This is a genomic window from Reichenbachiella sp. (assembly GCF_965223055.1).
GTDB lineage: Bacteria > Bacteroidota > Bacteroidia > Cytophagales > Cyclobacteriaceae > Reichenbachiella.
In genome coordinates this window covers 519,043-576,713 of record NZ_CBDCVM010000010.1, presented here as the reverse complement: position 1 = coordinate 576,713, position 57,671 = coordinate 519,043, and the positions used below count along the sequence as shown (strand labels likewise).

Annotated in this window: 44 protein-coding genes (2 of these 44 only partly in view); 16 read left to right on the top strand and 28 right to left on the bottom strand. The window is 38.6% G+C overall.

What is annotated here, in order from left to right:
- On the bottom strand, window positions 1-545 hold the 5' portion of the coding sequence (locus tag ACOQO5_RS10255) for a helix-turn-helix domain-containing protein (protein ID WP_420581599.1). It extends 511 nt beyond the left edge of the window; 545 of the gene's 1,056 nt are visible here — the first part of the coding sequence; it begins with the start codon at window positions 543-545; the stop codon falls past the left edge of the window.
- Between the two features lie 334 nt (window positions 546-879).
- On the opposite strand from ACOQO5_RS10255, the gene greB reads away from it, so the two are divergent.
- Complete coding sequence (greB, locus tag ACOQO5_RS10250; RefSeq protein ID WP_420581598.1) at window positions 880-1,344, top strand: transcription elongation factor GreB; 465 nt, start codon at window positions 880-882, stop codon at window positions 1,342-1,344.
- Between the two features lie 128 nt (window positions 1,345-1,472).
- Here the strand turns inward: greB and ACOQO5_RS10245 are convergent, their stop codons facing one another.
- Complete coding sequence (locus ACOQO5_RS10245) at window positions 1,473-2,762, bottom strand: APC family permease (RefSeq protein ID WP_420581597.1); 1,290 nt, start codon at window positions 2,760-2,762, stop codon at window positions 1,473-1,475.
- Window positions 2,763-4,781, bottom strand: a complete 2,019-nt coding sequence (locus tag ACOQO5_RS10240) for a tetratricopeptide repeat-containing sensor histidine kinase (protein ID WP_420581596.1) — start codon at window positions 4,779-4,781, stop codon at window positions 2,763-2,765. It abuts the gene before it with no gap.
- Window positions 4,782-5,078: 297 nt separating this feature from the next.
- Here ACOQO5_RS10240 and ACOQO5_RS10235 point away from each other — a divergent pair, with 297 nt between their 5' ends.
- Window positions 5,079-5,810, top strand: a complete 732-nt coding sequence (locus ACOQO5_RS10235) for a hypothetical protein (protein ID WP_420581595.1) — start codon at window positions 5,079-5,081, stop codon at window positions 5,808-5,810.
- Between the two features lies 1 nt (window position 5,811).
- Window positions 5,812-7,701 (top strand): hypothetical protein, encoded by a 1,890-nt coding sequence (locus ACOQO5_RS10230; protein ID WP_420581594.1) that lies wholly within the window; start codon window positions 5,812-5,814, stop codon window positions 7,699-7,701.
- 91 nt (window positions 7,702-7,792) lie between these two features.
- Here ACOQO5_RS10230 and ACOQO5_RS10225 read toward each other — a convergent pair whose 3' ends face one another.
- Complete coding sequence (locus ACOQO5_RS10225) at window positions 7,793-8,398, bottom strand: OsmC-related (seleno)protein (protein ID WP_420581593.1); 606 nt, start codon at window positions 8,396-8,398, stop codon at window positions 7,793-7,795.
- A 241-nt stretch (window positions 8,399-8,639) separates the two neighbouring features.
- Window positions 8,640-10,184, bottom strand: coding sequence for a BamA/TamA family outer membrane protein (locus ACOQO5_RS10220; RefSeq protein WP_420581592.1), 1,545 nt, complete (start codon window positions 10,182-10,184; stop codon window positions 8,640-8,642).
- A 302-nt stretch (window positions 10,185-10,486) separates the two neighbouring features.
- On the opposite strand from ACOQO5_RS10220, the gene mltB reads away from it, so the two are divergent.
- A complete protein-coding gene (gene mltB, locus ACOQO5_RS10215) occupies window positions 10,487-11,521 on the top strand; it encodes a lytic murein transglycosylase B (protein ID WP_420581591.1) in 1,035 nt (344 codons plus the stop codon).
- A gap of 7 nt (window positions 11,522-11,528) precedes the next feature.
- Here the strand turns inward: mltB and ACOQO5_RS10210 are convergent, their stop codons facing one another.
- Window positions 11,529-13,226: a chondroitinase-B domain-containing protein gene (locus tag ACOQO5_RS10210; protein ID WP_420581590.1), complete on the bottom strand. Its 1,698-nt coding sequence runs from the start codon at window positions 13,224-13,226 to the stop codon at window positions 11,529-11,531.
- 393 nt (window positions 13,227-13,619) lie between these two features.
- On the opposite strand from ACOQO5_RS10210, the gene ACOQO5_RS10205 reads away from it, so the two are divergent.
- Both ACOQO5_RS10205 and ACOQO5_RS10200 read left to right on the top strand, forming a co-directional pair.
- The gene (locus ACOQO5_RS10205) at window positions 13,620-17,630 is read left to right on the top strand and encodes a T9SS type A sorting domain-containing protein (RefSeq protein ID WP_420581589.1); all 4,011 of its coding nucleotides are present in this window, start codon (window positions 13,620-13,622) and stop codon (window positions 17,628-17,630) included.
- Between the two features lie 435 nt (window positions 17,631-18,065).
- Window positions 18,066-19,355, top strand: coding sequence for a flavin-containing monooxygenase (locus tag ACOQO5_RS10200; protein WP_420581588.1), 1,290 nt, complete (start codon window positions 18,066-18,068; stop codon window positions 19,353-19,355).
- Window positions 19,356-19,360: 5 nt separating this feature from the next.
- Here the strand turns inward: ACOQO5_RS10200 and ACOQO5_RS10195 are convergent, their stop codons facing one another.
- The 3 genes from ACOQO5_RS10195 to ACOQO5_RS10185 form a co-directional block, all read right to left on the bottom strand.
- Window positions 19,361-20,407 (bottom strand): matrixin family metalloprotease, encoded by a 1,047-nt coding sequence (locus ACOQO5_RS10195; RefSeq protein WP_420581587.1) that lies wholly within the window; start codon window positions 20,405-20,407, stop codon window positions 19,361-19,363.
- Window positions 20,404-21,723, bottom strand: a complete 1,320-nt coding sequence (locus ACOQO5_RS10190; RefSeq protein WP_420581586.1) for a hypothetical protein — start codon at window positions 21,721-21,723, stop codon at window positions 20,404-20,406. Before ACOQO5_RS10190 ends, ACOQO5_RS10195 begins: the two co-directional genes overlap by 4 nt.
- Window positions 21,724-21,806: 83 nt before the next feature.
- Window positions 21,807-22,196, bottom strand: a complete 390-nt coding sequence (locus tag ACOQO5_RS10185; RefSeq protein WP_420581585.1) for a hypothetical protein — start codon at window positions 22,194-22,196, stop codon at window positions 21,807-21,809.
- Between the two features lie 193 nt (window positions 22,197-22,389).
- Between ACOQO5_RS10185 and ACOQO5_RS10180 the strand changes: the two genes are divergently transcribed.
- Both ACOQO5_RS10180 and ACOQO5_RS10175 read left to right on the top strand, forming a co-directional pair.
- Entirely contained in the window at window positions 22,390-23,070 is a 681-nt protein-coding gene (locus ACOQO5_RS10180; RefSeq protein WP_420581584.1) for a response regulator, read from the top strand.
- A gap of 27 nt (window positions 23,071-23,097) precedes the next feature.
- Window positions 23,098-23,427 carry a hypothetical protein gene (locus tag ACOQO5_RS10175; RefSeq protein ID WP_420581583.1) on the top strand — a complete coding sequence of 110 codons (330 nt, stop codon included), beginning with the start codon at window positions 23,098-23,100 and terminating at the stop codon, window positions 23,425-23,427.
- A 58-nt stretch (window positions 23,428-23,485) separates the two neighbouring features.
- On the opposite strand, the gene ACOQO5_RS10170 is transcribed toward ACOQO5_RS10175, so the two are convergent.
- Window positions 23,486-24,733, bottom strand: a complete 1,248-nt coding sequence (locus ACOQO5_RS10170) for a clostripain-related cysteine peptidase (RefSeq protein ID WP_420581582.1) — start codon at window positions 24,731-24,733, stop codon at window positions 23,486-23,488.
- 66 nt (window positions 24,734-24,799) lie between these two features.
- On the opposite strand from ACOQO5_RS10170, the gene ACOQO5_RS10165 reads away from it, so the two are divergent.
- Both ACOQO5_RS10165 and ACOQO5_RS10160 read left to right on the top strand, forming a co-directional pair.
- Window positions 24,800-26,029 carry a ligand-binding sensor domain-containing protein gene (locus ACOQO5_RS10165; RefSeq protein WP_420581581.1) on the top strand — a complete coding sequence of 410 codons (1,230 nt, stop codon included), beginning with the start codon at window positions 24,800-24,802 and terminating at the stop codon, window positions 26,027-26,029.
- A gap of 218 nt (window positions 26,030-26,247) precedes the next feature.
- Window positions 26,248-27,762 (top strand): triple tyrosine motif-containing protein, encoded by a 1,515-nt coding sequence (locus ACOQO5_RS10160; RefSeq protein WP_420581580.1) that lies wholly within the window; start codon window positions 26,248-26,250, stop codon window positions 27,760-27,762.
- A gap of 40 nt (window positions 27,763-27,802) precedes the next feature.
- On the opposite strand, the gene ACOQO5_RS10155 is transcribed toward ACOQO5_RS10160, so the two are convergent.
- Window positions 27,803-28,066: a hypothetical protein gene (locus ACOQO5_RS10155; protein WP_420581579.1), complete on the bottom strand. Its 264-nt coding sequence runs from the start codon at window positions 28,064-28,066 to the stop codon at window positions 27,803-27,805.
- 199 nt (window positions 28,067-28,265) lie between these two features.
- On the opposite strand from ACOQO5_RS10155, the gene ACOQO5_RS10150 reads away from it, so the two are divergent.
- Window positions 28,266-31,184, top strand: coding sequence for a CHAT domain-containing protein (locus ACOQO5_RS10150; RefSeq protein WP_420581578.1), 2,919 nt, complete (start codon window positions 28,266-28,268; stop codon window positions 31,182-31,184).
- A gap of 7 nt (window positions 31,185-31,191) precedes the next feature.
- Here the strand turns inward: ACOQO5_RS10150 and ACOQO5_RS10145 are convergent, their stop codons facing one another.
- From ACOQO5_RS10145 to ACOQO5_RS10095, 11 genes are all read right to left on the bottom strand, one after another.
- Entirely contained in the window at window positions 31,192-33,342 is a 2,151-nt protein-coding gene (locus ACOQO5_RS10145; RefSeq protein ID WP_420581577.1) for an OmpA family protein, read from the bottom strand.
- Complete coding sequence (locus ACOQO5_RS10140; RefSeq protein ID WP_420581576.1) at window positions 33,343-34,386, bottom strand: PorP/SprF family type IX secretion system membrane protein; 1,044 nt, start codon at window positions 34,384-34,386, stop codon at window positions 33,343-33,345.
- A gap of 2 nt (window positions 34,387-34,388) precedes the next feature.
- Window positions 34,389-36,266: a hypothetical protein gene (locus ACOQO5_RS10135; RefSeq protein WP_420581575.1), complete on the bottom strand. Its 1,878-nt coding sequence runs from the start codon at window positions 36,264-36,266 to the stop codon at window positions 34,389-34,391.
- Between the two features lie 2 nt (window positions 36,267-36,268).
- A complete protein-coding gene (locus ACOQO5_RS10130) occupies window positions 36,269-39,952 on the bottom strand; it encodes a beta strand repeat-containing protein (protein ID WP_420581574.1) in 3,684 nt (1,227 codons plus the stop codon).
- 271 nt (window positions 39,953-40,223) lie between these two features.
- Window positions 40,224-42,248 carry a M13 family metallopeptidase gene (locus ACOQO5_RS10125; RefSeq protein ID WP_420581573.1) on the bottom strand — a complete coding sequence of 675 codons (2,025 nt, stop codon included), beginning with the start codon at window positions 42,246-42,248 and terminating at the stop codon, window positions 40,224-40,226.
- A gap of 65 nt (window positions 42,249-42,313) precedes the next feature.
- Window positions 42,314-43,732, bottom strand: coding sequence for a protein adenylyltransferase SelO (locus ACOQO5_RS10120; protein ID WP_420581572.1), 1,419 nt, complete (start codon window positions 43,730-43,732; stop codon window positions 42,314-42,316).
- Window positions 43,733-43,735: 3 nt separating this feature from the next.
- A complete protein-coding gene (locus ACOQO5_RS10115; RefSeq protein ID WP_420581571.1) occupies window positions 43,736-44,251 on the bottom strand; it encodes a HEAT repeat domain-containing protein in 516 nt (171 codons plus the stop codon).
- Between the two features lie 72 nt (window positions 44,252-44,323).
- On the bottom strand, window positions 44,324-45,574 hold the full coding sequence (locus ACOQO5_RS10110; RefSeq protein WP_420581570.1) for an alpha/beta hydrolase-fold protein: 1,251 nt from the start codon (window positions 45,572-45,574) through the stop codon (window positions 44,324-44,326).
- 67 nt (window positions 45,575-45,641) lie between these two features.
- Window positions 45,642-46,310 (bottom strand): hypothetical protein, encoded by a 669-nt coding sequence (locus tag ACOQO5_RS10105; RefSeq protein ID WP_420581569.1) that lies wholly within the window; start codon window positions 46,308-46,310, stop codon window positions 45,642-45,644.
- A gap of 33 nt (window positions 46,311-46,343) precedes the next feature.
- Window positions 46,344-47,648 (bottom strand): sensor histidine kinase, encoded by a 1,305-nt coding sequence (locus ACOQO5_RS10100; protein ID WP_420581568.1) that lies wholly within the window; start codon window positions 47,646-47,648, stop codon window positions 46,344-46,346.
- Between the two features lie 167 nt (window positions 47,649-47,815).
- Complete coding sequence (locus tag ACOQO5_RS10095) at window positions 47,816-49,507, bottom strand: FG-GAP-like repeat-containing protein (RefSeq protein ID WP_420581567.1); 1,692 nt, start codon at window positions 49,505-49,507, stop codon at window positions 47,816-47,818.
- 253 nt (window positions 49,508-49,760) lie between these two features.
- Here ACOQO5_RS10095 and ACOQO5_RS10090 point away from each other — a divergent pair, with 253 nt between their 5' ends.
- The 5 genes from ACOQO5_RS10090 to ACOQO5_RS10070 all read left to right on the top strand — a co-directional run bounded on the left by ACOQO5_RS10090 (window position 49,761) and on the right by ACOQO5_RS10070 (window position 55,246).
- Window positions 49,761-50,792, top strand: coding sequence for a sensor histidine kinase (locus ACOQO5_RS10090; RefSeq protein ID WP_420581566.1), 1,032 nt, complete (start codon window positions 49,761-49,763; stop codon window positions 50,790-50,792).
- A 145-nt stretch (window positions 50,793-50,937) separates the two neighbouring features.
- Entirely contained in the window at window positions 50,938-51,429 is a 492-nt protein-coding gene (locus ACOQO5_RS10085; RefSeq protein ID WP_420581565.1) for a hypothetical protein, read from the top strand.
- 27 nt (window positions 51,430-51,456) lie between these two features.
- Window positions 51,457-52,026, top strand: a complete 570-nt coding sequence (locus ACOQO5_RS10080) for a hypothetical protein (protein ID WP_420581737.1) — start codon at window positions 51,457-51,459, stop codon at window positions 52,024-52,026.
- The gene (locus ACOQO5_RS10075; protein ID WP_420581564.1) at window positions 52,023-52,856 is read left to right on the top strand and encodes a hypothetical protein; all 834 of its coding nucleotides are present in this window, start codon (window positions 52,023-52,025) and stop codon (window positions 52,854-52,856) included. The genes ACOQO5_RS10080 and ACOQO5_RS10075 overlap by 4 nt, the downstream gene beginning before the upstream one ends.
- 2 nt (window positions 52,857-52,858) lie before the next feature.
- Window positions 52,859-55,246, top strand: a complete 2,388-nt coding sequence (locus tag ACOQO5_RS10070; RefSeq protein ID WP_420581563.1) for a leucine-rich repeat domain-containing protein — start codon at window positions 52,859-52,861, stop codon at window positions 55,244-55,246.
- On the opposite strand, the gene ACOQO5_RS10065 is transcribed toward ACOQO5_RS10070, so the two are convergent.
- The 6 genes in view from ACOQO5_RS10065 to ACOQO5_RS10040 are tightly spaced (at most 27 nt apart) and all read right to left on the bottom strand, a layout consistent with a single transcriptional unit that may run on beyond the window.
- Window positions 55,240-56,199: an NAD(P)-dependent alcohol dehydrogenase gene (locus tag ACOQO5_RS10065; protein WP_420581562.1), complete on the bottom strand. Its 960-nt coding sequence runs from the start codon at window positions 56,197-56,199 to the stop codon at window positions 55,240-55,242. The genes ACOQO5_RS10070 and ACOQO5_RS10065 overlap by 7 nt on opposite strands.
- A gap of 2 nt (window positions 56,200-56,201) precedes the next feature.
- Window positions 56,202-56,420, bottom strand: a complete 219-nt coding sequence (locus tag ACOQO5_RS10060; protein WP_420581561.1) for a hypothetical protein — start codon at window positions 56,418-56,420, stop codon at window positions 56,202-56,204.
- 4 nt (window positions 56,421-56,424) lie between these two features.
- Entirely contained in the window at window positions 56,425-56,610 is a 186-nt protein-coding gene (locus tag ACOQO5_RS10055) for a hypothetical protein (RefSeq protein ID WP_420581560.1), read from the bottom strand.
- Window positions 56,611-56,637: 27 nt separating this feature from the next.
- Entirely contained in the window at window positions 56,638-57,153 is a 516-nt protein-coding gene (locus ACOQO5_RS10050) for a hypothetical protein (protein ID WP_420581559.1), read from the bottom strand.
- Between the two features lie 17 nt (window positions 57,154-57,170).
- Complete coding sequence (locus tag ACOQO5_RS10045) at window positions 57,171-57,545, bottom strand: GntR family transcriptional regulator (protein ID WP_420581558.1); 375 nt, start codon at window positions 57,543-57,545, stop codon at window positions 57,171-57,173.
- A gap of 1 nt (window position 57,546) precedes the next feature.
- Window positions 57,547-57,671: the end of a hypothetical protein gene (locus tag ACOQO5_RS10040; RefSeq protein ID WP_420581557.1), read on the bottom strand. 631 nt of this gene lie beyond the right edge of the window; only the last 125 of its 756 coding nucleotides appear in the window; the start codon falls outside the window, past its right edge — the gene reads right to left on this strand; its stop codon occupies window positions 57,547-57,549.

Below are 57,671 nucleotides of genomic sequence, written 5' to 3'. Positions count from 1 at the left end.
ACCATGGCGGATAGAATGTAGATTAAATATATGGCTATTACATATATTTTTTCAGCACTTGGCAATTGAAATCTAATCCGGTTTAGATAAACACCACTAAGTATCCCATAGCCTAAAATATGAAGTGCCTTGGCGTAATTGTAAGGCATCAGTATGTCATTAAAATGAATTTTTGAATATTCGATTCTTTGATTTCCATCCAGCCAATAGAAATCCATCAAAGAAATTATTACTGCTACTGTTGGCACAAAATGTAACAGGTGCTGATAGCTTATCTTTTTATCTTTTTGTAATGATAAGACATGAATAAAATAAACGGGACCATAAGCAAATGCAGCAGGATATAGATAATACCCAAAAAACTGCGGATAAATAAAGACAAGCTCACTGGTCGAATACAAAAACTCTAAGATCTCTCCTCCAATAAGAAGAATAAAAATGGCAATGGATCGGTTTTTAATACTGTCATGTTTGAAAAATAATCCACCAGCAATAAAAAGAGCTAAGAAACCTTGAAACAGTAATATATATCTTAGGAGGGTCATAGGTGCTAACTTACGGGCAGTAGAGCAAAAAGATAAAATTATCATCGATTTTAATTGGCAAATACCCGGACATTCACCACACTTTTTAGCACTCCCCGATTCACTCCTTTATGATCAAGTCAATTGAATAATTGTCTTTGTTTTTTCGCATGCCGCGGTTATGAAAAGAGCGCATTTTGAAAGATTACATTACGTTGGATATTTAATCTATCGACCGTGCTATGCAAACAAACCTTCCATCAATATATTATCTTGCAAGAGTTTTCAATACAAGACCAATGATATGAGGCGAAAAATCCCGGAATCAACGCTGCCAAAACTCAATCGTTCGCAAATGATTACGTCCGAGGGGTTTGAAAAGCTCAAGGAAGAGCATGATCACCTGTGGCGTGTAGAACGACCAGATGTCACCAACAAGGTATCCTGGGCGGCCAGTCTGGGCGATCGTTCTGAGAATGCGGACTACCATTACAACAAAAAGCGTCTTCGAGAAATTGATAGCCGCTTGCGCTATTTGCGCCAGTGCATCGATAACTTCAAAGTAATAGAATACCACCCCAGCCAAGAAGGGAAAGTGAGTTTTGGAGCTTGGATAGAGGTTAAAAATGAAGCGAAAGGTTTTCAAAGACGTTTTCGTATTGTGGGTTACGAAGAACTGAAAACCAACAAAGACTATATCTCTATGGACTCCCCGATGGCCAAAGCACTACTTGATAAAAAAGTTGGAGATGAAGCTATCGTTAAAACCCAAATGGGTGATTTCATATGGGAGATTCTTGAAATAGAGTATCAGAAATAGAATCTAACAGAGCTTTGTTTACCAAAACAAGCTATCGGAATTAACACTAAAATCATGCACATTTACTTTTCCCTTCTCCTCCCTATAACTATCGGAATTAACATGGCGTAGAACAATAAATTGGAAGATCAAACCTTATTCTTAGTCACAAAGTACAGCACAATACCAAGGAGAAATATGCCAACGCTCACGCCGCTTTCGAAGGGTTGTTGAACAGCAACGAAAATCAAAGTCCATAAACTCACCAAAATGAAAATCACTGGAGTGAATGGGTAGCCCCAAGCTTTGTAGCCGTCAGATTGGATTTTGCCTTTAAGGCGGAGTACGAAGATACCTGTGACGGTGATGGTGGTTATAGAAATAAGTAAGAATGAAGTGTACAACAATACCTGCTCAAAGGTCGAAGTATAGATAAACACCAGACTGAGTATGGTAGAAAAAATATAGGCGTTGATCGGGATGCCTTTGGCATTGGTTTTAGCCAATAGTCTAAAAGCACGCATGTCTTCTCCTAGTTCCTTACTCACTCGTGGACCAAGAAAAACATAAGCGCTAACTGTGGACAGCAACAGTATTGAGATTGCTATGGCTATGATCACTCCTCCTAATTCCCCAAAAATGGCCTGACCTGATAAAAAACCAACTTCTAACTCCCCTGCCAACTTGGAAATCGGAACAGTATATAGAAAGATGTAATTGAGCATGAGGTAAAGTATCATGACGATCAACGTGCCTAAAAAAAGGGATTTGGGTAGGTCTCGGTTAGGTTCTTTCATTTCTCCGATGATGTATATGGAGCTATTCCAACCAGTATACGCGTAAGACACGTAGATTAAGGCCACAGCAAAAGGAGGACTTGCGATCTCCGTCCAACTTTGGGATGAAGGTGTGAGTATGACCTCCTGTGGGATCGAAACACCAAAACCCACTAGAATGAAGATCAAAATCAACACCACTTTCAGCACTGTCGTAACATTCTGAATTCGACTTCCTAGCTGCAGAGATTGAGCGTGTATGATGCCAAATAAAAGTATAGTAACCGCTGCTATATGGTTTTCAGGCAAACCCGGAATGATAGTGCTTAAATATGAGGCAAGTGCAATAGCTGCTAAAGACGCTGGCGCTGCGAACCCAACGGTGATGGATACCCAGCCTGCAACAAACCCTAAAGCTGGATGATACAGCTCCCGAAGTAAATTGTACTCTCCACCTGAACGTTTGTAAACCGAACCCAGCTCAGCATAACATACTGCCCCGCAAAAAGCAACAATACCACCGATCAACCATAAGAAAAGAATGGCAAAACCGGATTTGATATCGACCACCTGAAAACCTAAGCTGGTGAATACACCTGTTCCTATCATTGAAGAAATGACTAAGGATGAAGCGGTCAAAATGCCTAATTTTTTTGTGATCATTTAGGCCAGCTCGAATGCTACAAAAAAGCTTGCTCCCTTGCCCACTTCAGTCTCCACCCAAATTTTTCCTTTCATGGCGTCTACAAACTTCTTAACAATTGACAAACCCAATCCGGTGGAGTCTTCTCCTGCTGTAGGCTCAGCGCTAAGCCGTTGATACTTTTGAAAAAGCCGGGCCTTATCCTCTTTGTCGAGTCCAGGACCTTCATCTCTTACTTCCATCAAAGCTTGACTCTGGTTTATTGACAAATTGATAAAAACATTCTTTTCCGATGGTGAAAATTTAATGGCATTGGAAAGCAAATTTTCTATGACCTGAGGTACATAGATGGCATGGGCATTGATGTGTACATTTTCAGTAATGTGAGGAACAAGCTGCACTTGTTTCGCTTTCGCTTGCTCATCAAACTGATCAATCACATCATTGACAACTTCCGTTAAGTTTATATTAGATAGGTCCAAGTCAGCCACCCGTTGTTCGATGGATTCCACATTTAAAATCTCGGATATCATATTCATAAGTTTGCGTCCACTAGTGTGTATGACATCTAGAAACTTTAATTTTTCTTCATCCTTTTCAGATGTCTTCAATACGCCGGCAGCACCTACAATATTGGACAGTGGATTTTTGAGGTCGTGTGCGACAATGCCGATCAAATTATTTTTCTCAGCATTCAGATTGCTCAGGGAGGCATTCCGATCCTGGATTTTTGCATTCAACAATTGTAATTCAAGGTGGGCATGTTTCTTCAATTGGTAATATCTATACAAGATGATCAGAACGCCAATAAGTATCACCATACCAATAATGCTTACATTTTGAGTATTCTGTTGCCTTTCTATTTGTTGATCAAGTGTCATTCGAGCTTTCTCATTGGCATAGTTTATTGAATCTCTTTCCTTCTTAAAATTGTACTCCGCTTCGAGAAGTGTTAGCCTTTTAATCTGTTCATCATTTAAAGTGCTGTCTTTCATGGTATTAAAAAGCACATAATAATCAAGGGCTCTTTGATAATCACCCATTTGTTTTGATGACTGAAAGAGCAGTTCGGAGCTGTTCCTAATATTTACGATATGACCAGTCTTTTGAGCCAAGGATAATGCTTTAGACAAGTATTGTTGGGCTTGGTTGTGATTGCTATCATGGAGATAGATTTTTCCAAGGCCGATAAGCGGGTCCGTAAGGTCTGTATTGGCTGTGCATTCCTCATAAAAAGCCTTTGATTTAGAATAGTAATCAAATGCTTTTTTATACAGCTTGTCTGAATAGTAGATATCCCCAATACTATGATATACTTTACCCATGCCGTAAATGTCATTGGTAAGCTCAGTGATCTCCTTTGTTTTAAGAAAATGAAATAACGCCTGCTCATTGTTTCCCTTCAACTGATTAGTGTGTCCAATATTATAATTTGATATGGCCATACCTAGACTGTCAAAGGTCTCTTCACTAATTTTTAGTGACTTCCAGTGGCTTTCTAGTGATTTATCATATTCTTTTTGATCTTTATAAACAATCGCAATATTGTTGTATACCATGGCCATCCCCCGTCGATCATTTAATTTTTCGAGAATTTCCAGGTTGAGCAAATGATAATGTAGTGCTTTGACGTAATCACCCTGCATTTCATAAACAAGGCCAAGGCCATTATATCCTTTGGTCAACCCGATGGTATAATTGATGGAATCGGACTGAGTGATGACATTATTAAAAAGCTGGACTGCTCGTGCATAGTCCCCTGTCCGATCGGCTGCAAAACCAATTTCATAATACGCGTCGATTTTACCTTCGGGGTAGTTGAGTGATTCGGCTCTCTGGATAGCTATTTGCGCATACCAATTGGTAGAATCTGCATTTATTTGTCTGTACTCTCTGGCAATATCGACATATGCATCAACTTGTTCTCTCTGATTTCCGGATTCTGTTTTAGCAAAGAGTGAATCCAGAATTCTGGGATTTTGAGCGAAGAGCGGAAAGGCACTAAATAGGCAAACCAATAGAAGTAAATATACTTTCATATAGAATCAATACACATGACAAATTAAGTTAATCAAATGGAGGCGTAATTGTTGCATCAGCCAAGAATTACCAAAACTATTTGGCTTTACACCAGTCGATATTTGCCCACTAACCACATCACGAGTAAATATAGTTTCTTCTCTTAAATGTTCTAATGTTTTGGAACTGGTTGCTCTGAAAATAGTTTTATTAGACGATTCATACTTGAAATTTTTTAACATTAATTATTCAAGTTTCTTCCATTTCAAATTGAGTTAATTTTTTTGTATAATTTCGCCTTTCACTGCTCAAAACGAATGAATTTTATTGCTAAAATTTTCTTTACCTTCTTGACTTTTGTTTTGACCACTTCAATTAATGTTCGTTGTCAAGGAATAGAGTTGTCGGCCAATACTTTCTATGGAACATTCGAAATGAGCAGCATGAAGAACTTTCACCAGGAGATTACAGATGATTTAAGCGAGCAAATTAATGTACCGTTTAGTGTCACCGACAATTTTCCTGGCCATTATGGATTAGAATTACAATTATTGATCAATCAAGGGAATTTTCAATATGGATTGAATATCAATAGTATTACAACCGGTGCCAATACTTCATATTCTGATTTTTCTGGTGATATTTCGATGAGCAATAGCTTAAGATCTACCACAGTCGGAGGATCATTTTATTTTGCACCAGATGGCCAGTCCAACCATAAGCTCAAGCTATACATTGGTGCTGTAGTTGGATTATCATTAGTTAATCATGATTTTGAGACAAAGCTAATCCTGCAGTCGAATACTGACATCACATCTTATGAATTCAAGGCTATGAATATAAGTTTTCGACCAACCATACGATTGAATTATCAAATATACAAAGGGATTTTTGCGACTTCTTTTGTCGGTTATTGCATTGAAATTTCAGATAAATTAAAGTTATCTGAGAATGAAGATCTTCATTTGCTCAATAGTGAAGGAGACGTTGTCAAAGCAAATTTCTCTGGTTTAAGGTTAGGCTTAGGTATTGGAGTTCAATTGAAGTAAAATGAATTTTAAATTGATATTGAAAAGAACGTCATTTTATCTATTCATTCTGAATATAGCGCTATTGGGATGTGAGTATAGCTATGACGAAAATTTTCATCATGTCGAAATTGGAGAGCCTGATCAAATAATCGCAGAATTTGGAAATCCTGAGGACACTTTATACCTCAGGAAAAGTGGAAATATCTATTACAATTTTTTAAATGACTTACCCGATATTGTTGGGTACGCTCTTTATTTTGATGATTCATTATTGGTTGATGGAACTTATAGGCCAAATCGTAATTACATAAACCCCTATCAATTACCTGTCGGTTATCACATTTTGAAGTTAGAACTCTACGAAAAAACTAATTCTAACAGTCTTGCTGATCAATTAGGGGCAGAGGTTTTTGTTCATAGCTTCGAACAAGTGGTACTCATTGATAATCAAATTTTGGAGCCACTTGAAATAACCAACACTAGTGTAACTAATGAAGGGTATTTGAAGATTGAATGGGAAGAGTATACAGGGTATAAATTCGAAAAATATGTCGTGTCCACCATGGGATCTGAATATGAAATTGTAGATTCCAAAACCAACTATATCATCTTACCCAATTACCCCGGAGGTGAAATATTTTTTGTTCTGGATTTGTTGGCTAAAGGAGAAACAGAAAACACTCAATATTTCTATTGGCATGATTTCAATTTTACTGCCACCATTCAAAAAAACAATAGCATAAAGCTATTATGGGATGAATCACCATTTACGGCTACCCAGAATTTTTTGATTACCATATCAGATAATCTGACTGAACTTGTAGAGCCAGCTGAATTCAGCTTTTCAAGTTCAGATTTTGGTCTCGACCATGTTGTTTCGATCCCTACTTCTTTTCCTTACAATCTCAATATTGAAGTGAGAAGCGAAAGTGGAACAAATGGACATCAATATTCAGTAATTGGCCAGTTCGATCACAAATACACACTTCAAAGTGACCATCTAGAAGGACGCAATTATGACTATAATGAATACTACTATCATAAGATGTATTTTTTTAATAGTCAGTACAATACAATTTCTGTATGGCATGATGCAGATAAATATATCAGTTCAACCAGTGGCAGTATTAAGAATTATCGTCTAGATAATCAGGAAGGGATAGCTTACTTACCACTTCAAGTAGAAGTATCTCCTAATGGTAGCCAATTGGCGAGAATTACGACTAAATCACTTCGAAGAGGTATAGATATCTATAAATATGATTCATATTCATTAGAGCAGTCTGATCATTATGAAATTATAGTTCCAGAAGATTCCTCGTATTTTTTGAAGAATTTCTGCATTTCGAATGACAATATTTTATTCCTATCAATCCCAATCCTAGGACCAGATAAATATGTATTATACAGCCTTGATTCTGAAAGTATACTAACAGAAGGTTTTCTAAGTATCAGTAGTCAAGATATACTTCGTTTGACCAACAATGGGGATTATCTGATTCTGAACGACACCAAATATGCACCTGTAAGCAAAGGTGGCTCTCCTGTTTGGGTCACTAGTCCAAACATAGGGGTCCAATCAACTAAACGAAACATTGGTATTTCTTATTCAAACCCTTCTATCTCTCTAAACCATTTGGATGGCTCTGCCATAGCTGACGTACTGATTGAGAATAGAGAAGTATTGTGGGTTTATGAAAATGGTGCAGATCATTGGGCTATTCTTACCATGGATATCGAAGGAAAATATTTATTCGAAGTTTATTCATTCGATAATCCTTCGGAACAAGTAGCTCAAATCGTAATTAACAACAATTCAGTTGAGGATTATAAGTATTTCACATTTACGGAGAATTACTTATTAATTCCAAAACTACTCCTATCTCACTTTATCGAATTTGATTTTTGATTCTGAATTCAGAAAAAGTTAAAACGGGTGTGGATGAGTAGGTGATTGATTCATCCCAGTCGCCTTCCTTAGATTGAGCAGCTTATGTTAATTACTCATGCGTTTCTGACGAACGATTAATCGCTTCTTTACCATTGTAAACTAACCTTGTCGTCCATGGAATTGGATTTCTAAGGGCGTAGTGAGCCATACATCCATTTTCTGCTTCATTGAGAAGGTCTTTGATGTTTTCTTCTGGTTCTGGGCTCTCTATGATCACGTGAGTTTCCACAATATCACATCCTCCATTAGTCATATAGCCATGATCTCTCATATGACCCAAATTGGTTCTAAATACAATGCGCTGCTCCAGTTTCAGACTATCTACCTGAATTTTTCGTGCAGTAAGAATATCGGTCAAATGAGTCATCAGACAGAACCCAATTCCAGCTGAAAAGAAGGCTAGTGGTGGTGGAGCAGTATCTTGCCCTACTGGTGGTTGCTCATCACAATACAATTTGACTGGACTAAACCCTGGAATATTTACTGAAACCACACCTGTTTTGCTCTGCATATTGCCTGCCTCAGCACTAAGATTTACTTCAAACCGATAAGGCTCAGGGTGACGAGCTTTAGCAAACTTGGTGGATTCATATTGAGTCTTTACAGGCTGTTCTGAACTCAGTTCGCCTACGTGATAAAATTTCTCTTCTGACATACTTTTCTATTTAATTGATCAACAAATATGACAGAGTAAATACTAAAAAATCAGAGTATTCTAAGATTTAATCTCAATAAAGAAATTTTACCTGACTATTGAAAGATTACAAGAATATTTCCACATATCACTATGAAAATATATCATCATGCTCTTCAAATTTTATTTGTTCAAGCTGTTCACTTCGAACTTATTGGATCAAAACCTATACTCAAAAATTAGAGGGCGTAGAGCAAGTGAATCATTTCCTGAATGCAATGAAATGCTGATCTGTTCCTAAAGTGAGCTGTGGTCCGCCGGGTTGATCTATCGGCCACCCCACATCTACACGTAGAACACCTGCGCCTGGAAATTTGGTCAAACCAATTCTAAGCCCTACCCCTGCACTATATTTTAAATTTTTAAAATCCATGGAAACATCTCTTTCCCAGGCAAATCCTCCATCTACGAAGGCCACTCCACCCAATGCCAAGGTGAGAAATTTAATCTTTGGAAATAAACGTGATTCTAAGTTGGCCACAAAACGCTTATCTCCGCCAAATGCCCTGGCTTGATATCCACGCAACCCACTATTTCCTCCTAAAACAAATTGTCTATTCAAATCTAAATTCCAGGCGTAAGTGAATTCTGCATTGAATGCTAGAGTCATATATTCGGTGGTTTGCCAATAATACTGAGCGACCATCTCTGCAATAGTATTTCTACTCATCCAGGAAGTAAGCAACGGGTTGATATACAGATAATTATCATTATTTAGTTTCAGTGTAGATTTATGATCTATTTCCAACTCCCAATGATCTTTTCCTACTGGCACTGGAAACCCGGCCTTACCCAAACTGAATAAGGTTTTCCTCCCTAAAACAATATCTTCCTTTCTTAAGAAATTATCAATTTGAAATTCCTTTACAAAGCTTTCTTTTTCTATGCTATAGCTAATCGTTGTAGCAGCTATAAGTTCATCCTCTGGTATTTCAGTATTGGTTTGATCACCTAGGTCTATATAATCACGACTTTCATACCTGTATTGCAGTTTCACTCGTTTTTTATTGTAACGTTTTCCATAGGCATAGCCTACAAATGCTTCGGACAACCTTCTTTTATACCCACTCCTACTAAATTCCTGTCCATTCACAAATTGCCGCTGGATTTCATTATTGTAAAGTCCAGAAACACCGTAAGTCCACTTGGAGTCTGATGAAAAGTAAGGTTTATGTATAGCCAAAACTACTGCATCCCGGACCGGGCCGGTATTCAACCCGAGGGCACTTTTCCATCTGGTACCAAAAAAACGAGGATCATACACTGCTGCAGTATAAGAGGTTCCAATATCCGATTCATTAAATGCTTTTAAATAGATTGTTTTTCCCCTTCCAAGAAAATTGGAATCTTCTATGGAAACACCAAAACCATTGAGTCCACCACCACTTTCAATGATAGGAGAAGGCAGCAATGTCCACTGATCAGCAGTGTGGACAACTATAGATACACTATCATTGAGAACGGTATCTATACTAACATCCGCACTCCCCAAAAATCTGAATGTTCTGAGGCTCCTTTCCGTTTCTGCCATTAGCTGCATATCCAAGGTATCACCTACTTGGAACAATAGCTCACGCTGTATGACTCGCTCCTTTGTTAGAGGGTGCATGCTGTTAGTAAACCTCTGAATGCCAGACAACTCCGATTTGTCACCTGGGAATACATTATCCCTGACAATGTTGATGGAATAGATTATGCTATCTTGTTTTTGAGCTACTCCATCATGAACTATACCGATCAGAACCAACGATATCAGACAAATGTGACGCCTAAATGTATGGAATCGATTAATTGAGACTTTCAAAACAAATACAGAAAAGGTCAGCGGCTACGTTAAAATATTTATAGTAGATATGCACAAGCTCGTATATCAATTAGTTGATACTAACCTACTAAAAAACCACGATAGCATGGAATAAATGCAATCATTTATTATGCATATGAATCGCGACAATTTTAATGAAAAATGTCATCAATAATGTACCAAAACACTCGATATATTGGGCACTATTGAAAATGCTCCTATCTTCGTTTGATAACAACGATAGCATGATTGAATATCCAGAATTTATGAAAGACATCTTCAAAGTGAACAAAAGTCAGCTAAGATATTTTGCCATTTTTCTCTTCGTATGGTCCGAACATCTAGTATGTTATGCTCAGGTAGATCAAGCCACAGTTGATGATTTTGCCAGAAATGTAGCTTTTCAGCAGAAAAGAGCTTTAAAAGATGTAGAAGCCATTGTCAATCAAGCCACGTTTCAATCTGATATCATTGAGAAGATGACACGTCCTGCTGAAAAGACCATGACCTGGGAGCGTTATCGCAATATATTCATGAAACAAAAGCGCATTGATGCAGGTGTGGAATTTTGGAGGGCCAATGAAAAAGTACTCCAAGAAGTGAGTATTTCCACGGGGGTGAGCATAGAAGCAATCATCGGAATTATTGGAGTGGAAACCTATTTCGGCGATCGTATGGGAAGTTATAAAGTCTTGGATGCTCTGTACACCTTGGCCTTTGGCTACCCCAGAAGGTCGTCCTTCTTTAAAGCGGAATTAGCCAAATTCTTAGAGTTGTGTGAGAAAGAAGGACTTGATCCCTTGACTATTAAAGGCTCCTATGCCGGCGCCATGGGCCTGGGGCAGTTTATGCCTAGTAGCTATCTGGCCTATGCCAAAAGTTATGACAATGAGTCTGGCGCTGATTTGATGAATGAAGTAAACGATGGAATCGCTAGCGTGGCCAATTATCTAAAAGTACATAGATGGAAAAATGGTGGTTTGGTTGCCACAAAAGCCACAAAAAATGACAACGCATCTACACTGAAAAAGCAAAGCGTAAAACCATCGAAAAATATCGCTTACTATGAACAGAACGGATATTCGTCAGACCTTAAAATTGACCCTTCTGAATTAGTTTCTCTTCAGGTGATGGACAAAGAAGATGGTAGTAACGAGTACTGGTTCACTTTCAAGAACTTTTATGTGATTACAAGATACAATCATAGCCCACTCTATGCATTAGCTGTGTATCAGCTGGGAGAGGCAGTAAAGCTGGAGAAAGAAACGAATAACAATTAGTTTCTTTTTACTTGCTGCCAGAGAATTGCACTTTCGCTTTATATCGTATGTTGCCTTTCCGGTTGATGAGTGAAACGATGTAAACACCTTTCAAAGTAATAGGTACGCTCCAAGTTGATTTTGAAACCACTTCATTTACCATGCTTTTACCTTGTAAATCATGAATAGTTACTTGTGCTGGCAAATCACTTTCACTTATTCCTTTGATTTCTAAGCTATTAGGGTTGAACTTGAGTTGGACGTTAGGATCCAACTTATCGATCGAAAGTACAGGTGAGCTTCCATTGTCACTCCAGTCATACCCAACATCTTCCTTAGTCAAAGGTTGATTAATTACCGTTGAGGAAGCTAATTCGTCACATCCAATATCTGGAGAGTTATCTCTGGCCTGACCTTCAATATCCAAGTCTAAATAACTAACAGTCAGAGATTCTGCATCCACCACTGCACTTTCGCTTGAAGGTTTCCATAGCCCACTATTCAAAATTAATCCTGGGTCTTCATTAATGAGACCGTCATCACTTACGCCAATAGTACCTGTGATATAATTAGAGGCATATGTCATGTTAATAGGTGTGTCTGTATAAGTAATGGCTTTACTTCCAGTAGTGCTTATGGCTATGTTATTGGCAATGGTGCAATTTAGTGGTGGCAAGGTTCTTTCACTGTCGCTCCCCTCTCCGATGGCAAACGGCTCCTTACAAGACACTATAGTATTGTTGACTACCTCTGCATTTTTAACCTGAAAATATCGATTGAGTGGAGAGTCCGGAACGCCATTCATCATACTAACTGCAGCTCTAAACCCATCACCTTCCAAATCTTGAAAGTAGTTGTTGTAGATTTTGTGTCGCTCTCCTATTATTCTGACACCACCTGAAGCTTTGCCCTCTCCACCAAAGAAGTAGTTGCCATACACTTCGCAATCATCACCATGCCTTAGGGTCAACATACCTTCATTATTTCTAAAAGTGTTGTATCGATAAATATTAAAACCAGACTTATTTGAAATGATCTCTATTTCGCCATCACAGGCTTCGAATAGGTTGTATTCTACTATCGTTTTAGATTCAGTTAAACTATTGGTACTTGTGCCAATACGTATGGTTTCTCCTCCATTTCTCCCTAATTCCGGGATATCAGCAAAATAATTATGATCGATCTGGTGATGATTGGCTTCTCCGGTCAGCCAAACCACCATCAATGCACCTTCGTTGTTCTTTCCTTCAAAATGACAATGATCGACTCGGTTGTTATTACCATAAATGGAGACCCATTTGTAGGCCACATTATCTGTATCAGGGTTGAAATCTAGTATTCGAGAATTTGTCAAACGACAATTAGTAGCGAGCTCAGAACTGCTTTTTCTAAATTGAATGATATCATCACCCGAAGAGCTTCCATTTTGAAAATTAAGATCACTCACTACCAAATGCTCCCCATAAATCCTGAGTACTGAAGAGCCTGAAAGAATGACTTCACCAGGTGTTTGCGCTTTGAGTACTACTGGGTTTTCAGAGGTGCCATTGGTAAAAAAATCTAACTGAGCGTCTTCCCATACACCATTTTTTAAAAATATGGTATCTCCGGCTTGTGCGCTTTCAACAGCAGTATTGAATTCAGTCACCGTGCTCACTACCACATTTTGGGCAGATAAATGACTCAGATCAAATAGGACGAAAAGTAATAGGAATAATTTATTCATGAGATGCTTATTTAAAACATTGAACCTTAATTAAATCCTCCTACTTTAATTACTATGCAAAGTATAAGAAATATTTTTCAGCTACTAATTATCAACTGTTATTTGTAGACAAAATGATAAAATCAGAAAGGGGTTTTCGAATGGAATGGTACTGACAAGCAATTAGTTCTGATCCCTTTATTCTCAGTATGAGATATTAAATTTATATACATCACTAAGAATAATAATCAAAATTCTAAATATCTAATAGAATATTACGTTTTGTTTAAAATAAAAGAAGAATCTTGTAATTTTAAAATTTAACTATAGACCATATAGATCAATCTTTTGTATAGCTTTGATCCAATTTTATAACAGTATTATTATACAAATAGCTACTTTACTTATTCATATATGAGTGATTTTTTTGAAATTCTCCGGTCAACCAGCGCCCTGATCAGGAAACAAAAAATTCAAATTTTCTGTGTATTTATCTTCTTGTGTTCGTTAGTCAGTTTGGATACCATAGCCCAGACTAATACTTGGGATGGTTCAGCCAGTACCAACTGGAATACCGCAGCCAACTGGTCATTGAACTTGGTACCAATTGCAGCTCATGATGTAGTAATCCCCAACAATTTTGATGTAATCGTGAATACTGCTGCGGTATGTGCAACCTTGACTATTGAAGGAGGAAATCAGGACACTTTTGTGGATATATCAGGCACAAATAGTCTTACCGTAAGTGGTGACATCAATATTGGGGCCGGAACAGGTTTTGGAGATAATAAAACTCTGGATGTGGCTGCTGGCACACTGACCTGTAATTCAATCATAGTGACGGCAACAGGAAGTGGATTTAGAACATCAGGTATAAGCGTATCCACAGGTACAGTCAATGTTGGTGGGAATATCACCATGGGAGATGCAAATTGTGATTTTACCTTTTCGGGTGCTGGAACACTCAACCTAGAAGGTTCATTTACTGGAGGAAACCTAACGCCCTCAACGGGAACAGTAAACATCATAGGCAACAATCAAACGATTGACGGATATAACTTCAATGATATCAATTTCAATAATAGTGGCGATGCCAGTATAGCAGGAGATATGAATATAGGTGGAGATTTGACTATCAACTCTGTAGGATCCATAGATTTTGGATTACATACTCATAATTTAGCCGGAGACTGGACCAATGACAATGGTACGCTAGATTTGTCAAGCGGAACCATTGTACTTGATGGAACAGCTCAAACGATTGGTGGTACAAACAGCACTACTTTTAATAATCTATCGTTGGAGGGATCAGGAACAAAGACCTTCGGCCTATCAACGACTATAGGTGGGACGCTTAGCATCACAACTGGTGTGGTAGCAAATTTGGGGACATTTACGGATCATACTTGTAATGCACTCTCTTTAGAAAATGTGGGACAAACAGGTGGAACTTGGGGTAGCAGTGGCTCTGCTGCAGCCAATACAAACGACACTTTCTTTGCAGCAACCGCTGGTGTAGTAACTGCAGCAATGGATGGTCCTACCACTTTCTATAGCCGACAAACTGGGAACTGGAACAATGCAACTACCTGGTCTACAGTAACCTATGGAGACGCCACCAACACTAGTGGCACCTTTCCTCAAATTGGCGATATTGTCAATATTGGAAATGCTACAATTGATATCACAGTAAACGTAAACGCTACTTGTGGATCAATTTCTTTTCTTGAAAACGTAGGCGAGTCGCCTGTACTTCAGTTATCTCCAGGTATACAGTTGGATATAGAAGAAACTCTTACCATTCCCAGAACATCATTCCTTTCAGGCGAGATTAATACTGTAAATGTAGGAGATGGAATTTTGAATGTAGAAAACATTAATTTTTCCGGAGGTGGTTTTTTTGGAGAATACCAAATGTTGATTGGAGCGGGTACTGCAACTGTAACTGGTAATGTCACTTCAGATGTCAATCTTACTTTTCCCGTAATTGAGTTTACCGGAGGGGCAGGTGAACTGATATTGCATGGCGATTTTCTAGAAGCAGATGTGGTAACACTTACCACCAACGGCAATGGTACAATTGAATACGCTGGTACAGGAGATCAGGAAATCAGCAACTTTACTTACAACAATCTGATCCTATCAGGAGGTGGCACCAAGACAGTAGCTGGTGCACTCGACATAAATGGAGATTTTACTATGGAATCAGGTGTTACGTTTGTACCTGGTTCCTTTACACACACCTTCGCCGGTGATTGGAACAACAATGGGGCTACATTCACTAATGTAGGAAGTACTATTAGTTTCGACGGTACAACTGCTCAGTCAATTACAGGCTCTCAAGCAACGAATTTTCATAACCTTAGTTTGTCAGGAACCAATACGGTTTCATTGATATACGCGACTACCATCAATGCGACTTTAGGTATAGGCTTAAATGCAACAGCTGATCTACAAGGCATCACTACGCATACCGCCAAAACTTTGTCTTTCGATGGTGGCGGACAGATCCCTGGCACCTGGGGTAATAGTGCTTCTGCTGCTACCAACACGAATGACACGTATTTTTCCGCAACAGCGGGAATAGTAACCGTGACCAATACCATCTATTATGCTGCTGCTAACGGCAACTGGAATTCTGCCGCTAGCTGGTCTACAGTAGATTATGGCAATGGCACCAATACAGCGACATATCCCGTAACCGGGGACATCGCTTTGATTGGAGGAGACTTTGATATAACTGTAGCTGCTGATGCCGCCTGTGCTTTTGTAGAATATCAGATCGGCGCAGGCAATACGAACAATGTCATCATAAGTGGTGGCGCCACTCTGACTGTATCAGATGCTGTAAATATTGGTGCTAATGACGGAGATATCAATACCATGAATGTATCGGCCGGAATCTTAAATACAGTAGATCTCATTTTTAGTCCCGATGATGCAGGCGCCCCGGTAACGGAAATATCAATTTCTACAGGAACAGCTACTATTTCAGGAGACATGATCAATTCAGGCCCTGATTTTCTCGGGGATAGAACATCTGCGTTTATTACATTTTCGGGTGCTGGACTGCTTCAAATTGCCGGAGATTTTGTAGATACTAATGATGGTGAGTTAACGGCAAGTACTGGGACAATAGAATATAATGGCAGCTTTTCTCAGACTATTGCAAACTTCACTTACTACAACCTGAATTGCAATAACACAGCAATAGCATCACCCCAATTGACCTTAGCAGGTGATGTTATTGTAGATGGGACACTGCAGATGACAGCAGGCATTGTAGACTTAAACGAAAATACATTGTCTTTAGGCAATGGTGCCTCAGCAAGTCTCATTCGAGTACCAAGTACAACAACCAACTGGGTCTACAACGGAACATTGGGTCGTCATTGGCCAGCTTCTACAGATATATCGAGTTCTGTTTTTCCGTGGTATGGTTTGTTTCCCATAGGGTCTGACACCGATTACCGTCCAATGGAGTTCAATAGTACTGCTCAACAAACTGGAGCAGGAACTGTTAGTGTGACACATACACATCGTGAATCGGTGACAGAACTTAATCCGTATTACACTGACAATGATGATGACATTGAAGTGAAAGACAATTCTTCATTCGAAGTGACTAACACCTCTACCGGCGGAACATATGATGTAAGTGTTTCTATGACTGGTTATAGCGCAGGTGGAGATATCAACGATATTCGATTAGCCAAAAATGCAGGATCCACTTCTGTGAATGCAGTAGGTACACATGCATCAGCTTCAGGTACAGCCTCTAACCCAACTGGAAATCGAACTGGAGTGACATCTGCAGAATTGGCAGGAGATTGGAGAATTACTTCTGTAAACATAAACGACACTCCCCTGCCCATAGATCTAATTTCATTTACTGGTCAATTGAATGAAGACCATATCAGGTTAGTCTGGTCCACCGCATCCGAAATAGATAATGACTATTTTGAATTGGAAAGATCTTATGATGGTGAAAGCTATAAAAGTTTAGGAACTGTATCTGGAAGCGGAAACTCAAATCAAAAAATGGAATACAGCTTGAAAGACCACAACTATCATGAAGGGGTCAACTATTATCGTTTGAAACAAGTAGATTTTGATGGGAACTTTGAAATTTTCAAGCCGATTGCAATAAGCGCACAGAACACTCAGCAAGCCCAACTTTCAATATACCCTAATCCGACAAAAAGCAAACTACAAATTCGTATAGATGGCATCGACAACAAGAGCAAATCTTTGGTGACCATAAGTGACTATATGGGTAAAATGGTATTTCATGAAACACTCTCTCCTTCTACCAAACAATGGTCTCTTGAGAATCTAAATACTATTTTGGTGCCAGGAATATATTTGTTGCAAGTAGAATCCGGATCTACCATACTTAAGAAAAAATTTATCCAAAGTCAATAAACGGTATCATTGAAGTTCGAAGCCTGAAACATGGTATTTCAATTCAGAAGTTTTCATTAACTTAGATTAATGACAAAACCAGATAAAATATTCCTGTTCGCTGCATTTATTTCATTTTTGTTTTCAGTCTACTTATGGTTTTCTGGCCAAAAAGATGCTGGAATATTTGTTGGGATATGGGTTCCGTCCATCATAACTCTGGGAGTATTTATAAAACTAGGCAGAAGAAGTCACTAGAGTTGAATTATCATGGTAGATCAGATAATAATATTTGGAGTCGGGTTGTTTGTTATTTGTCTTATCTCTTATGCCATTTATCTGGAATTGACTCAGGGTCCCACGGAATATTAGCCACCTAATTTTGAAATTTTAGAATTACTATCCACAATACACATCCTTATCATTGACTCAATTGAATATTAAAAAAACTATTTAATGAAAAAAGTATGTGTCATTGGAGCCGGACCATCTGGGATCACTGCAATTAAAAACTTGCTCGATGAAGGCCTGGATGTAACTGCATTCGATTATAATGAAGAAGTGGGTGGCAATTGGATCTATAATGAAGAAGAAAGTCATAGCAGTGTATTTGAGACTACACATATCATCAGCTCTAAAATGCACTCCCAATACGAAGACTTCACTTTTGATGAATTTGAGTCCAATATTCCAGACTACCCTTCCCACGATCAATTGAGACGCTACTTCCAGGCCTACGCCAAAAAATTTGATCTATATAAGTACATTCAATTCAACACATTAGTGAAGCATTGTCAGTGGATCGACAACAACAATTGGGAAATAACCATCGAACAAAACGGAGAAACGAAGACACATACTTTTACAGACCTCATTGTCTCCAATGGTCATCATTGGCTACCGAGACACCCCTCCTATCCTGGAGATTTTACTGGCGAATATTTGCACTCTCATCAGTTCAAAAAAGCGGCACCATTTACAGGGAAAAAAGTCCTGGTCATCGGTGGTGGAAACTCTGCCTGTGATGTAGCAGTAGAAACGAGCAGAGTAAGTGAAAAAACGAGCATCAGTTGGCGGAGAGGATATCGTATAGTGCCTAAGTTCTTATTCGGGGAGCCAACAGATGTAGTAGCAGCGAGGATGAGGTGGTTGCCGCCCAAACTCAAGTATTTCTTATCTGGATTAACAGTAAGGTTGTTGACTGGATCTAATGCCTCTTATGGTTTGCAAAAGCCTACACATGCGGTAGCCGCTACTCATCCCACCGTCAATGACGAATTGTTGTACAAACTAAGACATGGCAAGGTGTTTCCAAAAGTAGATATTGATCATTTTGATGGGCAAACCGTTCACTTCAAAGATGGTTCAAAAGAGGAAATTGATACCATTATAGCCTGTACTGGCTTTGTGCTGGCACATCCATTTTTTGATAAGGATTTCATAGATTATAGTGAAAGCGAGGTTCCTCTTTATCTTAAAATGATACATGATAAGTACCCTAATTTGTATTTTATTGGGATGTTCCAACCGCTAGGGTGTATTTGGCCAGGAAGCGAACTGCAAAGTAAGCTTGCTGCGCGCGCCATTGCAGGCAAATGGAAACGGCCTAAGAATATCGAAGCATTATGCAAAAGAGCAGTTACTCATCCACACATCAAACAAATCAAATCCGCTCGACATACGATCACGGTTGATTATTTCAAGTTTGTGAAAGAGCTTAAAAGAGAGTTGAGAAAATTTAAGTAGACAATTTAATCAAAAGGATAATACTCAGATGCTCCCAAGCTGTCCATCTCAGTAATTAACATAGTTTTAGTGCCTACATCTCCACAGAAATAGTGCATGACAGAATGGGGATCATAATTTGTAATATCCCATGCTCCACCTCTAGGCTCATATTCGCATAATGGTTGTGCCCCAGAATGTATATGCTCATGCAAAAAACCAAGAATATGTCCGATTTCATGTCTCAAAATCCCAGCCTGACTAAAATCTGTATCGAAAAACGTCGGATCTATATATAGTTTTCGTTCATATTTAGGACTGTATGGGAAAAATGCGTTGGCTATAAAATAACCAAAAGAATCAACCTTTTTAATAACGAAAGTAACTTCATTGGGATTAGAGTTTATTTCGAGACTAGAATCTAAAGTCTTCAGGTGGGTAATATTGATGTTGCATACCGATTTCCAATCCTCTACGGCCTTCGTCATTTTTTCAGTCACCAAATCATATTCTTCCTCAGAAAAAGATGCTCTTATAATTGCGTAACTTAGTTTTCGTGGATCTTTTTGTTTAACTCGTTCTCCATTCCGTATTTCTCCCACTAATTTTTGCCTCTCAAACTGAGTAGTGTCAGTCATATATGAACGAACTCCAAAATGATAGGGAATGATTTCATCATACGTCAATAAAATATCACCTTCAACTACGAAATAATTTCGTCCTTCAATCATTAAGGATTCATACTCTTTTTTCATAGCTGCTGGAGATGGATAGACAAACAGACCCTTTTTATTCTTTTCTATTAGAAAAGAATCGGTGAATCGAACAAGATCATAATTCAATAAATTCACATAATATAAAACCGGTTCTTGCTTTGATTGCAAGCCGTCTTGGGCCAGTAATGAAGACTTAATTTCTTCTTTTATACTTTTTGGAACAACTGGCAGGTGTGCTGATGTGTCTTGTTCATTAGTTAATGATGAAATGTAAGGCACATCTTTTTTTGAGTTACAAGCTAGCATACATATAGCCATCCACAGCAATATGTTCTCAGCGAAGAATCTCACTTTCATTTTCTTTTAGTTAGTACACCTGATAGATTATAGCTTAGTCCAATGAACATACTTGTTTCAATTTTATCAACCAATTTGGGTTCAACATATTGGCCAGGGACTACAACTGATTCTGAATTATCCATATAAAGTGGATCTGAAGTTACCGCTTCACTCAACCTTTTTACTTTACCCACGCTAACACCACAAGACAACATAAGTTGTTTTTGATTGCCAATTTTCAAATGTCCACCGGCTAGATATTTAATAGAGCCATCATACAGAGATATTGCAGCTCCTGTATTAATACCCACTCCTAATACTCCAGTAGCCATATAGGATAGGTGCAGCAGCCCACCAGCTGCTATATCGTTAGAATCGTTATAGTCTTTTTTAAATGTAATCGTTGAACTATCCGCACTGTATTCCACAAGAGAAAAAGAATCGTTGGTCAAACCATTCCCAAAAAAACCTGCAGAAAAATCAAATGTGAAATATTTATAGGTTGGTATGGATAAAGTTCCAACTGCAATAGTATCTTTTGTCATTTCATTTTTGACTGCAATTTTTATTTTAGTCAAGTCTCCTTTAGCAACAAATGAATCTCCTTGAAGAATAGATACTTTTGATATATCTGCGGGATTTAAAACTGCGTCGTACACCAATAGGCATTTCACATATTTTGAACTATTCTCTTTTAACAATGCACGGGAAGCCATGAACTTAGCATATACATCGAGGTTTGAAAGAAAAATGGCATCTTTCGTAGCAGCCAAACTATTGACATAAGAAGCCCATATATCAATCTCTTGTAACAAGAATTTGATTTTTGATATTTCATCTTTATTGATGACTCTATTAAAAACTTGATTAGAAATAGCAATGTAATCTCTCTTTAATTTTGCTGAATCAAGGGTGCTTTTAGGCCATTTCTCCAGTTCTTCACCAGTTCTTTTTAGTATTTCTTTGTAGAATGCATCGTACGTATTTATGAGATTCACTAGTTGCATTAAATTATTTCTAACTTCAGATTGACCATTTTTAACAATTCGAAATCCTGAGCTCGGATTCAAAGAAGCCGTTGAAGGAATGGAAAGGAATTTAACAGCGTCCGGTGTTGAAGACTCTAAATCATAAGAAATTACTTCAGATTCAAGTGACATCAACGCACTATGCACATTGACCAGTTTTACTCTATAAGATTTTTTGTTTTGTAGTTTTTTCAAGGAACTTGAAAATCCTTTTTCGCTATACGAAACCTGTATATCGCTTTGCGCTTGACTTACTATTGACCCAAAAAGAAAAATAGCCAGCATAATTTTCAGTTTAGTTTTCATGGTTTAGATCGGTTTGGTTAAACATGTCTTTAGAATCAATTTACTCACAAATATTTGATGTTAAAATTAACATTATTGATTCGCTAACCTAGTGTCGTCAACAGCAACGTACACAAAAAGAAAAATACAGCCAATGCTGAATTCCATAAGACATAAGCGAGTACAGAGATCACAGCTAAAAAACCATTAATATCATATGGTCTATCCTCAGATTTGAAATTTGTGCTTAATAGTCTTAAAAGGAGAAATAGAATCATTCCCACATAAGGAAGCCAGACTAAACTGTTGTTGGTGCTATAGGTAAGCGCCTTCATACCAACTAAGAATGTAATAGCTTCAGCAGGTACATACTCTTTTAATTTGTGAATGATTCGCTTGAACTCTTCCCATAGATTCGTTCTAATAAAATTCACTTCTAACTTTGCTGTTTTTAGTAGCAGGTCTGGATATTTTACTCTTAGACTTTCTTTCATGACGTTTCAGTTAAAAACTTCATTACAAACATGTCTATAGCCATCAGCTGTTTCAAGGTGAAAATCCACGTATCGAGTACGGGAAAATTCCCGTATTTCAAGAAACTTGATTAAAAAATCGCAATACGGGAAATTTCCCCTTACATTAAGGTTATAAAGTGCCTAGCATTGTCAGATGTCTGAAACTTTAATCATGAATAACCAAACCATGACCGATCACTCGCCTCGCTCCTCTCAAGATATTACCATCGGCATGGCTGATGACCAGCAGCTCTTTCTCAAATCGCTGAGTACTTTGATCAATCAATTCAAGAATTGCAGTGTAATCGTGGAAGGCATGCATGGCAAAGATCTCTGGGACAAATTGCAGCGCCTTCCAAAGCTGCCGGACATCGTGCTATTGGACGTAAACATGCCTGTGATGGGTGGTATAGCTACAGCTCAGTCATTGGCTAAGGCCTACCCTAACCTTAAGCTGGTTGCTCTATCTATGAAGGATGATGACTCTACCATTATCAGTATGCTCAAGGCCGGTTGCTGTGCTTACTTGCTCAAAGACATTCATCCGGCTGAGCTGGAACTGGCACTGAAAGAAATACATGAAAAAGGATTCTATAATGCCGACGCCGACAATATCAGGTACAGGAGAATGTTGACCAATGAACAATCAGATATGGTTGAGCTATCAGATATGGAATTGACTTTTTTGCAATATGCCTGTAGTGACTTAACTTATAAGCAGATAGCTGATAAAATGAACAAGGCCGTACGAACCGTAGACGGCTATCGGGAATCAGTATTTCAAAAATTTAAAGTACAAAGCCGCGTAGGCATGGCCATGGAAGCTATTAGAAGAGATTTAGTAACTATTTAAATATTTTATAAACCTAAATAAACAATTATGGATGATATGCTCAAACTAGGAGAAAACCTATTCAAATTTGAATTAGCCACTGACGTGGACAAAGAGAAAACATTTGCACGCCTCGTTGAAATTGATGGTGAAGTTTTTTTAAATACTCAGTTTAAACTTAAAACAATCGCTCAAGACTCCATTCCCTCTGGTGAAGATGAAAACTATAGAAAGCCTATCGTTGTCGACAATTCAATATTAGGAGAAAACTCATACACAACCGGAAATGTTGTTTTATCCCACATTGATGGAACCACCGGTAAAATAACTATGACTTTACAAATTGCCTCCAAACAACCACCGTTTGGTGAAAATTAATTACTGAAACTAGCTACCTGAAAACCATATAAGCTGCAGAGTTTAGAAAAAACATATTCTAATCTAATTGTCCGGTCATGAGTTTAAAATCCAATAAACTTAATATCCGACTCAATCGGCCCCAGGCAGTATGGCTGAACTCTGTAGCTTTTATATTCTCAACTCTTTCTAACTCAAACCAATCTCGTGATTTTATTTGAGGCAAAATGGTGAATGGTGAACAAATATTCATTCCATGAGGTTTGTCCCAATCATTCTTGTCTTTCTTTGGATAATTGGTGTAATAACTACTCAACATTTTGTCATATCTAAAAAGCAATCCGTTACAGATTAAAGCTTCTTTTGTTTGAAGAGTTGTTTTTAAGTTAGTAATTAAGGAGAAGAAATCAATATATCGTTTTCCCGTATCCAATACATGAGATAATGCAAAAGCATCACTAATAGCTATTAATCTATCCTTATTGGTATTTTCAGCATTAATCTCAATTTCTTTTTTTAGAGCCATTGAAAGGCAATCTAGTTGATCGAAAAAATCACCTAAAAGTGTTAAATCAAATGCAGATACAGAAACTTTCTTATGGTTATGATTAGCAAAATTTTTAGTGGCTTCAACAAAGCCCCGACTTAAATTTTTTGAAGATACCTCAGGCATTTGAATCATTTTTTTAATGACATTGCCAATGCTATGAATATTCATATCAACTGGGTCTTGAAAGGCTACTAAATGAGCTACGCTATATTTTAATGCATAAATAGTGTCTATCAATTGCATCCAGCAATTCATCATGATTACCACATCCATTCTCTTCTTACCTTGCAGCCCAATTTCAATCGCGCGATTGAGCTTTCGCATGGTTAGTCTGGAATTGTAACCGCTTTGATGCGTTTTAAACATACTATAACCATTGCCATGATCCCAAGTAAATAGCATGTGTCTTTTTGCTGGGAATCTATTTTTCATTTTTCGAATAAATAGTTTACCAACATCATGAGAAGAGGTAATATCAAAATCTTCGAATTCTTCTATCAACTCTAAATCACTTACTTGAAGAGGACTTGAATTTAGTACTAATCTAAAAATACAATTACTTTGCTTTCTTAGCCCAGAATAGCTGACACTAGATGGGTTAAGAGTTATAAAACTTGACCTGAAAATTGGTTTAAAGTTGATGCATAATATCACTTCTGATTGTTCTCCTAAGGGTATATTTTTTAAATCATTCAAAATTGGAAGAAAACAATCATGATCTTCTGTATTTCTAATTTGAACCAGAAATAAAATGGCCCATTCTTTTTCCGTTGGCATAAGCTTCTTTATATTTTCATTTAGGACATGTCACACTTTCGTTTAATATCAATCGGCCTTCTTCTCTTGGTATACAATGCCGTGAGTGCTCAAACTTATCATTCGGCTAGAATTAATAAATATACACAAAACGAAGGGCTGAGTAGCGATGATATTACCAAAATAATCAAGGACCAATATGGGTTCATATGGTTGGGAACTCAAGAAGGATTAAATGTATTTGATGGTAACTCCTTCGAAGTGTTTTCTAATCAATCGACTCCTAAAAGAAATCTAAATGGGAGTTACATTCTAGATTTGATAGAGGATAAAAAACGTTCACAAATATGGGTTTTAACCTCACTGGCCCCTATATCCTGTATAGATTTAAAAAGCAGAACAATTATCAATTTTCTCCAACAGGATAGTGAAAATCAATCCTATACCAAAGTCTGGGCTCGATCTATATCGTTGAAAGATGATCTCTTATGGATTGGTGGATTGAATACACTTTCTGTGTTTGATATTATAAGGAACCAATATATAAACATACCTTCCGTAAAGGAAAGGTTAAGAGAGATGGGAGAGTATAATATCAGCAAAATTAAACATGACTCATTTGGAAATGTCTGGCTATTAATGGATGGACAAGGTATTGTAATATTAGACGAAGATCATGAAGTACTCAAAATTTTCCATCCTGAAGAATTGAATTATAAAAAAAACACCGACAACTTGTTTTTTTGGGACGTCACGAACAACAAAGATCAAATGGTTATTGGAACCGGCTGGGGGTTATTACAACTCAAGACAGGAAGCTCAGCAGATCAAATTCTGCTTAACAAAAATTCTAATATTCATTTCAAAAATGAACCAATTTATAGTCTCAATGTCATTTCGGATTCTTTAATACTATTTGCTTCGAACAGTAATTTTTATATAAAAAATACTATATCTAACAATTTTCAAATTTTACAAGACCACAAAAAAGAGACAATCAGTAATATTTATAAAATATACTATGACACTGATTCACGGAACATTTGGATAGGATCTCGGTCAGGGTTGATGTCTTTTTCATTAGCTCAAAAGCCATTTGATGCTGTTATTAATTCATCAAACAACGAACTTTCTTTGGATCACATAAACTCACTTTTAGCTACGGACGAACGCTCAATATATGCGGTAGGACCTAATGGTTTTTTTGCATTGATTCGAAGTCAAAAAACATTGAATTACTTGACTCAACAGTTTATAGCTGGTTGGTTTTTCAGGGACCAAAAAATTATGTCTATGTTTCAGGCAAAAATAAAATAAAAGTATTCAACAATAAGAAAAGAATTCCAGAGGAACAGTTGATCAATGTGCCAGATAACATTCAAGGTTACCTTCTCAATTCAATAATCTATTATAATGACTCATTGAGATTGCTTGGCAGCTATGACAATGGACTTAATATTTGGAATATAAAAAATGGTAAGAATATTAAATTCCCGAGTGACTCAGTTAAGAGTTTGCACCCTGGAATATTGCATATGAGTAATCTATTTAAGTCCATCCATAGTGACGAAGTTTATATTCTGGCTGGTGACGCTATTATAGAGTTCAACCCAATGAACTACAGTTTCCAAATCAATAAGATTAATAATCCTAAGTCAGGCAAGACTTTAAACAACTTCATGGACATGAATGAAGCTGCCAATAGTTATTTTTTCGCTACCTACGGTGATGGTCTGGTTGAAACTGACCGAGAATTTAACGTTAAAAAAATATACAGTACAGTAGATGGTTTGAGTAATAACTGTATTTACAAAATTTATAATATTGATGAAAAAAAAATACTATTGAGTACTAACAATGGTGTTTCAGTTCTTGATTTAAATACACACAAATTCAAATCATACTATGAAGGAGATGGATTGCATAACAATCGATTCGAACAATTTAGTGGTTATCAAAAAGACAGCAAGATCTATTTAGGTGGTCCTGGAGGATTTACCATAGTAAACACCGACCTCCTTCAGGATTCAAGTGTAGCTCCAATCCTCTATCCTACTGGGATTACCATTAATACACATGATGGAAAAATAGACAGTACGCATCTCGAGATGACCTCGTTTATCATTCCCAACAACGCCTTTAAAACCACCTTAAATTTTGTATCCCCTGATTACAAGAACCCGGATCGCATGAAGTATCGCTACAAAATTGATGAACTGAGCAAAGAATGGGTCGATCTGGGCAATCAAAATTTTGTTGATTTGATTGGGATCAACCCAGGCCAATACCACTTTGAAGTGATAGCGACGAACTCCGAAGGAACGGATAGCGAACCCTTGAAGATGACGCTGGATTTTCTACCCAAGTGGTATCAAACCGCGTGGTTCAAAATTCTGCTACTACTGCTGGTAGCTGGACTAGTCTATATGGTACAGCGCTACCGTATGATTCAGCTACAAAAACAACAGCTCATTAGAAAAGAGATTGCCAACGATCTGCACGATGACATTGGCAGTACGCTAAACTCCTTAAAGATCTTCGCTCACCTGGCACAAAGTGACTCCAACAACAAAGAACATATCGAGCAAATCGAAGAATCTGTTTCTGAAGCCACCGTGGGGCTTCGTGATATGATCTGGGTTTTAGAGGACGAGCAGGATTCGGTGTATGAAATCATGGAAAGAGTAAAGAAATTTGCTTCTCCTGTATGTCTGGCTCATGATATCGAGTTAGTATCTACAGTAAAAGCTACCTCAGAAAAACCCATTCCAAAGAAAATCAAACGTAATATTTTCTTGATGGCTAAAGAATGCATCAACAATAGTGTGAAATATGCGGAATGTTCTACAATCAATGTGTCCATCGAATATGATAACGCCAAGCTTAAGCTTACCATAGAAGACAATGGACAAGGTTTTGACAATGAAAGTGTAGTTAAAGGCAAAGGACTCGATAGCATGCAATATAGAGCTAATCAAGTGCATTTCCACTGTGACATCCAATCCCAAATTGGATCGGGGACGATCACTACAGTACACGGAACTGTATAATAAATGGTGTATGATACGGTGAAATGATTTCGTTCGATTGCTACGAAACTGGAATGGTGATTCTAGCCTCAGAATACAAATCGTAGACGGCAATTAAAGCCTCCTGATTGGATGCATAGGGATAGAGTTCATAGGATTCGATCATATCGCGATCTTCGATATAAACCGGAAGATAGGCTTCCTCCAAAGCGTCCCATACAATGAGCAAATAGGCGTATCCAATTTTGCTTAATCGACCTTTCTCCAGCCATTCTTCAAACTGTTCTTCCTCCAATGACTTTGGATAATTTGAGCCGTCAAACATAATATTCTGATATCTCCATTTTGTAATTTTAAAGCAAAATAGGAAAGAGAAATAGTGAAATCAAAATGAACTATCAATTCCTTTTTTTCTTTCGTAAACTATGAGAATTATAGGACGTCAAATTTATTGATTGGCTATATTTATCCTATCTTCAAATAGTTCACAAAAACGCATAAAAACAGGGTAAATTTTAGATTCAATGAACAAATGTAACAAGCTATCATTCAGTATATTAACGACTGTCATCTTGCTTGCTATCCATTCTAATGGTTATGCACAAACCTGCCTGCAAAAATTAGATAGTGTCTATCTCTACAAATATGAATCTCCAGAAAAAGCAAGGTTTTACGCCAGTGAGTTGCTCGAAGATTTAGACTCCGGACGATGTGTGACAGAACTTGGCATTGCAGCCTTGTACAACAACATTGGTCTATCGCTTTGGGAAATCAACGAGAAGAAAAAAGGCTTAGACGCACTGAAACGTGGACTTGCTGAAGAACTGAAAACCAAACCTGAAACTCACCCGGACTTATTAGGACTCTACTATAACCTCACCACCTTCTACCGTGAATCGGCCAATTTTGTGGAAGCAGAGAGTTATCTCAATAAAGCTGAACATGTAGTCAATAGACACTTCGCCAATGACAAAGAGAAACAAGTGGGTTTCCTTTTCAACAAAGGTGTCTATTATAGAGAAAAAGGAGATTTCCATAAGAGTATAGAAGCACTTGAATCTGCCATAAGCAAAATAAATATTCCCACAGACTCCACTCAAATTTCACTTCAAATTGAGTTAGGCACTACCTATAGAAATTCCGGAGATATGGCCAAAAGTGAATTGATTTTGATAGAGGCAATAGAAGCAGCTGAAGGAAATCAAGAGATGCTTTTGCTGAAAGGCATAGATAGGCTATCTGCTCTTATGATTGAACTGGGTGACTTTTCTGATTCAGAAACTTATTTGTTAGAGAACCTACAGCGTAAGGATAGTTTGTACAATGACGCTCCCCTACTCAAATTAGAAACTTACAACAACCTGAGTATTTTGTACTATCGACTAAATGATTTGGAGTCAGCAGAAAAATACATTGCTCGAGGTCTTGATGAAAATCAGAATACAAGAACAGTAAAACCGAAACTACTGAACAACCTGGGCACGATATACATGAAAGAAGGCAAATTGGATGAAGCTGAAAAATACTTCAAAGAAAGTGGTGTTGCATTTCAAGAAATCTATGGAAGTATTAACCCAGATTATGCCACCAGCTTGAGCAATTTGGCAGGAATTTACAAATTGAAAGGAGAATTAAAATTAGCTCTGGACACCTATTCCAAGGTACTCGATATGGATCGTGCCATCTATGGCACCAACCATCCTACCTATGCGACATCACTTAGCAATGTGGGATTGTTGTATATGCAGTTTGGAAGTATGGGAATGGCCAAAAGACTACTTAACCAAGCCAAAAATATTCGTTTCAACACGTTAGGTGGATATCATCCGCTATATATTAAAACTGTCAACGACCTGGCCATTTATCATTTGATTGAAAAAGATACCGTGGCTGCCATGGATGCTTTCGACCATGCTTTGGATGCGGAAATACATCATATGCATGATATTTTCCCTGTGTTGACAGACAAACAACGAAAACTCTATTTCAATGAAACCAGGAGCAATATCGAACGCTACTGTGCGCTAGCATTTCAGCCAAGTTTCGTACATACACCTTACGCTGTGCATGCGGTCAATCATTTTATCAACACAAAGGGTATGTTGTTTTATGCTTCGGAGAAAATGAGACGCATCATTTTAGCCAGTGGTGATGAAGAGATTATAAACACCTATAACATTTGGCGAGAGGAAAAATATCTTTTGGCTCAAGCCTATCTCCTTACTCAGGATGAACGAGAGCGGCAAGGCCTTGATATTAAGGAGATGGAAACTTATTGTATCGATTTGGAAAAGGAGCTTGCCCAGACTTTCCATGTTTTTCTCGAAGAAGAAAGAAGTGCCTATCACAACTGGGAAGAAATTAGCGATGTATTGGGTGATAGCACTGCTATGATCGACATGATTCAATTTAGAAACTATCATGCAAAAATTGTAGATCAGGAATTAGATCAGGGTTTTGAGGATCAGGCGCACTACGTGGCATTTGTTATAAAAAAAGACAGTGTCATAGAAGCTGTGACATGGGATCGTGATATTGATTTTGAGAAGGGGCTCAAACTCTACAATAATGCTATTAAGTTCGGAATAAAAGATAAGCTCACACATAAGATTTTTTGGGATCCCATTCAAGAGCATTTAACAGATGTCAACCGAGTGTACTTCTCTCCTGATGGTATTTACCACAAGTTGAATCCAGCCATTCTATTTGATATTGAGAGGCAAAAATATGTGGCCGATGAAATAGATATTACAAATATTACAAGTGGTAAGGATCTTATTTATGCAGAGGATAAAACCTTAATTCGAGAAGCAAGAATTGTGGGAAACCCGGACTTCTCCAATGTTCAAACAGAATACATGCAACTCAAACAATTGGCTGGAGCAGAAGAAGAAGCCAAGGACATCACGCGCATTCTTGATGTTAGAAAATGGAACACAGAATCTTACTATTTTACTGAAGCCACTGAAGATCAAATAAAGACTTTTCAGAATCCGGGTGTCATTCACATAGCCACTCATGGTTTTTTTAAAGATGATCCTGAAAATGTAGACCCATTGCATAGTTCAGGTATCTTCTTGAGTAAGCAAGAAGGTAGCGCCAATGACGGTATTCTTACAGCGTATGAAGCCATGAATTTGCAATTGGACCAAACGAGTCTGGTCGTGCTGGCAGCTTGTGAAACGGGGCTGGGAACTGTTGAAAATGGAGAAGGGGTATTTGGATTGCAGCGTGCTTTCTTAGTGGCTGGAGCAGATAATGTATTAATCAGTTTGGTGAAGATCAATGACCAAGCAGCTAGACGATTTATGAACTTGCTCTATGAACAATTGAGAGAAATTGAAGAGCCTCAACAAGCTTTTTTCAATGCACGGGCATTGTATCGCTTGGAGGATGAAAATCCATACAATTGGGGGGCATATATACTTGTAACCAAAGGTTAATCGATTCTTAATCAAAAACCTCCCAAATATTCTCCTCGGTAATAAAGAACTTAGGATCTACTGCCGTGGAATTAGGAATATAGAGCCTCACAGAATGTCCCGGTGTGATTACTTTTTTTGTGGAGCCATTCCATTGATGAACATCTTTAGGGTCGAGATTCATTTTTTCGGCAATGTTATCTAGGGTCAAAGGCTTTCTCAATACCACATTTCTGGCAGCTGGTAGCGCAAGTGGTTCATGACTCTCCACATGCACCTCTACCCTCCGATCTAAGACTCTTCTAAACCAGTGGTCCTTTTCTTTTTCAGATCGCATCTCTCCCCGAGCCATCACTTGAATTTTCTCTTCTGGTATGCCCAAATCAACTAAATACATTTTAGCCGCGTGACCTCTTTTTTGGCAAAGCCTCACATTGCCACTTTCTGACCCATGGTGGTCAGAATAAGATAATAGGTTTATTTTCTTGTAACGCTCATCCTTCACTGCTTTATAAAAATCATTGAGAGCTTGTTTGGATTGCAGTCGCAAAGAATAATCCCCGTAATCAAAATAGAGATGCTCTACATTGTCGACAGATTTATAAATTTTGTTGGGCTTGTTTTTCGCCACCACCTTATCTCTATTTTTCGTTCTTTCTGTACGATTGGACCGAGCTGACTCCAGATTGGAAGCAATAGAACCTCCTTCCACAGCACTGGAATTGAAAAGTTTTCTCAAATCCTTCTTCTTCGTTACTACAGGCTGAAATAAAGCATATCCTTCATAATCTTCTGCTCTAAAAGTCACTAAATCAATAGCCCCAAGATCCCTGTATCGCGATACGATTTGAGCATCTACCATCAATTCGCCTGCAAACAGCAGCGATAAAAACAACTTTTCATTGGGTACAGAAAATTTATATAAGTCTAGTACTTCTTTAGTTTTACGATTGGATGAAAGGTAACCAGTAGAATCTCCAATAAAAAAGTAAGTATCATCCCACGTAGAATTGAATGGAAAACCGATGTTGAATAAATCAGGATTGAAGAAAGAATGTCCTTTGGCTCCGAAAATATCGTAACCGCCATAGCCTACATGGCCATTACTACTAAAAAGTAAACTTTCATGTACGGAAGAATAGTACGGAGTGATTTCATTCTCCTGGGTATTGATCACTTTACCCATATTAATCGCAGGCAACCAGGATTCTCCATCATCTCCTCGCAAACTCATCCAAATATCGCTACCTCCTTCACCACCAGGTCGATCTGAAGAGAAGAACAGCGTATCACCCGTGATAGACAAAGATGGATGTTTGTTTTCTGAGTTAGGTTCATTGATGAACTCATTGAGCTCTACTGGGCTGGTCCATTTTTCATCTACCAAAGCACTAAATTTGATCTTGCATCCAGCATTATTTTCATTCTCACAAGACGTGTAATAGAATTTGTCACCCACTGCATTAAACGTACCAGAACCCTCAGACCATTTGGTATTCAATTTGTCGAATTTGTGTTTGCCACTGATGTTATGATAGTTTCCATTTTGTTTTAATTCATACATCATCATATCAGGTAAAAGCCCACTATACTGACTGCCTTGATATTGCTGACCAGATAAGTTTCTGGAAGTGGCAAATACAAGATGTCCGTCTGCTGGATTTTCAGTAGCCCCGTAATCATGAAAATGACTGTTGAGCTTATTGATGTATTCTATTTGAAAATGTCTATCCTGTTGTTGTTCTCTTTTTGCTATAAGGCAACCTTCTCTTTGTCTATTCGCTAATTCTAATAACTCTGGTTCTATATCTGGAATTTTAGCCAGCTCCTGGTAAATTGAATCTGCCAAATCAAACTTGCTTTCAAGTTTATTCAATGTGGCATATTTATAGATCGATTTTGTTTGGTAGTCATGCCCAGTTTGTTCACTTAGTTTTTTAAAACCTTTCATAGCTTTTTCATACTGCAAGGTTTGTTCGTAGCAAACAGCCAATTGATATCCAGCATAATAGTTCTTCTTCCCAATACCGTATGCTTTTTCATAATATGGAATTGCTTCTAAAAATCTGTTCTTTTCAAACTGCTCATCACCGAGTGCTATATATTTGGGAACAGACTGAGCGTCTACAGAATTGATAAGGGAGAATAAAAGCGCAATTGATAAGAATAAGTTTTTCATTTAGAACATGGGGTTGGACAATCTCCTGAAGGACTTGTGCAATTCAAAACTATATCCAAGAGATATCTCATAGGCAGAGACATTTCCTTCTATTTGTTCATTGATGCCTTGGTTGGTCGCATTCATATCGACGCTAAAACCTACTTTGAATTGTTCTATTTTCAATCCTATCAAACCAATAAACGAATCATTTACCCGATACCATGCCCCGGTTTGCAATTCCACTCCAAGATTTGATTTACTAGAACTAACGAAGGTAGAAACATACATGCCTACATTTATTTGTGTGCTTCCATTGGAGTTGAGAATGTAAGTGGATGGATGACCATAAAATCGAGCGCCAAGTGGAAATTGAAAAACGGCAAATGCTTTATATAACATGGCCTTTTTAGCATCAAAGTCTTCAATGGAACCTATTTTTGGTCTATTCAGATTGTCGGCGCTAATACCGGCAGAAAAAGAGTAATCACGAATTTTGTAATCATCATTATCATAGGTGGTATATAGTGCTCCAAAATTGATCAAAGGATACCATACAGGGTCGAAGGCGATATTTTCACCAGCCAAACTGGCATCGTACCCATTACTCAAATATTGATTGAACTGAGAACCCCATTGATAGCCATCTGCGGATATGTTTTGTTGTGCGTATCCTGCTTGTATTCCAAAAACCAAAAGTTGGTTTCTTAGTTCCGATAAGTTGACTACGTAAGAAAAATTCCCCAGAACTTTCTGATTCCGATAGGCCCCTTGATAACCTCTGCTTTCTCTAAAAAAAGTAACTCCAACACTTCCGAAATATTCTTCCCGTGTAGTTACTCTTCTGAGAGGGTAGCTAAATGAACCCTGAATGAGCTCCACATAGTTTTCTGCATCAGGATTGCCAGCTCGTTTATAGTTAGTATTGAAATTGACAGTGGTAATCGTGCCAGGAAAAGCGGGATTCATCAAAGCCCCGCTTGCAAAATATTGCGAGAATTGCCCTTCCTGACTTAGCGCCAAGTGGGAATAAAATAACGATATGATTAGTAGTACTTTTTTCATTGTCATTTGACCAATAAAACAGACCCTAACTTATTGTACTCCTGTGTTTGATCTCTTTCTCCATTGACAAAATACTTGTCGCTTACCTCATCACTGATCTTATAAGAGATGCTCACATTGTAATAATAAACCCCTTCAGGAGCTTCTTGCCCATTTCTTAAGTTGCCATCCCAGCCTAAATCATCAAGATTGAGGTCTTCTCCGGTGATGGATGCAGTATATACCTCTTGATTGAAAGAATCGAAAATCAGAAACGAAACTGAACTGATCACAGCGCCACCAATAAACGGTCTGAATATGGTATTGTCACTGAGCATGGCACCTGGCGAAAATACATTGGGGAGGTAGACTTCTGGCTCTGTCAAAACAGGTGACAATCCTAAAGCAAGTCGTGTAGGTACTGATGTGATCCAGATTTTATCTGCAGTTTGAATGGTTCCTTCTTCCGGGACGGCTGTACCAATATTATCATTCGTAGATGCGACCGTTCGAAGAGCGCTAAACACCGAGTCCCCTTTGGCAAATTTTTGTAAGGTGGCATCATACTCTCTCGCATTGATAAAATTTGGAGAGTTTGTAAAATCCACGCCTGAATATCTGACAGAAACTGTAATTTCTGCGCTATCAGCTAATGATTGAATTGTCCATTCTACTTCAGGGGCTAAACCCATCGTATATTCATCTGTCAACAAACTATCCGGATTAGGTTGTTTACACTCCACCTTGACAGTTACACCTGCTGTTGTACTGTTGATTGCAACATAATTTGGTGAGCCGTTGATGCCCATAGGGAAAATTGTGGGCTCAGTATCATTGGTAATGGCTAACATTTGACCTTCTACATAACTCGGTGAGGAACTTTCATTGTCAGAATTGACATTAATCTGCCCCTGAACTAAGAATGTCTCTTGGTTGGTTGCATTCAACACACCCTTTTCAATATTTAATTCAGTTTGTACCAAAACATAGTTGGGGGGAAGCGTCACTTTACCTAAGGTATTGAGGTTAATTTCGTTGATAAAAATAGTATCTGCATTACTCTTCAAAATCACTTCGTTGATAGTAGCTCTATCTTCTACATCAATGAAACTCAAATTTCCCAAATATTTATTATCAACAAAACTTAACTCTCCGTCTTCGACTGAGGTAATGGTACCATTGTTGACCAACACTCCATTGAAGGTAACATTTGAGGCGAATGCCATAGTCTGTTCGTTGGTTGTGACACCTTCAAAATAGGTATCTCCACCGAAAAGAGCTTCATTGGCGTTTACAAACTCATCATTAACAACCACTGTACCTGTTGTGCTAAATTTCCCTCCATTATGAAATGTAGTATTCAAATTCACATCTCCATCAATAACACTTTCAGCCCCATCAGGATTTATTAGGGTGCCATCTACCACGAGATTACCTAACATCCCAAGCTGACCACTTGTATTATCTATTGTCCCGTTAAGTTGCAAATTGGACTCTACATTGAGCGTTCCGTTATTATCTACAGAGCCATTCACAACTGAGCTTTCATCACCCGTGATAAAGATATCCCCATCGTTGGCAATAATTCCAGCTACTAAAGTATTTCCTCTGACTCCCAGTGTTGACCCCAAGTCGTTGTTTGTTATCGATGCGGGGTCAAAATTTGCGTCACCCCTAACTTCTAGTATCCCACTGTTTTTTACAGTACCAGCAACATATAGGTCTTCTTTTACAATGGTATTTCCTTCATTGTCGATAAGGCCATTAAAGACTGCACCACCAGAAAAGAAAATGGTGGCATTGCCTTCTATATTCAAAGTTGAATTAACTCCTAGCGTAGTTTCTTGAGCTACAACTATAGTATGAGCAAGTAGTAATATGTGAATTAAGAAATACTTCATGGTTATAAATATACTCTCCTACTAATTTCAACCCACTTGTCAATCATATAAATCAGGTGAAGAGAGCCTCCATTAGACCAACTGATACCTGCGCCTTCTTGATCCCATTTGCCCACCGCTCCAGGATTAACTGTTGCATCAGAATCTGCTATTAATATAAGTTCTTGTCCATTGACTCCACCTGATATGCCAGTTACAGTAGCACCACTGGTGAGGTTTATAATTCTACCATGAGCAGACGGATCGAGGCCTCCACTTGCTGAAAAATTCGTAGGAATCGAAACCATAGATTTAGTTACTCGAACCTCATTCACATCCAATGTACCACTTACATTTACGTTGCCATTGACGTCCAATGCAGCTGTTGGACTGACGGTACCGATACCTACATTACCACCTGTATAACTGATATTTGGTGCGTTATCCGTCCAAAGAACATCATTTGTCAACGCTATCTGCCCTGAAGCATCAGGGAAAGAATAACTATGGGTAGTAGCTGTAGAAATACCAGATAAGTCGAAGGTAGCCACCTTTGTATTATCTACGTTGTCCAAAATTTGCATCAATGTAAGATTAGCTCCATCCAAAGTTGACGAGCTGGCCCAAACTGATCCATTGTATTGTAAAATTTCTCCACCTGACAAGCCACCTAAGGACACATCACCGATATCAGCCAAACCAATATTTCCATTCGCCCAATCTGAGCCCGTGTAGAATAGCACTTCTCCTGGTGCAGGTGAACCTATCGTTACATCACCATTGTCGTTAAGATTAGCGAAAGCGCCATCCCAGGTCGCTCCATTAAATTTTAGGACCTCTCCACCCGTAAGTGCACCAAAAGATACATCTCCAATGTCAGCCAAACCAATATTTCCATTCACCCAATCTGAGCCCGTGTAGAATAGCACTTCTCCTGGTGCAGGAGAACCTATCGTTACATCACCATTGTCGTTAAGATTAGCGAAAGCGCCATCCCAGGTCGCTCCATTAAATTTTAGGACCTCTCCGCCCGTAAGTGCGCCAAAAGATACGTCTCCAATGTCAGCCAAACCAATGTTTCCATTCGCCCAATCTGAGCCCGTGTAGAATAGCACTTCTCCTGGTGCGGGTGTGCCTATCGTAACATCACCATTGTCGTTAAGATTAGCGAAAGCGCCATCCCAGGTCGCTCCATTAAATTTTAGGACCTCTCCGCCCGTAAGTGCACCAAAAGATACGTCTCCAATGTCAGCCAAACCAATATTTCCATTCGCCCAATCTGAGCCCGTGTAGAACAGTACCTCTCCTGGTGCGGGTGAACCTATCGTTACATCACCATTGTCGTTCAGATTAGCGAAAGCGCCATCCCAGGTCGCTCCATTAAATTTTAGGACCTCTCCGCCCGTAAGTGCACCAAAAGATACGTCTCCAATGTCAGCCAAACCAATATTTCCATTCGCCCAATCTGAGCCCGTGTAGAACAGTACCTCTCCTGGTGCGGGTGTGCCTATCGTTACATCACCATTGTCGTTCAGATTAGCGAAAGCGCCATCCCAGGTCGCTCCATTAAATTTTAGGACCTCTCCCCCTGTTAGCGCGCCAAAGGAGACATCTCCAATGTCAGCCAAAGCAAGACTAGAATTGACCCAGATTGATCCATTGTATTGCAATACTTCACCTGAAGCCAAAGGGCTAAAGCCTACATCAAATAACATTGCTAATGATTGATTTGGTAAATTGGTCAACAGTGAAGCATCAACGCTAGGCAATCTCGAAGAACCATCTAGTTGAACAATCTGATTTGGACCTACACCTACATTCACATTAAGGGCAGTGGCATCTCCATCTCCCAAAACTGTGGTTCCATCTGAGTTAACGGGAGTGATTGGAAGATTAGTAAGTAATGAACCATCTATATTCGGTAGTCTAGCTGTGCCATCTAATTGTACAATTTGATTTGCTCCAACACCTACATTCACATTAAGTGCAGTAGCATCTCCGTCTCCCAATACTGTGGTTCCGTCTGAATTAACCGGAGTGATTGGTAAATTTGTCAACATCGAACCATCCACATTAGGTAATCTTGATGCGCCGTCAAGTTGAACGATTTGATTTGGTCCAACACCTACATTCACATTAAGCGCTGTGGCATCACCGTCCCCTAATACAGTAGTTCCATCTGAATTCACTGGAGTGGTAGGCAAATTGGTCAATAATGATCCATCTATATTGGGTAGCCTTGAAGTCCCATCCAATTGTACAATTTGATTTGGACCAACGCCTACATTCACATTAAGCGCTGTAGCATTTCCGTCTCCCAATACTGTTGTTCCATCTGAGTTAACTGGAGTGATTGGTAAATTTGTCAACATCGAACCATCGATATTAGGTAGTCTGGAGGAACCATCAAGCTGAACAATTTGATTTGGTCCAACACCTACATTCACATTAAGGGCGGTAGCATCTCCATCTCCGAGCACTGTGGTTCCGTCTGAATTAACCGGAGAGTTTGGTAGATTGGTCAACAATGATCCATCTAGCGACGGCAATTGATTGTCTACACTCAATCTTAATAAATTTCCTGATAAGGTCCCATCATCTAGAAATGCTGCGGCACCTAAACCACCAATTTTTGAAGCGGCAATAGATGCTGTACCAGAGATATCTGAATCTACAATACTGCCATCTGCAATCTCATTTGATGTAACCTGCCCAGTGGTAAGCGTTACTGGAGGTAAATTTATCAGTTGCGAAGCATCTACTGCGGGTAGTCTGGCAGATCCATCCAATTGGATCACATTGCCCGCTGCTACGCCAAGGTTGGCGGTAGTCAAATCATCCGTATCGTCTACATCCAGGTTGACAGGAACGTTCGTAACCTTTCCAAAATCTACATCATTGATATTGGCATCGGTAATAGTGGTACCTGCTATGTCCGCACCTGCTATCGTACCATCGGCAATCTCCGTAGTAGTTACCGATCCTGCTCCTATTGTAGTGATGACACCAGTTAATTGTGAGCCATCCACCGCAGGGAGTCTGGCAGATCCATCCAATTGAACCACATTGCCCGCTGCTACGCCAAGGTTGGCGGTAGTCAAATCGTCCGTATCGTCAACATCCAGATTGACTGGGACATTGGTGACTTTTCCAAAGTCCACATCAATTATATTAACATCTGAAATACTAGAACCTGCTATATCAATACCCGAAATAGTACCATCTGCTATTTCTGTAGAAGTTACTGACCCTACGCCTAATGAAGCAGTAATACCTGTCAATTGGGACCCATCTACTGCAGGCAATAAACCCGATCCATCCAACGCTATGATCTGATCAGGGCCAGTGCCCACATTTACACCTAAGGGTGTAACTCCACCATCTCCGGTAAGAGTGAGCCCATCAGTATTGACTACTGTGGCTCCTTCAATGGCCACTGGATTCCATGACCCATTCCATATGAATAAGCTGCCAAGCGTCTCATCAAAAACCATCAATCCATTATCCGCTGCCGATAATGCCATTCCTGTGCGTTGAGCTGTGGATAATCGAGGGATCAGTACACCCTGAGCTTGGCCAGCTACAGGTTGGATATCCATTGCAGCATTGGGATTGGGAGTGTCTGTATTAACACCAATTGAATTCTGTGCCTTTGCTGATACGGCGATCAGAATAAACACTAATGCTCCTATTATTTTCTTTACCATGGTTGAATTATTACCAGTTATCACATTGACAAAAAGTCATCACTTTTCTATGCTACAATTAAATGTAACCTTTCTCTCACAGGGATAATGTGGACGGGTGGTTTATGGAATGGCCAATAAGTTCAAAATCTTTTCAAGTAGAGTTTGGCATAATTAGCACTACCATTTTCAAAATAAATAAGTTGTTTGCACAAAAAATATATAATTCGATGAATAATCTAAAAAAAGAGACTAACAGCATCAAACTATATAAGGAGTGCAAACGGGAGTCTTACCAAATACTAACTCTATCTTCTAATGGTCTGTAATTCTCATCTCCAGGCTTCACATCAAAAGCCTCATAAAATGGAGTGAAATTCATCAATGGCCCATTGACTCTCCACATGGCTGGTGAATGTGGATCTACAGCTACATAATTTCTAAGAAACTCTTCGCGCATTTTGACTCGCCAGATTCTACCTACGGATAAGAAGAATCGTTGATCCGGGGTGAAACCATCTATTCTTGTAGTGTCTTGACCTTGTTCGGTCATTTTGAAAGCATCGTAGGCAATAGCCATACCGCCATTATCGGCGGTGTTTTCTCCAACGGTAAGCGCTCCTTTGAGTGCTACACTATCCAGCACTGTAAATGTGCTGTACAAATCGATCATTTTTTGAGTTCTAGCCTTAAACTTTTCATAATCTTGTTCGGTCCACCAGTTTTTCACATTTCCATCCTTGTCATACTGTGCGCCTTGATCATCAAACGCATGGGTCAACTCATGACCGATCACCATACCAATACCTCCATAATTGATGGCGTCATCAGCATATAAATCAAAGTATGGATATTGTAGAATACCTGCAGGAAAGACAATTTCATTAAGCGGAGGCATGTAATAAGCAGTAACCGTAGATGGTGTTGTTCTCCACTCCTCTCTATTTGGAGCTTTGTTCAACTTAGCTACATTGTATCGGAACAACTCTTTTCTAAGTTCAACAACATTCTCAAAGTATTTGCTTTTATCTATCACGATACCTTTGTACTCTCGCCATACATCTGGATATCCAATCTTTTTAGTGATAGCATACAACTTCTCTTTGGCCTTTACTTTCGTACTATCACTCATCCAGTCCAACTGGTCAATTCTCATTTCAAAAGCTTTTTGTAGGTTGTTGACCAACTGCAACGCTCTTTTCTTTGCGTCTTCGTTAAAATGACGTTTTACATACACTTGTCCCAAAGCAAACCCAAGACGGCGATCCACCATTTGAACCATGCGTTCGGCTCTAGATTTTTGAGTAGACTGGCCTGATAACAGTTTAGTATATTCGAACTCTGCTGACTCAAAGTCTTTGCTTAAAACACTCGCATTAGTGGCTATTGTGTTTGCTGTTAGATAAGTCTTCCAATCTTCAACAGAGACTGTCTCAAGCATAGCATTGACACGATCATAATAGGCCGGTTGTCTCACATCTACAGAATCTGTTTCCATCCCTAATTTTTTTAATAGAGCCGACCAACCTATGTTTGGCTGTCTTTGATCTAAGTCTTTCAATGATAGTTTGTTGTAGTTGGCCTTAACATCCCTACGCTCTATTCTTGTTTTATGTGATTCGGCCAATTGTTTCTCTATCCCATATACTGTATTCGCCAAAGACTTTGCATTTTCAGCTTCAGTCAATTCAAACAGATTTTGGAGATAGGCTTGATAGGCCTGCTGAATAGCTACAGAAGAGGAATCCGTTTTGAAATAATAATCACGGTCAGGTAATCCCAAACCAGTTTGACTGAAATGTGCAATATTCACATTGCTATTGGCTTGATCCGGATAAATACCCAGACTAATTATTGAGTAGACGCCCGACTTTAGATCATCCGCAATGAAACGCATTAAATCAGCGACATTTTTAATTGACTCAATGTTATTCAAAGTCGGCCTTATAGGCGTATAGCCTAATTGATTGATACTTATTGTATCCATGCCAGAAGCATAAAAATCACCGACCTGCTGTTCAATGCTTCCATGAGTATACTCTGCTGAAGCCAGTTCTTCCAATATATTTCGTAACAGAACTTTTTGAGGAATATTTAAAAATCGGTAAGACCCTACCCCTGATTGATCATCAGCTATTCTGGCGGTATCATGCCATAGACCATTGACATATTTGAAAAAATTATCACCAGGCTTAACATTAACATCCAATCCGCTGACATCAACATATTGACGTTTAGGGAGATTTTCAGTAGGCTTTTTATCAGCACAAGAAACAACAAGGGAAAGAAACAGAAAGTAGCAGCTTATATTTTTCATAGGATTAAGTGTTTAACCAAAGTTAATTGAATTTCCAAGCTCACAAAACTGTCGCAACTAGTAAACTATGTACCACAAAATGTCTGATAAGATTCGTCGAAATCAGAGGGTACATATTGCATGTCTTGATGAGTATAGGGCTTTGAAAGTTTGGTCATCAACTGATTAAAAGGATCAATATCCCCTTCAACTGCTTTTTTCAGTACTTCTTCAACTAAATGATTTCTTGGGATGACTACAGGATTATTCTGATCCATAAGTTTCAATCCCTCTTCTAATGAGTTGTTTCGACTTCGCGCCTGATCCCATTTCTTTTGCCAACTTTGGTATACAGAATCTTCAGCCAACTTTTGTTCTACTGAATTGTATCGTAGGGAAACAAAAAAATTGGTGTAATCCACATGGTGCTTCTGCAAAAGAGCAAGCAACTCATCAACCAGTTTTCTATCTTCCAAAGAAGCATGAACAATTCCTAATTTATTCACCATCATCTTGTAATAGCTCACTTCATACAATCCAGGGAACGATTGAATCATTTGCTCGGCTTGATTTACAGCCTCCTTCTCATCTTTGGCTATCAAAGGAAGAAGTGCATTGGCCAAAATAGCCAAATTCCAATGGGCAATTCGAGGTTGATTCCCAAAGGCGTAGCGGCCTTGTCTATCTATTGAGCTGAATACTGTATTGATGTGATAGGCGTTCATAAATGCACATGGTCCATAGTCAATCGTCTCCCCTGCTATAGACATATTATCCGTGTTCATCACTCCATGAATAAATCCAACACGCATCCAATCTACGATCAAATCGATCTGTCTGTTCATTACCCTATTCAGAAATTCGAGGGCATAGTTTTCTGATTCAAATAAATCTGGGTCGTGCCGCTTGATGACATACTTCGTGAACGCTGCTAATTGATCCGTGTAATAACGAGCATATTCAAATGACCCCACACGAATATGACTTTCAGCAATTCGTGTAAGGATCGCGCCATCATTGACCTGTTCTCTATAGACAGATTCACCAGTTTTCACTACAGCCAAACTCCTTGTAGTTTTAATACCTAAATGATGCATGGCTTCGCTCATTAGGTATTCTCTGAGCATAGAGGACAATGTAGCTCTTCCGTCTCCCCTTCTAGAGTATTTCGTGACACCAGATCCTTTAAGTTGTATATCGAAACGATGACCATCCCGCACAGATTCTCCTAATAAAACAGCTCTACCATCCCCTAGCATGGTAAATTGTCCAAATTGATGTCCAGCATAGGCTTGCGCTATTGGATGGGTTCCATTTAGGGCTTCCTTGCCGGAAAGAAAATTGATAGCTACTTCTGGATTTGACAGTTCTTTTGGAAGATTCAGTGTATCCGCCAAATCATGATTGAAGCAAATGATATCAGGATTCTGAACCGGAACAGGTAATTGGTCACTATAAAATTCAGAGGATAAATTGTCCCGATAGGAGTTTTCTAAAGCAGCCATAAATTATTCGCTGTCCATAAATGACTGGAGCTCAGTCAGAAGCTCTTCCACTTCAAGCTTTTTCAACTCGTACAGTTCGTCATGTTTGACATTGTTTTCATAATGATGCCAAGCTTTCCTGGCTTTCTTCAGTACTCGGGGAGTAATATCAAATTCCTTATGATCCATAAGGTCTTGAGCTAGAGAAGACACTTTAAAACTTCCAAAAAGTGATAGTTTAAAAAGAGCCACATACTTATCACTTAAGTCAAAATTCTCTAAATGAACCAGGAGTTCTCCTGCGATTTTTGGGTTCTTGTCTATGGCTTGAAGTATTGGATCCAGAGCCTCCCTATGGTCTGCAATCAAACCCAGCGTACGAGCAGCCAGTATTTTAGATTCATCATTAGGATGATCAAGTAGTTTTACCATTTCGCCTATTACTTCGGCTGATTTTTTTTCGGCCAAAATGTCTGAAGCCTTAAATGCCTGATCATCTAATTCTCCCGATAATTGCTGTACCAGCGCTGAAATATCCATTGTGCAAATTTGATTCTCAACAAAGGTAGCTCATGCCTACATCAAACTGCAGGAATCGTGCAATTTCAGTTGTTATCCTAATTTTTTTAATTCAGTCTGATATGCTTCTAAATTAGGGTCATCGTTTTTGATCGCTATTTTTATGGCTTGTTTGAAATTAGACTTGGCTAGTTTTTTTTGTCCAAGACCTAGATATGCTTGTCCAAGCCCATGATACATTCTGGCTAAATACTTTTCTTCTGGATATTTTGTGATGCCTTGTTCAAAAAACTTTTTCGCATCTTCAAAAGCTTCGTTTTTTAGATAGAACTGTGCCAAACGATTTTGCCAATAAGCGGATGCATACCGTTTGGTTTCGAGTACTTCCGAGAAATCTTTCATAAAGAGATCAAAAGCCTCAAATCTATCTTGCTTCCAAGCCATCCATATTAGCGTATTCTTAGTACCTTCATCAATTTCTGTTGAAAGCTGAAAACGCTCTCCTCTAGATTTGAAATAAGACTCAGCATATGAAATTCCACCCAAAGAATAAAACTCATCTATACTACTGAAAGTCAATGAAGAAAAATTATGATAGTAAAATTTAAGTCCCTGAAAAAGAGATACATTAGCTAGGGTCTCGTGAATTTCATCTTTAAAGAGACGATACTCCCAAATTAGATTTTCCGATTGAGCACTTTCTAGATATTCAGCTGCTTTGTTAGAATAAGAAACCGTATATATATCCTTCGTAGAATTCGCCAGAAACAAATACCTCTGAGTGTTGAGAGAATCAAATGGTTGAAGCATATTATCATCGATGTAAGCGCCATTAGAAGCAATCGCCCCATCAAAAACACCTGGTTTATCTAAGATCAATTCACACGCCATAAATGCGGCATTTTCCCAGCCAAACAAGATATTTTCTTGTGTAGTTCTGAAGTTCTTATTCACATAAGGCACCAACTCCAACTGAAGAAAGCTTTTGAATTCATCCCATTGCTTATTTAAGGTTTGATTCCTACCGGGCCTATCCATTAATACACCTACTACAATCATCTCAGGGAGCAAATACTCTCCTCTCATGGATTCTTGAATGGCCACGCCGTTAAAGAAATACCATTGACCATCTAAAATGTAAAGTGTAGGATATTGCTTATCCGTGTCTTTATAACCTTTTGGTAAATAGACCTGAATGGCTCTTTCTTCCTCCAGAAACTTGGAGGAAATCCTATGCAATTGTCCGATCTGTATGGACTCTTGTGCCGCAGCCGATAACGACACAATAAATAGAAAAACAAGTAACCTTAAATGATGCATGATTTTGGTTTTTTTGACGTCCATGCAATATCGGTCATTTCCAATATCAAAGTTTAATTTCACTGTGCATTAACAAGAGCTTAACAATTATTTATGTTTCAAATAATTTGAACTCCTCTTTGAATTGACTATCATAAATCAGCAAAGGTGCCATAAGCTTTTTTATGGCTTTATCAAGGTGCGTGTAATTTGATTGAGCAATATGCAGTGGTATTTTGTATAGCCTAGGGTCTTTCTTATCCCATGGGCACTGTACTTTGGAATTGTATAAATATGGAATCAAGGTGGCATTACAATTTAGCCCAATTCTAGCATAAGTATCATTCTTCAATAAACTACTCAGCGTTGAATTGATGCTTTCAAAAAATTCTATCGTTTTTGCTAATCGAACTCTAGAGCCTGCCCTCGACTTTCCCTTCTTATTCAAATACTTGATTTGACTCACACCTTGTTTCTTTCTGGTCATATAAGCTGAGAAAGTGGTATGGTAAGTGTTGGCTTTGCCCTTCATTGTACATATCGCGGCATGGCCCGATTCTATACTAAGATATAAGGTAGATGCATTTTCATTTAGTATTTCGAGATCATCATTTAGAACCAAGTGAAGTGGTAATCTGATTTGCCCCATGAAATCACCAGATTCATTCTCTAAGGAGATTGCATGTTTCTGGTAATCATATACATATTCAAAATCATGGGTAATCTGATAAAGAAGATCCGCGAAGGGTATATGAAATAGATTAATCGTGCTTTGCTTCATTCTTACATTATTAATAAAGTCGATTTCAATAGACTATACTTCTTTAAAGCATACTTCAAAAATAGCACCGCCTGAGGCGTTGTCCTTAATATCAAAACTTCCTTTATTTTTCTTGATTAGCTCTTGGCAAAAACTAAGTCCAACACCTGATCCTCTTTCTCCCCCTGTTCCTATACCCGAATCCATTAATTTGGCATCCAGTATTTTGGACCTCATATCACTACTCACACCCTTTCCTGAATCTATGATTTGAATTATGGTTCTGCCAGATGTTTGTTCTAGGTTTAGAATAATTGAACCGAGTTGAGGTGTGAATTTAATGGCGTTGTGAACCAAATTTCTAAGTATAATATTGAGGTGATTTTTATCCAAATTGACCACGATCGAATCATGTCCTTCCCTTTTCATATTGATTTGCTTAGATGCTGTCATATCAACAAACAAATCCATGATCTTATTGACTTCTATCACCAGGTCAAATTGAGTGACAACTCGTTTGGAACTACCCAGCTGTGACTGGGCCCAAGTCAATAAATTATTCATATTTTCTTGAAGAACTTTGAATCTGGATCTAATGCTTGCCTGATAGTCCATGAATTTTTGACGATCCATGCTATTGATAATGGAAGGGTCTAATAAACTCTGAATCAATCCTAAAGGCGACCTTAAATCGTGAGCTACGATGGAGAACAATTTATCTTTAGAAAGATTTGACTCTGTAAGTGCCTTCTCTTTTTCTATCAATTCTTCGTTTAGTCTTTCGGTTTTTTGTAAGGCAAGAATCAGCTGCGTTTTAAATTGAATAACAAAATAATAGATACCAGAATAGGCGACCATCACAATAGCAGCTAGTTTAAAGTATCCAGCATCATCCAATTCTACAATGAAATACTTAAGCGCCAAAAACGCAAGTAGGTTAAATACAAACAACAGCCATTGACCAAATCCATCTAACAGTATTACTACGGCTATTGCACTGGGTATCAGAAGCAATTCTATTTCATTTGGTCTGTTTTCAAATGCTGCGTGAATGGATCCTGCCACTACCGCCATATGTACTCCCCACAAAAAAACATATTCTGCTGATCGATACTTGAGAAAAAAATTGAGACCAAGCACTGGTAGTAGAACTACAACAATGGCAAAAAGATCAATGATAATTCCCTGGTAATTTCCAATACTTAAGTTGACGACAATAAGAATTAAACTAAGAAGGATACATATAAGTGTGAGACGATTAATGATCCCCAATTTACATTCCTCATAGATGTTCAGTGAATCTGTACAACCTATAGAATAGAGATCCTTCAATGTATATGCAATACTTTTTCTTGCCATTACAAACCTTTTCCTTCTCAATTACCTCTCTGTGGCAGGCGAATAAATCAAAAGTATAGCTACTTACTCATAAAACCGAATGTAAAGAACTGAAAATAATAAATGAAAAAAGTCAGGCCTAATCGAATTAGGGCTGACTATCCTATTTAAATCAATAACCAAAATTGTCACTTGCCTGCTACCACCATCATCCTTCCTGAGCGGGATCCATTGATGGCACTCCAAGCGGAAGTCAATAGTAGATCAACTTTTCCATCCCCATTTACATCACCAATACCAGTTGCGTCGAAACCCAACGTTTCACCCATCACACTTCCTGTAAGAGTACGAAGCTCTCTACCATCTTTTCCAGAATAGACATAAACCTTACCTCCAGATGGTGCGGCAAAAGCGTGCTGCCAGGCTCCAATAACCAAATCATCGTAGCCATCTCTGTTTGTATCTCCAGCATCGGCTACCCCAATACCAAATCCTTCTCCAGGGCCTTCCCCTGTAAAAGTGTATAACAGTTTTCCGTTTTTTCCAGAATGCACGTAAGCTCTACCCGTAGAGTTACCTAGTGCGGCATTTGCAAAATCTGAGGCATACACATCTTGGACTCCATCACCGTCCACATCACCTACTACAGACATAAACATTCCTCCTAGCCTACTGCCTGTCTCATCTGCATCAATAGTAAAAGCTGTTTTTTTCTTCATTCCTTGGTATATATACACCTTGCCTCCATTCTCTACACCAGGAGCACCGACCATTATTATAGAAGACCCATCCGTAGTTTTTCCGGCTAGCGCAGTTCCAAATCCATCTCCAATATTTTCACCACTCCATTCCTGTAATACAATTCCATCTTTACCAGAATATAAATATGCTTTTCCCGTATACTCTATTTTATTACCATTTAACGGTGCACCCCAAATTTGATAAGGTTCGCCAATCAGTATGTCACCATGTCCATCATGGTTTACATCTCCTACACCTCTTACCCCTCGACCAAAAGCTCCTTTATCATTTGATCCCTGCCATTCATAAATCAATGAACCATCTATACCCGAGAACACAAGCGTCTTGTTGACATATGGAGCTCCAGCTACTACATCTGGAATTCCGTCATTGTTGACATCACCAGCGGCTTCAATACTCATACCTAGTTGGCCATTTTCGTCTTTTGAAGTATAAGACCAGATCTGCTTTCCAGTTTGTCCTGAATAAACATATATTTTACCACCATTGGATGCCCCTCCATTGTTTGTTGGTGCGGAAGCAGTAACATCCATTACTCCATCCCCATCCACATCTCCTATATTCCGTCCAATCCAACCAAATTGATCATTTTGATTTTCGCCTTTCCAATCGTGAATAATCTCCACATTCTTCTCTTCGAAAGGATGAGCATAAGCAGCTTCAATTGGAAACAATGATTGGTACCTGGAGTCCTTTTTGAGCATGGGAGCAGCTGGACTCAAACCAATATTGGTAATATTAAAATCATTCTTCTCTTTCAAGTTCACGAGAACATCGAAGGCAGCATCTAAATTGTCATTCAATGCATAGGCTACTCCAAGGTTGAATTGATAACTAGAATTTTCGGATTGAATAGCTGCAGCCTTCTTGTAATACTCAAGCGATTGGTCATAGGATTCTTTTCGTCTATAAGCTAAACCAAGCATAGCCAGAGCACCATCATGATTTGGACTCTCATTGATTACAGCAGTTAGATCTTCGATGGCCTCATCCACACTTCCTGAATTGATTTTTTGAAAAGACGTCTGAACTATCTGTGAAGGATTAGACTGACCATGAACGGAAAGAACTGACCAAACAGAAAAGAACATGAAGGAATAAGCAATCATTTTTTTCATTTCATAAATATTTTGAGTTCAAACCAAAAGTATATGCTTAGCATTTTTTATAGGTAAATCCCGATCATTCTTAACTATTATTTTAATACACCATTTTCGTGATCTGGTATTTAGTTATGAACTATTAATTAAACCGGCGATAATTCTTTAATTTGTTTAAATCAAGATAAGAAAATAGTTCTGGCTCAAATTTTCCGTTAAAATCAAAGTTTATATGTAGAACCTTTATAATTTAGGTAACAAAGAAGGAAGCATGTACGGGGATCATTTAGCAGCATTACAGGCAACAAACTTGTTGTCAGAAGATGGTACTATCAGCAATTGGCTGGTTTTACTTCTAGTTGCTGTGATTCTAGTTGGGGCATATCTTTTATTCAGGCTTTATACTAGACGAACCAAAATTCAACGTCGCGTTTTACAGAGAAAAGTAGAAAAGCGGACCTCAGAAATATCGAAGCAAAAAGAGGAATTAGAAGAACAGTCGGAAAAACTCCAAAAGGCTTATGAAGAAATCAAAGTGAAAAACATTGCCATTGAGGAAGCCTTTGAACACTTGACCAATTCCTTTTCAAAATTATCCGATGTAAACCGAGAAAAAGACGGTATTATAAGTATTGTAGCACATGATTTAAGAACTCCTCTCAATAACATAGAAGGGCTGATACAATTGGTGTCCATGGATGGAAACTTAAGTGATGATCAGAAGGATTATATTAAAAAAATTCGCTCTGTTGTGCGACATGGCAATGAAATGATTAGAGATCTGCTGGATATCAATCAAGCTAAAAACCAGAAACCTGAATTAAAAATATCGGCTCTTCAACTTGGAGAATTCGTAAACGCCTGGCAAGCCAACTTCGAAAAATCCCTTTCCTCCAAAAATCAAACATTGAAACTAGATGGAAATTATGAAAATCTTCAGCTTCAAACGGATCAGGGATTACTTTCAAGAATCATGGACAATTTGATGTCTAATGCAATTAAATTCTCTGAAAAAGGCACTAGTATTCACATTTCGCTCAATCAAGAAGATGAACAATTGATTCTTAAAATCACGGATGAGGGTCCGGGAATTAGTGAACAAGACCAACAAAAAATGTTCAAACCATTCACAAGGCTCACTGCCATACCTACAGACGGTGAACCTTCCAATGGCCTGGGACTTTCCATCATCAAAAGTCTTTGTAAACAATTGGGTGGCAAAATAAAGGTAGAGAGTGAATTAGGCAAAGGGACAACTTTCATTGTCACCATTCCTATGCAACTTGAGGCGGCAACTGTCTAGTACTTGTGGAAGTATCTTCCCATCTTTCAATCATTTCATTAAATAAAACTATTTTCATGTCGTTTATGAGAACTGGAACGCTATTTGTAATAGTGCCTGACGATTGAACAAATGAATACTAAAACACATTCAAATTATTTCAACCATGACAAAACACATTTTAAAAACTACCCCACTTACACTTGCGTTGCTGATGGCCTTGATATTTGGTACGTCTTCTTGTAAGACTAAAAAGAACATGGCGCAGGTCACCCCAGTAGAGGAAGTAGAACCTATTGAAGATGAGGTAGTTGAGAAACTTGAGGAAGCAACTGAAGAAGTTATAGAAGAGCGAGTTCCAGAGAAAATTCTTTCCAAAGAGCAGCAACTAAACAACTATTTCAGAGAGGTTTCTGGAGCAGCTACTACAGCTATTGCCAACGGCAACATAGATCAAGCACTCAATATGTTTAGTAGTCCGGATGCACCAGTGTTAATAATGATTTACAACGATGGCGCAAATCCAGATTATGATGAGCCCACTACGATTTCAAAATATTTGAACTACCTCAAGGACACCAAAACAAAGGCAGCTACTGTAGAAGAAGTAGTCTATGACAGCGAAGGCCGTATCAAGGAATTAGTTCTAAAAAAATAATCTTAACCAGAATATAAAAATATGCAATTGATAAAATATACTGCGTTATCACTGGCCTTGCTGTTCAGTATCAGCGCATTCGCACAAAATAACATTGACCCCAGAAGGAAGCAGGCAATCGACTCCCTGGCATTAGAAAAGGTAAAAGACCTGAGCAAATACATCAGCATCATCGGCAATAAGGAAACCCAGTTTTCCGAAGCACAAAGAGTAATGGACCGTGCGGAAGAGCTATTTGCAGAGGACAGCGAAATGGGAGTTTCTTCTTTAGAAAGAGAAGAAGTGAATTACTACAAAGTGAGAGAGTACTTTGAGCGCTTGATGGCGCTAAATTACGACAAGGTAAAAATCCAATGGTACGACATTCACTATGTGAGTGATCTGGAGCAACAGCCTGACGGTACTTTTGTTGGCGTTATTACGGTCTATCAGCGATTCGAAGGTACTTCTAAGGATGGAACGATGGAGTATAAGGATACCACTAAAAAAGACATTACGATCTTCGTTAAGCGAAAAGAAACACAAATCGCAGGAAGAATTATAGAATTTTGGGACGTGATGCTAGGTGACATCCGTGTAACTGAAACATCTGCATGAGAACCCTCCTATTCGCGTTTTTAACCATATTATCATTTCATGCATCGGTGGGTCAAGGACTCACCGATGACATGAAAGCTACTGAAGATCAACTTAGAGCTTCAACGAAACAAATCAATCAATTCTTTAGACGATTCAACGGCGAAGAAGATGAAAACGGTAAGCGCTACTACCCTACAGACAAGCGCTATCGAGAGGCTTCTTTGAGGAAAAAATTCGTTCCTGTGTTATTTGACACTCAAACCAGTCCAATAGATCAATCGGTAGCCAAAGCATTTATTAAAACAATCACAGACAAAAAGTCTCCCAAGTTTTTAGATTTCCACAAAGACGATTGGTTCGTTGAAGTGCGTGCTTCATTCAAATACAAGAGCAAGTCTATTACAGGTACTTTGTATATGCAATTGCAACCTCAAGGTCAGGGATATGAATGGGTGATTCAGGATGTAGCATTCAGTCAGTTTAGTAAATACTTTGATAAAGCTTCGGGTGAGGAAAAACAGTTCCTTCATCCCATGAGCCATGAGCTGGATTTTATGACGCTAAGAAAGGCACTGGACAAACAAAAGCATGCAGAACAATATACTTTGGATTCGTATGAACCGGATTATTTGAGCATATTTCTGTATGAATTGAATCAGGGAAATTTGACTTTTGTATCTGCTAAAAATTCAGCCTTTCATTTTTTCGCCATAGACGGTTATTACTTTTCAATTACCAATTTTAACAGACCTGGATATAACTCTGGTTGGTTGATTTCGAGCTTAGTGCCTTTGGAGAACGAAGATCAGAAACAACAAATGAAAGATTATATCTATCACAAGGATTAGCCATGAAATACCTTTTTTCTTTCTTACTCTGCTTTGCATATTTCACTTCCCAAGCTCAGGTAGCAGAAGACTCTGCTCGATATGATGAAGTTCGAAGTCTGGTGAACTTCTATAAGTATATGCTCAATACCATAGGTTCTAATCGAAACTCAGCTCGGGACAAAGAGGTAATTATTTCAGAGAGTTATAAGAAGGTTTTCAAGGATCAATTCGTGCAAATTGAAGACGATTTGGCCTTAGATAGAAAGGTCATTACCAACAAAGATGTGTCTGCCTACTTACGAGATGTAGACTTCTTTTTTCAAACCATTCAATTTGACTTTCAAGATGTTAACATAGAAAAGGTACAGCTTGAGAATGATTCATATTACTTCTTAGCAAGTTTTGAAAGCACCATTACGGCAGTCACCTATGATGGACAAAACCAAAGTCGATCCCAGAAAAGATTCATTGAACTCAATCTAGATGAACAGGCCAGTGACCTAAAAATAGTAAGCGTATATAGCACAAAAGTCAGTCGAGAAAAAGAATTGGCTCTTTGGTGGGAAAGTCTCTCTTTCGAATGGGTTACTATATTCAATCAGCAAGTCGCTTTTGATTCGATTTCTAGTTCAGCATTGAAAAAGATAGCGGCCATAGACAGTCTATACCTACCCAACAATGTCTTTATTCAAGATTTAGAAGCACTTTCTGCCTTAAAAGATTTGAAATATCTGGACGTAAGCAACACAAAAATCACAGATTTAAGTCCATTGAGATATGCAAGAAATCTAAAGACTTTGAATGTGTCTAACACAAAAGTTTCTGACGTTTCTGTACTACAATATTTCCCCACATTAAATACGCTGAATCTCGCGCAAACAGTGATCAAGGACTTAACAGAAGTTGGCCGATTGAATAATCTCAACCGACTTGATCTTTCGGCTACTACTATTTCTGACTTTGGTTCAATAAAGTCACTCGAATCATTACTACACATCAATTTATCCAATACCAGTTTTGATGATCCTACGCTCCTTTCTTCAAATACAGCACTAAAGGAGGTTAACCTATCACGTACACAAGTGGATCATTTGTTTGTTTTTCAAAGTCTGACTGAAGTTGAAATTCTAAATCTGTCTGAATCTCAAATTGTCAATCTCAATGGATTGGAAAAGCATCCAGCTTTAAAAGAGCTATATATCAATCAAACCGCAGTGAAGACACTTGAACCAGTAAGAGACAATCCAAATCTCAAAAAGATATATGCCGACTTGTCTGGTGTAACGGAGAAGGTAGCTTCAGATTTCATGGCAATACATGCACAGGTCATTGTAGTCACCAATAGTGAACAAGTAATGAAATGGTGGATAGAGTTACCAGCCAACTGGAAAAGCGTATTTGCAGAACTGATTGGACATGACAAGCCCACAAAAGAAGATCTGGCCAAGCTGTTGATCATCGATTCTTTGAATGTAGCAAACAGGAAACTTTACATTGAATCTCCCCTTTCGAAGTTTAGAAGGCTGAAATATCTAGATGTCAGTTACAATGATTTTGTGACGTTAGCCTTTGCCAAAGAAATGCCTGAGCTGGAGACTCTGATTGGTATCAACATACCAGTGGAATCAGCAAAAGACCTGGAATCCAATAAAAAATTAGAATATCTCAATCTGAGTAGAACCAAACTTAAGGAGGTGAAGGCCTTAGAGCAACTGCACAGTCTCGAGCATTTGGATGTAGAAGGTACTTTTGTTGAAGAAACACAGGTGACCGAACACCTTTCTGCCAATCCTCAGACAGTGATTATCTATCAATCGGACTCGTTGCTCGCCTGGTGGAACAACATATCACCTACCTGGCAGACAGTATTCAATTTGCCAGTTTCCGACTCCTATCATTTGCATCAATTGATTGAACGTGAAGAAATTGAAATCAGTAACAAACCGGTAAAATCATTGGCTCCGTTGCAAGCCTTTGTCAATTTAAAATCAGTAAGTCTGGATCGATTGAAACTGACAAGTTTGAGTGAGCTGTATACCATAAATAGCCTCGAAAACCTAACTTATACCAACGGTCCGCTTCAAAGCCTTGAAGGCATTGATCAACTGAATAAGTTGAAATCGCTCAACATTTCTAATACCGCTATGGAGGACTTGAAAGACTTGTATTATTTGAGTTCACTCAAGCAACTCAACTGTTCTCGTACAGGTCTGAAAAATCTAAAAGGCATTGATAAACTGGTAGATCTGGAGTCCTTGGACATCAGTAATACAAGAATCTGGAGGCTAGACAGACTATCCAGCATGCGCAGAATTAAAACACTCATCTGCAACAACACACGAATCAGTCAAAGTAAAATAGATGATTTTCAGGCGCTTCGACCTGATTGTGAAATCACTTTTTATTGAATCTTAATTATCACCTTGCCCCTTGCTCTAGAGGTTTCCAAATATGTGATGGCTTCGGCTGTCTGGTTAAGTGAGTAAGTTCTGTCTACCACTGTAGATAGATCGCGACTTTCCATCAAATCAGCAATGAATTGTAAATCCTGCTGATTGGCTTTAAAGTCTACCATTTTGATATGCCTACCTCCAAACAAACCGGCACCAATCAAGTGGGTCATGCCACCAAATCCTATGACTGCACAGTTTCCGTTTTTGGTCAATAAATTTTTATAGTCTGATAAGGAGAGGTTGCCCACTGCATCAAAAATCAGATCATATTTTCTATCCTGACTCCTAACATCTTGTTCAGTATAGTCCAGTACATCTTCAGCACCACAGTCTTTTACCAAATCGATATTTCTATTACTGCATACTCCAGTAACATTGGCACCATAGTATTTAGCAAGCTGAACCGCAAAAGTACCTACTCCGCCAGAAGCGCCGTTGATCAATACTTCTGAACCCGGTTTGATTTTACCAAATCTGTTTATCCCATGGTAGGCCGTTAAAGCTGCCACAGGTACACCAGCGGCTTCTTCAAAATTGATATTCTCTGGTTTGAGGACCAAAGCCTCTTCTGGCACACAGATATATTCCGCCAAAGCACCGTAACCAAAATTGAAAATATCTCCAAAGACAGCATCGCCTATCTTTAACTCTGTGACTTGTTCTCCAACTTGCTCCACTACCCCAGCTACATCTGCCCCTAAAGTTTGAAATTTTTCATTAGGTTTAAAGACGCCTGTTAGCGCCCGCATAAAATAGGGTGTGCCTCGCAAGACATGCCAATCCAATGGATTGATAGCTGCCGCCTTTACCTTGATCAAAACTTCTTGATCTGCGGGCGTTGGGTTTTCTACGTCAGTCACATAAATTTCTTCTGGCCCTCCGTAACGATCTATTTTTACTGCTTTCATTTTTAATCTGTTAACGCTTCACAATTAAAACCGAACGTTTGAGCAATATCAATCACATCTGCTTCAGAAAGACGGTCTAAGGCTTCTACTTTAAGCACCTTGTCAATGTCCTGAAGGTCTACGTTCCAATCGTTGATGTAAGGATGTTGATTGAACACCCAAGCGAATTGATCCATACGCTTGCGGGATTTGATGTCTGTTCTAAACACTAGTACCTCCATGGGATCAAATTTCTAAAAAGCGAAAAGCTTCGTATACAAAGAATACAGGCCATACGATGGCCTTGAAAAAGCCACCCACGCCCAACCAAAATCCGGCGGCTGTTGAGATGAAGTAGTATGCTGCGCCAAAAAATCCCAGTACGTAAAAACAGCTTCCTCTTGAGGTTGATGATTTAAAATTTTCTTTCATTGGTTTATATTTTCTGTTGTCAATCTGTTATTTATAAGGGTCATCCAAAAATTCAATTTTGGAATTTCCTGTGGTTTCATAGTCGGTATAGATGAATTTGTTTTCCTCCCCTTTGAGATGACTTGCATGCAGTTTAATAGACATAGAGTCCACTTGGAAGTTTTTTAGTGTGACATAGGCATTTTCAGCCTTGACCCCGCTCAATACCGGCGTGACCACCTTAGCTTTTACTGCCAAAGCGCTATCTCCTTTAATCAAAAAGTGTAGGGTATCATTTCCATTTTCTAGTTGAGGCAAATACCTGTTTTGTGGATCGAAAGCCACTTCTACTTGGTACGTTCTTCCTTGTCGAACTTGAACATTCCAATTTCCAGAGAAGTGAATGACCTTAAACGCTTCAACAGGCACCGCCGTAAGCTGAACATCTGCCGCTTGCTTGGCATAGATCGCTTGCACATCACTTCGCAGCACCATCAGGCTACTCACAAAAAGAGCCAGGAGAATGCCTGCAGTAGTGATCAATATTTTCTTACTTGTTTGCATGGTTTATATCGTTTTGGTTAGGCCTTTTCGGTTGATTTTACATGATTTTGGTAATACTGAGCAATGTCTTCTATGGATAAATGAAGCACGTCCATCGCTCTAAACAATCGTGGCAATTCGTTATGGATAAAGTCTTCTTTTCTGAGGGCATTGGTTTTGATTTTGCCGTCTTCGGCCACGAAATAGCCAATGCCTCGTTTGTTGTAAATAATACCCTTCTCCTGAAGGTAGGTAAATGTCCGCATGACTGTATTGGGATTCACTTCTATGCTTACGGCCATTTCCCTGACCGATGGAATCCGATCGCCAGGTTTCCACTTCTCTAGTAGAATGTTTTCACAAAAGTGATCGGCAATTTGGAGATATATCGCTTGGTCGTCTCGAAACTCCATCTTACACCTCCCTGTCTTTCAATCCTAAATAAGTCACTACCCAACAAAATGGAGCCAGCAACCACCAAAATGCCCACTGTGCCAAGAGCCAAATTTTATATATCGGTTTGTCAACCAAAGGATTGA

Bases quoted from the DNA above. Each gene is read 5' to 3' on its own strand.
- ACOQO5_RS10150 (WP_420581578.1), top strand. From the start codon at position 28,266: ATGAACAAATGTAACAAGCTATCATTCAGTATATTAACGACTGTCATC.
- ACOQO5_RS10170 (WP_420581582.1), bottom strand. From the start codon at position 24,733: ATGCCAACGGAAAAAGAATGGGCCATTTTATTTCTGGTTCAAATTAGA.
- mltB (WP_420581591.1), top strand. From the start codon at position 10,487: ATGATTGAATATCCAGAATTTATGAAAGACATCTTCAAAGTGAACAAA.
- ACOQO5_RS10175 (WP_420581583.1), top strand. From the start codon at position 23,098: ATGGATGATATGCTCAAACTAGGAGAAAACCTATTCAAATTTGAATTA.
- ACOQO5_RS10125 (WP_420581573.1), bottom strand. From the start codon at position 42,248: ATGAAAAATATAAGCTGCTACTTTCTGTTTCTTTCCCTTGTTGTTTCT.
- ACOQO5_RS10120 (WP_420581572.1), bottom strand. From the start codon at position 43,732: ATGGCTGCTTTAGAAAACTCCTATCGGGACAATTTATCCTCTGAATTT.
- greB (WP_420581598.1), top strand. From the start codon at position 880: ATGATTACGTCCGAGGGGTTTGAAAAGCTCAAGGAAGAGCATGATCAC.
- ACOQO5_RS10045 (WP_420581558.1), bottom strand. From the start codon at position 57,545: ATGGAGTTTCGAGACGACCAAGCGATATATCTCCAAATTGCCGATCAC.
- ACOQO5_RS10205 (WP_420581589.1), top strand. From the start codon at position 13,620: ATGAGTGATTTTTTTGAAATTCTCCGGTCAACCAGCGCCCTGATCAGG.
- ACOQO5_RS10085 (WP_420581565.1), top strand. From the start codon at position 50,938: ATGACAAAACACATTTTAAAAACTACCCCACTTACACTTGCGTTGCTG.
- ACOQO5_RS10240 (WP_420581596.1), bottom strand. From the start codon at position 4,781: ATGAAAGTATATTTACTTCTATTGGTTTGCCTATTTAGTGCCTTTCCG.
- ACOQO5_RS10180 (WP_420581584.1), top strand. From the start codon at position 22,390: ATGAATAACCAAACCATGACCGATCACTCGCCTCGCTCCTCTCAAGAT.
- ACOQO5_RS10135 (WP_420581575.1), bottom strand. From the start codon at position 36,266: ATGAAGTATTTCTTAATTCACATATTACTACTTGCTCATACTATAGTT.
- ACOQO5_RS10230 (WP_420581594.1), top strand. From the start codon at position 5,812: ATGAATTTTAAATTGATATTGAAAAGAACGTCATTTTATCTATTCATT.
- ACOQO5_RS10210 (WP_420581590.1), bottom strand. From the start codon at position 13,226: ATGAATAAATTATTCCTATTACTTTTCGTCCTATTTGATCTGAGTCAT.
- ACOQO5_RS10190 (WP_420581586.1), bottom strand. From the start codon at position 21,723: ATGAAAACTAAACTGAAAATTATGCTGGCTATTTTTCTTTTTGGGTCA.
- ACOQO5_RS10145 (WP_420581577.1), bottom strand. From the start codon at position 33,342: ATGAAAAACTTATTCTTATCAATTGCGCTTTTATTCTCCCTTATCAAT.
- ACOQO5_RS10140 (WP_420581576.1), bottom strand. From the start codon at position 34,386: ATGAAAAAAGTACTACTAATCATATCGTTATTTTATTCCCACTTGGCG.
- ACOQO5_RS10055 (WP_420581560.1), bottom strand. From the start codon at position 56,610: ATGAAAGAAAATTTTAAATCATCAACCTCAAGAGGAAGCTGTTTTTAC.
- ACOQO5_RS10160 (WP_420581580.1), top strand. From the start codon at position 26,248: ATGAGTAATCTATTTAAGTCCATCCATAGTGACGAAGTTTATATTCTG.
- ACOQO5_RS10245 (WP_420581597.1), bottom strand. From the start codon at position 2,762: ATGATCACAAAAAAATTAGGCATTTTGACCGCTTCATCCTTAGTCATT.
- ACOQO5_RS10070 (WP_420581563.1), top strand. From the start codon at position 52,859: ATGAAATACCTTTTTTCTTTCTTACTCTGCTTTGCATATTTCACTTCC.
- ACOQO5_RS10235 (WP_420581595.1), top strand. From the start codon at position 5,079: ATGAATTTTATTGCTAAAATTTTCTTTACCTTCTTGACTTTTGTTTTG.
- ACOQO5_RS10075 (WP_420581564.1), top strand. From the start codon at position 52,023: ATGAGAACCCTCCTATTCGCGTTTTTAACCATATTATCATTTCATGCA.
- ACOQO5_RS10110 (WP_420581570.1), bottom strand. From the start codon at position 45,574: ATGGACGTCAAAAAAACCAAAATCATGCATCATTTAAGGTTACTTGTT.
- ACOQO5_RS10115 (WP_420581571.1), bottom strand. From the start codon at position 44,251: ATGGATATTTCAGCGCTGGTACAGCAATTATCGGGAGAATTAGATGAT.
- ACOQO5_RS10100 (WP_420581568.1), bottom strand. From the start codon at position 47,648: ATGGCAAGAAAAAGTATTGCATATACATTGAAGGATCTCTATTCTATA.
- ACOQO5_RS10095 (WP_420581567.1), bottom strand. From the start codon at position 49,507: ATGAAAAAAATGATTGCTTATTCCTTCATGTTCTTTTCTGTTTGGTCA.
- ACOQO5_RS10130 (WP_420581574.1), bottom strand. From the start codon at position 39,952: ATGGTAAAGAAAATAATAGGAGCATTAGTGTTTATTCTGATCGCCGTA.
- ACOQO5_RS10090 (WP_420581566.1), top strand. From the start codon at position 49,761: ATGTACGGGGATCATTTAGCAGCATTACAGGCAACAAACTTGTTGTCA.
- ACOQO5_RS10060 (WP_420581561.1), bottom strand. From the start codon at position 56,420: ATGGAGGTACTAGTGTTTAGAACAGACATCAAATCCCGCAAGCGTATG.
- ACOQO5_RS10225 (WP_420581593.1), bottom strand. From the start codon at position 8,398: ATGTCAGAAGAGAAATTTTATCACGTAGGCGAACTGAGTTCAGAACAG.
- ACOQO5_RS10185 (WP_420581585.1), bottom strand. From the start codon at position 22,196: ATGAAAGAAAGTCTAAGAGTAAAATATCCAGACCTGCTACTAAAAACA.
- ACOQO5_RS10200 (WP_420581588.1), top strand. From the start codon at position 18,066: ATGAAAAAAGTATGTGTCATTGGAGCCGGACCATCTGGGATCACTGCA.
- ACOQO5_RS10050 (WP_420581559.1), bottom strand. From the start codon at position 57,153: ATGCAAACAAGTAAGAAAATATTGATCACTACTGCAGGCATTCTCCTG.
- ACOQO5_RS10105 (WP_420581569.1), bottom strand. From the start codon at position 46,310: ATGAAGCAAAGCACGATTAATCTATTTCATATACCCTTCGCGGATCTT.
- ACOQO5_RS10155 (WP_420581579.1), bottom strand. From the start codon at position 28,066: ATGTTTGACGGCTCAAATTATCCAAAGTCATTGGAGGAAGAACAGTTT.
- ACOQO5_RS10065 (WP_420581562.1), bottom strand. From the start codon at position 56,199: ATGAAAGCAGTAAAAATAGATCGTTACGGAGGGCCAGAAGAAATTTAT.
- ACOQO5_RS10195 (WP_420581587.1), bottom strand. From the start codon at position 20,407: ATGAAAGTGAGATTCTTCGCTGAGAACATATTGCTGTGGATGGCTATA.